Origin of the sequence: Flavobacterium shii (assembly GCF_025847235.1) — a bacterium.
Lineage (GTDB): Bacteria > Bacteroidota > Bacteroidia > Flavobacteriales > Flavobacteriaceae > Flavobacterium > Flavobacterium shii.
The window spans coordinates 57,672-115,342 of sequence record NZ_JAOZEW010000007.1; the positions used below are offsets into that span (position 1 = coordinate 57,672).

Sequence of the window (57,671 nt, forward strand, 5' to 3'; positions counted from 1 at the left end):
GGTTTCTGGAGGAACCTTGGTATTTAATAATAATGCCAGTTTGGATCAGGTTAATAATGTTGCTAATGTTGGGAGTATTACTTATAAAAGGAATTCAACTCCTATGAATGCCTTTGATTATACCTATTGGTCTTCTCCTGTAGCTGGGCAAGTTCTTAATGTTTTATCTCCTAATACTTTGCCAGATAAATATTTTTCTTATAGTAATGGTTGGGTAACAGAGTCGGGTGCTAATGCAATGTCAGTAGGAAAAGGATATATTATTAGGGTTCCTAAAGATGGTACAATTTGGGGGAATGGTGAAAATGTTGTTTATCCCTATTCTCAACCAGTTCAATTTATCGGAGTTCCAAATAATGGCCCAATTACAGGAGAAACAGTAGCGATAAATGATATATATTTAATAGGGAATCCCTACCCGTCTGCGTTGAGTGCAGACAAATTTTTAGCTGCAAATAGTGCCATTTTAGGAGGAACCATTTATTTTTGGACTCATAACACACCAATAACTCAAAATGGTTCACAATATCTCTATACTTCGAATGATTATGCCTCCTACAATGGAGTTGGTGGGACAAATACGCTTCCTGCGGCATCTGGAGGGGCTACGCCTTTAGGTGATATTGCTGCAGGGCAATCCTTTTTTGGGACAGGTATAGCAAGCGGTGTAATATCATTCACAAATGCAATGCGTGTTGCAGGTAATAATTCTCAGTTTTTTAAATTGAGTCAAGAGGCTAAAGTAGCTGCTAATGGCAAGAATCGATTATGGCTTAATTTGTCTAATGCAGAGGGAGCTTTTAAGCAAATTTTAATTGGCTATGTCGAAGGAGCAACCAATAATTATGACAATAATTTTGATGGATTATCAATGGACGGTAATCCTTACGTTGATTTTTATAGTATTAATAATGCCAATAAATTAGTAATTCAAGGACGCGAGTTGCCATTTAAAGATACCGATGTAATACCATTAGGATATAAATCTACTATTACAGGTAATTTTACAATTGCAATAGATAAGGCAGATGGATTACTTGGGAATCAGGCGGTTTTTCTAGAGGATAAGGTAATGGGATTAAAGTCTGATTTAAGGAATGGTGGATATACATTTAGTAGCGCAGTAGGGACTTTTGATGATCGATTTGTGTTGAGTTATACAAATGTAACATTAGGAACGGGAGAATTAGACATACCAGAAAATACAGTTTTGATAGCGGTTAAAAACAAAGAAATAAGTGTTTCTGCAATTAATCAGGGAATTAATAAAGTATTTGTTTATGATGTATCTGGAAGTTTGCTTTACAGTAAAGATGCAATTTCTAATTCGGCATTTGTCATTGAGCATTTAAAATCAGGTAATCAGGTTTTGTTAGTAAAAGTGATTTTAGATAATAACCATGTCGAAACCAAGAAAGTTATTTTTTAGACTATTAAAGCCGGAACTTAATTTAAAAGCCATTCTTTAAAGGATGGTTTTTTTATGGCTAAATATGATGTGTTGTAATAACTTTAATTTAAAAAAAGATGTGGTAAAGGATTCCAAATTAGTTAATATTTTTTTTGGATAGAAGAGAAGCTAAGATTATAAATCGAAAACCATTTGGCGAAAGGCAAGTGGTTTTCTTTTTGGTATATTATTTATCTAATGAAATAAGTCTAATCGACTTGTTCTCTTTTGCTTAAGCTTGCAAGAAAGATTTTTACACTTTTAAATAGGTTTTTACTTCATAAAATATTTTTTATCCGATTAAATATGTATTTAATCGGATTTTTGTGCAATATGTCGAAAATGTATTTTCCAAAAAAAAAAAGCTTGTGAGAAGTTTTTTTTAGTGTTTTATTTGGTTCGAAATAGCTAAAACTCATATTGTTTATGAGTTAAAGTATTGGTTTACAGGGTTTTTATTTTGTTTGAAAATAAAAAATACAATTTAAAATCATCAGGTTGGATTTATTTTATACATAAAAGCTTACAATATGTTAAAAGTATTTTTTAAACTAGGGAAAAGTCATAAACAAAAAAACAATAGCTATTGATTTTCTGCTTGTTATATAAATATATTAAGTAAAGAATTGTTAAATAAAGTTGCAGCAAAAGAATATTAGATTGCTATTAAAAATAGTATAATATATAATTATAAATCCTACTTATGAATAAAAAACTACTATTAAGTTTTGTATTATTTTTCACTTTTTTAATTAATTATGGGCAATCTGCTAGTAATTATTGTTTTTCTGCGAGTACAGGGACATATAATGCTTTAACCGGTTCTACTAATGCAAATGGTATGCCGACAGCTTTAGGTACTGATGATGCAATTTCTAACTCTATATCTTTACCTTTTACTTTTACATTTGGGGGAATTGGGTATAATCAGGTTAAAATATCGAGTAATGGATGGCTTACTTTTGGAGGAGCAACTGATTCACAATATGATAATACATTAGCGAATGCTGAATCATCTAAGCCTATTTTATTTCCATTTTGGGATGATTTACGTTATAATGCCGTACCTAGGTATGTAACATCTGGTACTACGCCTAATCGTATTTTTAAGGTAGAATGGTTACAACAATATTTTTACAGCGGAGGTACAGCTGGAGACGCAATAACATTTCAGGTTTGGCTTTATGAAGGTTCAAATAAAATTGATTATAGATATAGACGGGGATCAGTAAGTCCTGGAGTAATTTCAGCTTCTGTAGGAATTTATGACTCAAAGAGTGGTTATTTAACTTTAAATGACGCAGGAGCGAATCCAACAGCTCAAGCAGGTACATTTACAACTAATATTAATGTAAGACCAGCTACGGGGCAAATTTATAGTTTTTCTCCAAGTGCAACAACCTCAATTGGAACATATAACTTTTGTATTGATAGTAATAATACACAAACTACTGGAAACGTAAATGCGGGGCAATATGCCTTGGTAGATGTTATAAAAGGATATAAATATACATTTACAGTTGGAAATGTATTTACAGCTTTTAGTGAAAAATTGAATCTTTTAGATGCTTCAACAGATTTAGATGTAGTACCTGCAGCTACTAATACCGGAGTAACAGGAACATCTATTGCTAATTGGATTGCTCCATTTTCGGGTCAGATAAAAGTTGTTTTATCTACAGGAAGTTGTGCTAATAATGGAACTATTGGTACAGGAGGTATTACTCTTGTTTTAAATGCAATTGGTAACACACAGGATTCTCAAGCAGTAGCGGGGGCTGATACCTGGAGAGGACATATTTATAACTGGACTGGTTCTACACCTCCAGGAGGCGCTTCTCCTGCTGCACCAGCAGCAACTACACCATTTTCGACTGCAGAATATGCAGGGTATTATGATGAAAGTACAGAATCAATAACTCAAAATTTTGGAGGGGATGATGTTTGTTTTCCTGTTTTTTCAAATGGAGTACAAAGAGCAAGCATTCGTACAGAACAGTTTGCAGTTCGTTATAGGATGACTACAACAAAAACAGGTTGTTATTTAGTTAAAGTTAGAGCAGACGATGGGGTTCGTTTATATGTAGATGGTGTAAAAGTTGTAGATCAATGGCAAGAACAATCACCTACAACTTACTCGAATGTATTAGTTAACCTTACTAATGGCAGTAATTTGATACTAGATTACTATGAAAATAGCGGGGGGAATACGATAGAGTTCAGTATGACACCATTTTTGGCAAGTACTAATACAATTATAGCGCCAGCAGTAACAACTGTTTGTACAGGAGATGTTATTGCGGGACCTATCGATGGATCTGCTTATGCATATAATGGTGCGGGGGTGAATCCTACAATAAAATTTCAATGGCAATCTGCGCCTGACAATGCTGGTGTACCAGGCGCATGGTCTAATGTAACAACAGGTACAGGAATAACTGCTGAGGATTATACACCTGCAGCTATAACAGGTAATACAACTACTAATATTACTTATTATAGACGTAATGTGTCAGCAGTAGCATCTAATGCTTCTAGTTGTAGTTTCGATAGTAACTATGTTTCTATAATTACAAAACCTTCTTTGGTAATTAACACTCAACCAGCTGCTTTAACAATTTGTGAAGGTACAAATGGTTCATTTACTATTGGGACGCCGGCAGGTTTTACTTACCAATGGCAGTATTCGAGTTCAGCTACAGGTCCTTGGACAAATACAGATGGAAGACCTAATGTAACAGGACATAATACAGCGACATTATCATTAACATCTGCATCAGTAGGGTATAATGGAAATTATGTACGTTGTATCGTTTCCAGCGGAAGTTGCTCTACTACATCCAATGTCGTTTTGTTAACGGTATATCCATTACCAACAGCTCCAATTGTAGGAGCTATTACTGTGCCAACTTGCGCTGTTCCAAAAGGAAGTGTTGCTTTGAGTGGATTGCCAGGGGGAGGTTTTTCATGGGAAATAGAAACCAATCCGGTTACAGTTAAAACAACAGGAATAGGAACTAGTACTACTATTACTGGACTTGATCCAAATACATATACATTTACAGTAAAGCATCTTGGCTCAACATGTACATCACTAGCATCACTTTCTGCTGTGGTACCAGTTTTGGAAAGTAATATATGGAATGGGACAGCTTGGTCAAAAGTGTCTGTCCCTACAATTAATGAAAATATTGTATTTGCGGGGAATTTCAACTCTACAGGAAATATAAATGGTTGCTCGTGTCAGGTAAATTCAGGTAGTGCTGTTGTGATAAATTCAGGGCATGTATTAACAATTACAAATGGAGTTGCAGTTTCTGGAGGTACATTAACATTTGAGAATAATGCAAGTTTGATGCAAACAAATAATGTTGCTAATAGTGGTAATATTACTTATAAGCGAATTTCGACTCCAATGATAGCTTTTGATTATTCTTATTGGTCTTCTCCTGTAGATGGGCAATTATTACGTGTTTTATCTCCAAATACATTGCCAGATAAATATCATTCATATAATAATGGATGGGTAGAGGAAAATGGAACAAATATGATGACCTTAGGAAAAGGGTATATTATAAGAGTACCAAATGCAGGGTCATGGGCTATTAATAATGAAAATGTAGTTTATCCTTATGCGCAACCAGTTAGCTTTTTTGGAGTGGCTAATAATGGACCAATAATTGGGGAGACTATTACTAAAGACAATCTTTACTTAATAGGAAATCCATATCCATCGGCATTGGATGCAGATAAATTTTTAACGGCAAATAAAGATATTTTAAATGGAACTATCTATTTCTGGACACACAATACAGCAATAGCCCAAAGCGGACCTTATTATGTTTATACTTCAGATGATTATGCATCATATAATGGAGTTGGAGGGACAGCTACAGTACGAGCAATCTCAGGAGGAGCTACGCCTTCAGGTCAAATAGCTGCTGGACAATCATTTTTTGGTATAGCTACAGGAAATGGAGCTATAAACTACACAAATGCAATGCGTAGTGGGGGGAATAATTCTCAGTTTTTTAAACCATCAAAAACAAATAAAACAACAGATACAGATGAAAAAAGCCGTTTGTGGCTTAATTTAACTAATGTTGGAGGGGTTTTTAAACAAACCCTAATTGGGTATGTTGCGGGAGCTACAAATGGTTATGATAATCTCTATGATGGATTAGCAATGAACAGAAATAGCTATGTTGATTTTTATAGTATTAATAAAACTGACAAATTAGTAATTCAGGGGCGTGCTTTGCCATTTGAACAAACCGACATAGTTCCTTTAGGATATAGTTCGACGAAGGAAGGAGATTTTACTATTGAGATAGATAAAGCCGATGGTTCATTGACAAATCAAGCTATTTATCTGGAAGATAAGAAAACTGCAGTTATACATGATCTAACTCAAAAAGGATATACGTTTAATACCGGAGCAGGAACATTCGATGATCGTTTTGTGTTGCGATATACCAATAAAACATTAGGTACTGGAGAATTTGAGTTGGGAGAGAATGCAATTTTAGTAGCTGTTGCAAATAAAGAAGTTAAAATCAATGCTTTTAGTCTAACAATCGACAAGGTGTTTATTTACGATGTTTCGGGTAAATTGATTTACAAGAAAGAGAAAGTCGGAAATTCTAATTTGGTTATCGAAAATTTAAAATCAAGTAATCAGGTTTTATTGGTAAAAGTAGTTTTAGATAATAAACATACCGAAACCAAGAAAGTGATTTACTAAATACAATTTACGTTATATTTCAAAAACCATTTGTCGAAAGGCAAATGGTTTTTTGTTTTTACGTGAGTTTATAAAAACAGTATTGTAGTATAATTTTTATAAAAATAACCAAAAGTGGGTATTGTCGAGTGAGATTACAATGTTTATTTTTGCAGTAAAATCCTACTTACAATCCAAAGATATATTGTTTTAGGAAATAAACGTTAAAAGAAGATTATTTTGAAAACAAAACAATATTATCTACTGTTCATCGCAAGCTTTATTTTTGTAACTACTAGTAATGCGCAACAAGGTGCTGTAGACACAACGTTTAATACTTATGATGATGGGCATCTTGGAGATGGTTTTGATAATATAGTTAGGACAATCGCTTTACAGTTGGATGGCGATTTAATTGTAGGTGGAGATTATTTAAACTTTAATGGAGCGTCTGCAAATTATTTATGCCGATTAAAACCTGATGGGAGTATAGATAAGGATTTTAATATTGATGCTGGTTTTAACGGGAAAATATATACTTCGTTTATACAAAATGACGGTAAAATAATTATTGGCGGGGCATTTACAACTTATTTAGGAGTAATTTCTAATAGGTTGGTACGTTTAAATCAGGATGGGTCAAGAGATACTAGTTTTAATACAAACGGAGCCGGTAATGGAATTGTTTACGATGTTACACAACAAACAGATGGTAAAATTATTGTTGTAGGTAGTTTTTCACAATACAATGGTGTTGTCGTTAATAGAGTAGTTAGACTAAATCCCAATGGCAGTTTAGACACATCATTTTTAACGGGTTCAGGATCTTTAAAAAATATTACAAATGCTCAAATCCAAACAGATGGAAAAATTATAGTTACAGGAAGTTTCAATATTTTTAATGGAGTAGAATCGAATCATATTATTCGGTTAAATACTGATGGAAGCATCGATAGAACTTTTAATATTGGTACAGGTTTTAATAATGATGTTAGTGCATTGGCATTACAATCAGAGGGTAAAATTTTATTAGGAGGAAAATTTACAACCTACAATGGTGAATCTGCCAATAGAATAATCCGTTTGAATGGTGGTGGAGAAATAGATTCTAGTTTTTTATCTGGTACAGGATTTAGTAATGATGGAGTAGCAGCTATTAAAGTCAATTCGGCAAATGATATAATGATTGGAGGTTCATTTACTGGAAAATATAATGGAGAGTCTGTAAATAGATTGATTTTTTTAGATGCAAATGGCACTATAAAACCCAATTTTGATTCTGGTTCCGGACCAGCTTCAGCATCTGTATTAACTTTAGCAACTAGTAGTGATGGTTCATGGTTTGTAGGAGGTTCATTTTCGGTTTTTGATTCTCAAAATCAAGGAAGATTAGCCAAAATTGATTCAGATGGAGCGTTAGATTCGGGATATCTTACGGCTGGAGTTGGATTTGATAATTCAGTTTCAAAGATAATCTCGTTACAAGATAATAAAGCGATGGTTTTCGGGAGTTTCACAAAATTTAATGGAGAACCATCATTAAGAATAGCTTGTTTACTCGAAGATGGTTCTTCGGATATTGGATTTAATTTAAATGGTTCGGGAGCTAATAATGCAATTAAAACAGCAGTATTACAACCCAATAATAAAATAGTTATTGCAGGTAGCTTTACAAATTACAACGGAAAAATTTGCAACAGGATTACAAGAATTTTAGCAAATGGTAGTATCGATGAAGGTTTTACAATCGGTACGGGATTTAATAATCAAGTCTATGCATTGGCATTGCAGGCAGATTCCAAAATTATTGTTGCAGGAAACTTCACGAGTTATAATGGGATTTCGGCTATAAGGATAGCCCGATTGAAAACAGATGGAACGATAGATTCGGATTTTGTAAGCGGCTTGGGAGCAAATGCGCTAATTGAAGCATTGTTTATCCAGCCAGATGGTAAAATATTAGTAGGGGGTAGATTTGACACTTTTAATGGTCATGTTTCACCAGGATTAGTGCGTTTAAATTCAAATGGAAGTATTGATACTAGTTTTGTTACAGGAATAGGATTTGATAAATATGTTTATGCAATTGCACTACAATCGGATAATAAAATAATTTTAGGAGGTTCATTCTTAGTGTATAATGGAGTTTCCAAAAAAAGGATTGTTAGATTAAATCCCAATGGAAGTTTAGATAATAGCTTTATTATTGGAACAGGGTTTAATAAAGGAGATGTTCGCAGTATTCTGGTTCAGCCTGATGATTGTATTTTGGTAGGAGGAACATTTTCGGGTACGTATAATGAAGTTACTTCAATGCAAATGCTCCGATTGCAAAAGAATGGTTTGTATGATACTTCTTTTCAGGCAAACTTAAATAATACTTTATTTAGTATGTGTTTCACACCCGATTATAAAGTTCTTATTGGAGGGAACTTCAACTCCGTTTCAGGGCAAACAAAACATCGCATTGCTAGGTTAAAATTATGTGTGAATAGTTCTGGTTGGGATGGTTTAAATTGGACAAATGGTTTACCATCGGGAGGAAAAGAATTGGTTTTTCATGACAACTATACTTTTTTAAATTCGGTTAATGCTTGTAGTTGTAGTATTGACGAAGGAAAAATAGTTACCGTTCCAAGAGGTGAAACGCTGGGATTGAGTTTTAATTATTCAGGTTTAGGAACTTTAGTTTTAGAGGATACAGCAGCATTATATCAATCCGATGATGAAATGATAAACACAGGATTTGCTGAGGTAAAAAGAAGAACAACGCCAATTTTAAAATTTGATTATACGTATTGGTCGTCTCCAGTTGAAAATCAGAAATTAATCGATGTGTCTCCAAATACATTATCCGATAAATATTTTTCTTATGATACATCTGTAAATAATTGGAAAGAGGAAAACCCATTAAATAATATGATACTAGGAAAAGGTTATATCATTCGTGGACCACAAGAGTTTTCGGAAATAAATGGCGCATCCTTCGAGGCTGCTTTTAAAGGTATTCCAGTAAATGGTAAAGTTTCTGTCCTGTTGGAAAGTATGGAAGGTTATAATTTAATTGGGAACCCATATCCATCGGCGATTGATGCTAGTATTTTTATATCCCAAAATACAAGTAACATAAACGGGACGCTTTATTTCTGGACTCATAACACTCCGATTACGGACAGAGAATATAACTCCGATGATTATGCTGCATACAATTTGTTGGGAGGAGTTGCAACCAGACCAGCTTTGTCTTCTGGAATAAATACAACCAGACCAGATGGGAATATTAGTTCAGGACAGGCATTTTTTGTAGCAAGTAACGGAACAGGAAAAGCTAATTTTGATAATAGTATGCGAATAATCAATAGGAATTCTAGTTTTTTTAAACCCAGTAAAGTAAATAACTTAGAAAAAGAAAGTTCAGTCGAAAGACATAGAATCTGGTTGAATTTAACGAATAACAAAGGAACGTTTAAACAAATCCTGATTGGTTATATAAATGGGGCAACCGGTTCTTGTAATCCAGTTTTTGATGGAGAAAGTTTTAACGGAAATAAGTTTGTGAATTTTTATAGCATTAAAGTAAATAAGAATTTAGTAATTCAGGCTAAAGCCTTACCATTTGAAGATACCGATTTAGTTCCGTTGGGATATAGTTCGACAATAGCAGGAGATTTCACAATTGCTATCGATAAAGTAGATGGATTGTTATTAAATAGGGAAATTTATTTAGAAGATAAACGAGCCCACATAATTCACAATTTAAGTAAAACTAACTATGCATTTACCACAGAAATTGGAACTTTAGATGATCGCTTTGTATTGCGATATACGAATGAAACTTTGGATACAGGAGAATTTGATGTTGCAGAGAATATAGTTTTAGTTTCTGTTGCAAACAAAGAGATTAAAATCAATGCTTTTAGCGCGACAATCGATAAGGTATTTATTTATGATGTATCGGGAAAGAAGATATATCAAAGAAATAATGTGAATACAAGTCAGTTCGAAACTTATAAGATTAATGCTCTATCGCAAATGGTTATTGTAAAAGTGGAGTTGAAAAATAAAGCAACAATTGTTAGGAAAGTAATGCTTTAGCAAAAGTAAAAATCCTCGTTAAAATTAATTAATGAGGATTTTCTATACGTGTAAATTTAGATTATTTTGCTTTAACCGAAGCTTCCAGGTTTCTTTCGATAGTATGTCCTGGTCTTGACCATTTTGGTTTTTCGCCAAGAGGAGCATATTGAGAATCGGCTGCTTCTACAGTTTCTGGCTGAGAAACTTTTACGAATGGTTTTTGCGGAATCAAACCTAATAAATCAAACATTTTCATATCTTCATGAACATCAGGATTTGGTGTAGTAAGTAATTTATCACCGGCAAAAATAGAATTTGCACCAGCAAAAAAGCACATTGCCTGACCTTCACGACTCATATTAGTTCTTCCGGCAGATAAACGCACTTGAGTTTCTGGCATTATGATTCGGGTTGTAGCAACCATACGAATCATTTCCCAAATTTCAACAGGTTTTTCTTCCTCCATTGGTGTCCCCTCTACAGCAACTAATGCATTAATAGGCACAGATTCTGGTTGTGGATTTAATGTAGAAAGTGCTACTAGCATTCCAGCACGGTCTTCGATACTTTCTCCCATTCCGATAATTCCACCGCTACAAACAGTCACATTGGTTTTACGAACATTCTCAATAGTTTGTAAACGATCTTCGAAACCACGAGTCGAGATTACTTCTTTATAATATTCCTCAGATGTGTCTAAGTTATGATTGTAGGCATATAAACCCGCTTCGGCTAAACGTTGCGCTTGATTTTCGGTAATCATACCAAGTGTACAACATACCTCCATGTCAAGTTTATTAATAGTACGTACCATTTCTAATACTTGATCAAATTCTGACCCGTCTTTTACATTTCTCCATGCAGCTCCCATGCATACACGAGAAGAACCGCTTGATTTAGCACGTAAAGCTTGTGCTTTTACCTGACTAACCGACATTAAATCATTTCCTTCTACACCAGTATGGTAGCGAGCAGCTTGAGGACAATATCCGCAATCTTCTGGGCAACCACCAGTTTTAATAGATAGTAATGTAGATACCTGAACCACATTAGGATCATGATTTACTCTATGAATTGATGCTGCTTCGTAAAGCAAATCCATCATTGGTTTATTATATATAGCTATAATTTCGTCTTTCGTCCAATTATGTTTTGTACTATTCATCTATGCGATTTTTTTGATGCTTCAAAAGTAGTTAAATTGTTCTAATGAATCAATGCAGTATTTCGCAAAATAAAATGCTGATTTTAAGTAATGTTTGTGTAAATTAATATTTAAAAAGAGTTTTTTAAGTATTAATCTGCAGCATATTTATTGTTCCAAAACAACATTAATAACATGGTTACAATTACCGATGAAGCAATACCTTCAAATAATAAACAGATACAATAAGTAGGAACAGAAGGATTACCACCGAACATGAAAGTTGCCGATAGGGTTTTTACATAAGCATCACCGCCTCTGGCATAACTGTAAATAAGTAGTCCTAAAACACTAAGGGCAACACCCACAACCGAAGTTGCCATTGCCGATACAGCATTGGATACAGGATTGGTTTCACCTTCGGCAAGATTCATTTTAATAGTTTTGTTTACACCGTAAAAAATAAATACAACGTTTAGTAAACGCAAGTAAAATAAGTGTGAAAGACCTAAAACACTCATTAATAAAAAATAGACACCAATACCCAGGAATATAAGGATTCCATTGTGTATTTCTTTTGGAAGTTTCATAATGATTATTTTTAAGAAGTTAATACTACTTGTTTGATAGACAGCATAGTGCTTATCAAATTTAGTAAAAAAATCAGTACGATAACATTATGGATATTATAAATAATTTAGAAAATTTATAATTTATGTGTAAAGTCTAGAGCTGTTTGTTTGTCTTTGTTTAATTGTTCTTTTAAAAGATCAACAGAACCAAATTTTTGCTCTTCACGGATATAGTGTAATAAAGAAACTTCAATTTCTAAGTCGTATATGTCTTGATTGAAATCTAGAAAATGGACTTCGATAGATTGTTTTTGACCGTTTACAGTTGGATTAAAACCAATGTTCATCATACCATAAACTACTTTTTCATTGATGATAGATTTTACAATATAAGCTCCATTTTTTGGGATCAACTTGTATTCTTCTTCAATTTTTAGATTGGCGGTTGGGAAACCAATGGTTCTTCCTAGTTGTTTGCCTTTTATGACAGTACCAGTAAGGAAATAATCATAACCTAAATATTCATTGGCAAGAGCCATATTCCCTTCAGTTAATGCATTTCTTATTTTTGTAGAACTTACCGATACATCTTTTATTTCTTGTGCCGAAATTTGTTCTACTTCAAAACCATATTGTTCACCAAAAGCGATTAGATCATCAATGTTTGCAGTTCGGTTTCTGCCAAAACGATGATCGTGACCAATAATTATTTTTTGAATATGAAATTGATTTACTAAAATCGAACTAACAAAATCCTCTGCGGTTAATCTCGAAAAACTTTCGTTGAAAGGATGGATAACAAGATTTTCAATTCCTGTGTTTTCTAAAAGTTTTGTTTTTTCGGCAATTGTATTTAGTAATTTTATTTCTGATTTTTCCTGTAATACCATTCTTGGATGCGGAAAAAAAGTAAGAACTAAACTCTCATATTTGCCATCTTCGGTATTTTGACTAATCTTTTCAAGTATTTTTTTGTGACCAATATGAACACCGTCAAAGGTGCCAAGAGTTAATATTGTTTTCTTGACTGACTGAAAATCGTTTATAGAATGAAAGAGCTTCAAAGCAAATAGTTTAAGATGATGCAAATTTATAGTATCTATTTTAAATCTAATAATAAGAAGAATTGATTTTTTAATAGATAGTAATCTTTTTGTAAAAATACTTTTATTTGACGATTTTATGCAATTACTTAACGATTAAATCTTTTTATTAGATTTAATTAATTTAATTTTGAATTTTAAATATTTCTAGACATGAAAAAAACTATACTTCTTTTGTTAATTATATTCAGTTCTGTTGGAATTCAGGCTCAAAGTAATGAATTATGGAAAAAAGTTAGTCAAAATACTACCTCGGTTACAGGAAGAGAAAGTATAGATTCTGATGACAGGGGAAAGATTATTTATAAGTTGGATGAGGTTTTTTTAAAAGAAAAACTTGCAAAAATTCAGCTTAGAACAGATAAAAGAAACACAGTCGAAATTACAATTCCTAATATGGAAGGTACTTTTGAAAAATATACTGTTTGGGAATCTTCTAATTTTGAACCCGAATTACAAGCAAAATACCCAGATATTAGGGCTTATGAAGGAATAAGTGTTAAGGATAAAAACGCAAAAATCCATTTTAGTGTTTCTCCTTTGGGAATTCAAACAATGGTTTTAAGAGCCGATAATGCTTCCGAATTTATAGAACCAATTACTGCAAATACTAGTGAGTATGTATTGTTTACTGCCAAGAGTAGAGATAAAGCAAGTTTACCTTTAACTTGTAAGACAAAAGATGTAGCACTAAACCAGGACTTAATAAAAAAAACAGCCAAAATTGCGGCTAACAATAAAGTATTTAAAACAATGCGATTAGCGCTTTCTTGTACTGGTGAGTATGCGGCTTATTTTGGTGGTACAAAGGGAGATGCTTTGGCGGCAATGAATGCTACAATGACAAGAGTTAATGGAGTTTTTAATAAAGATTTAGCTTTAAAATTAATTATAATTGCTAATAATGATGCAGTTATTTATACAAATGCAGCAACAGATCCTTATTCGGATGCTGCTGCTGGAGTAAAAGGAGAATGGAATCAGCAAGTTCAAACTACTTTAACAAATGTTATAGGGGAGAATGCATATGATATTGGACATTTATTTGGTGCATCCGGAGGTGGTGGAGATGCTGGATGTGTTGGATGTGTATGTGTAGATTTTTCCAAAGGAAGTGGCTATACATCTCCATCTGATAGAAAACCACAAGGAGATACTTTCGATATTGATTTTGTAGCACATGAACTGGGGCATCAATTAGGAGGAAATCATACTTTTTCTTATGCTATAGAAGGTACAGGAGTTAATGTAGAACCAGGCAGTGGATCTACAATTATGGGATATGCTGGAATTACAGGTGATTATGATATTCAAGACAACTCTGATGATTATTTTGCATATGTTAGTATTTTACAAATTCAGGATAATCTGGCTACAAAATCTTGCCCAGTCAATATAGCTTTAACAAATAATCCTCCTGTAATTAATGCAGGTGCCGATTATACAATTCCATATAGTACAGCTTTCGTGTTAAAAGGTACAGGTTCTGATCCCGATGGCGATTCGGTTAGTTATTGTTGGGAAGAAAACGATTCGGCTATTACTACATCAGGAGCTAATAGTTTAGCTGTTCCTTCAAAACCAGATGGGCCTTTATTCAGATCAATTCGTCCGTCAAGTTCACCTATTCGTTATATGCCGGATTTTGATATTGTCCTTTCGGGGAAGTTATCATCAACTTGGGAGTCGGTTCCATCAATTGCCAGAACATTGCATTTTACATTAACAGGACGTGATAATGCTGCTGCAGGTACTGCGCAAACAAACACTGATGAGATGATTGTTAATGTGAGTAGTAAAGTTGGTCCATTTGTAGTAACATCTCAAAATACGGATGATGTGGGATGGCTTCATGGAACAAGTCAAATAGTAACCTGGGATGTAAAAAACACCAACACACTGGCAGGGTCTGCTAATGTAAACATAAAACTTTCGATAGATGGAGGTTTGACATTTCCTATTGTTTTGGCCGCTAATACTCCAAATGATGGTTCGCAAACTGTAGCCGTACCAGAGGATGTAACAGCTACAAATTGTAGAATTTTAATTGAGCCTACGGCAAATATATATTATGCTGTAAACAGTAAGTCATTTGCGATAGGCTACAAAGTTGTTTCTTCATGTACTATTTATCCTTTTAATGCGGGTTTTGCAATACCAAATGCATTAGCATATACAACCAGAACCATTACTGTGCCAGCTGGAACTGGAATTGTTTCGGATGTAAATGTATCTGTTGGATTAACACATACAAGATTTTCTGATGTGGAGATGCAAATAGTAAACCCACAAGGAACATCGGTGAGATTGTTTAATAGAAATTGTGGAGATACGAGTGGAAGTTTGTTGTTGAAATATGATGATCTGGGAGATTCGTTGAATTGTTCTATGTCGACTTTGCAAACTGTAACCCCAACAGATTTGTTGAGTATTTTTAATAATGAAGATTCAACAGGAACCTGGACACTTAAGGTAAGAGATGCTTATGTAGGAAAGGATGGAAAATTAGATTCGGCTTCGATAGAGATTTGCACCAAAGAATATACTTTGCAAACAGAAGACGTTGTTCAGGTAAAAGACCTTATCGCTTCGCCTAATCCAAACAAAGGAGATTTTGTTATTGCTTTTAAATGTGAATCAACTACAGGAGTTAGAGTTTTTATATATAACGATGCGGGTAAAGAGATTTACCGTAATTCATATGATAGTATGCCAAATTTTAAGCAAAACATTCTATTAAATAATCGTGTAGAAACAGGAGTCTATTTCTTGGTTATTTATGATGGAGATAGAAAAATGGTAAAAAAGGTGGCTTTTGAATAAATATAAAAGAAGCACTTTAGGAGTGCGCCATTGTCATACAAACAATACTTATTTTGGCGCCAGGGATTTTAAGTAATGCACGTGAGCAAACTTCTAGTGTTGCTCCAGTTGTAATTACATCATCGATAAGTAAGAAATGTTTGTTATGGTCTTTTTCTGTAAAGGAAACATCAAATATTTCTTTTAAATCTTCAGATCTTCCCAAAAGATTTTTCTTAGATTGAGTTTTGGAATATTTGGATCTAAATAAGAGCGTATCGTTATAATCAATATTTAGACCAGTCGAAAGAGCAATGCCAAAAGTAGCTACCTGATTATAACCTCTTTCATTGTATTTTTTGCGATGTAATGGAACAGGAATTACCATGTCAAAAGGTACAGCTAAGTCTAAAACTTTTAAATCTTCGGCATGCCATTCTCCGAACATAGTACCAATATTTTGATGCCCTTTGTATTTTAAATTATGAATAAGTTCTTGTACGATTCCTTTTTTATTAAAATATAAAAAAGCAGAAACGTGTTCGACTTCAATTTTTCCGTAAAATTTTTTGAAAGCTTCATTTTCTGGATTCAAATAATATTGCGTAAGAGGCATTTCGTGTCTGCAAGAAGTACAAATTATAGCTTCATTTGCCATTAAAAACGAGTGGCATCCTGCACAGGCTTTTGGAAAAAACAGGTTAATTATATGATTAAACACAAATAGAAAGGTTTTATTTACAAAAATATGAAAATGAATTCTTCAATCTTTGTAATTTTTCTTTTTTTTAATGGTACTTTTTATATTTTTGCATTACTATGGCAAAACAAGAAGATTTATTTAAGAATGTAGTTTCGCACGCAAAAGAGTACGGATTTATTTTTCCGTCAAGCGAAATATACGATGGTTTAAGTGCAGTATATGATTATGCGCAAAACGGAGTAGAATTAAAGAAGAACATACGCGAATATTGGTGGAAATCGATGGTTCAAATGAACGAGAATATCGTTGGACTTGATGCTGCGATATTAATGCATCCTACAACTTGGAAAGCCTCAGGCCACGTAGACGCATTTAATGATCCATTAATAGATAACAAAGATTCTAAAAAAAGATATAGAGCAGATGTTCTGGTAGAAGACTATGCTGAAAAGCTAAATCTAAAAGCTAAAAAAGAAATCGAAAAAGCGAGTGCTCGTTTTGGAGACGCATTCAATGAGCAGGAATTTGTAACTACAAATGCCAGAGTAATTGAATATTTAGCAAAAGAAAAAGAAATTAGAGAACGTCTAGGACGCTCTTTAGGTAATGGAGATTTAGAAGATGTTAAAGCATTAATCGAAGAACTGGAAATTGCTGATCCGGAAACAGGTTCTAGAAACTGGACAGAAGTACGTCAGTTTAATTTAATGTTTGGTACTAAACTAGGTGCTTCAGCCGATTCTGCAATGGACTTGTATTTAAGACCAGAAACAGCTCAGGGTATTTTTGTGAATTTTTTAAATGTACAAAAATCCGGACGAATGAAAGTTCCTTTTGGAATTGCACAAACAGGTAAAGCATTTAGAAACGAAATTGTTGCAAGACAATTTATTTTCCGTATGCGTGAATTTGAACAAATGGAAATGCAATTTTTTGTACGCCCAGGAGAAGAAATGCAATGGTACGAACACTGGAAAACGACACGTTTAAATTGGCATTTATCTTTAGGATTAGGAAAAGAAAATTACCGTTTTCATGATCATGAAAAGTTAGCGCACTATGCTAATGCTGCTGCCGATATTGAATTTAATTTTCCTTTTGGATTTAAAGAATTAGAAGGAATTCATTCCCGTACCGATTTTGATTTAAAAGCCCATGAGCAATTTTCTGGTAGAAAACTACAGTATTTTGATGCAGAATTAAATCAAAATTATGTTCCCTACGTAGTAGAAACTTCAGTAGGATTGGACAGAATGTTCTTGGCAGTTTTTGCTACTTCATTAAAAGAAGAAACTTTGGAAGATGGTTCGACAAGGACAGTCTTGAAATTGCCAGCTGTTTTGGCTCCGACAAAAGCTGCAGTTTTACCATTGGTGAAGAAAGATGGATTACCAGAAATTTCTAAGAAAATCATCGAAGATTTAAAATGGGATTTCAACGTTTCTTATGATGAGAAAGATGCAGTAGGAAGACGTTACAGAAGACAGGATGCATTAGGAACTCCATTTTGTATTACTGTAGATCACCAGACTATCGAAGATCAAACAGTAACAATTCGTCATAGAGATACGATGAAACAAGATCGTGTTGCTATTGCCGATTTGAAATCAATCATTGAAAACGAGGTTTCTATGAAAAACTGGTTAATGAAAATGTAAAAAAGCGATCAAATTATTAAATTGATGTTTAAATATAAAAAAGCTTCTCATGTAAATTGAGGAGCTTTTTTGGTTTAAGTCTGTTTTTCTTTTTTAAACATGAAAAAAATACAGATAAAATGTTAATAGAAGTTTTATTTTGTGTACTTCATCGGATATATTTGCATTTCATCTTTATATGTTAACATTTGTTGAAAATATGTTAACAATGAAATGTTTAAAAAAGGTAAATATGTAATTTTGGTTGCTTAATTAAAACTGAAAACAAGTTTTTGTTGTTGAAAATATATTATAAAAGATAAATTTGCAGATAATTATCGGTTGGCTTTACAATGTCGTTAAATAATACCACTAAATCAACAAAAGGATTGAAAAATTATTCATACATTATTATTGATGATAATCAAGAAAGTGTTCTAAAAACCAAGGAAATAGCCGATAGTTTTTCAGAGCTTATTTTTGTTGCCAGCGCCAATACATATCAACAAGGATTGAATCTTGTTTTGGAATATTGCCCGAATCTTATTTTTTTGGAAATTGATCCAGAGAACAGTACAAGTAATCTTTCGTTAATGTTTGTTAACGAATTGCATCGCTTTTTGCGAATAGTACCCAAGATTATTGTTACTACGGTAAAAAAAGATTTAGCCTTTGATGCAATTAAGCATGGAGTGATAGATTATTTATTAAAACCGCTGGAACGGAAAGATGTGCTTAAAACTATTTTAAAATTAAATAAACCAAATCACGAAGTCAGCTTAATTACTAAGCAAACTATTTTGGATTATGAAGAATCTTCTAAAATAGATGTTAAAGAATTACAAAACGTAAGTCAGGCACTAGTATTGTGTGTTAAATCATATGGAGATTATCGATACATTCAGGCTAAGGATATCATGTACATTCAGGCAGATAATAATTCGACGGATATATATTTAAATACAGGCGAAATGATAACGGCTTTTAAGACTTTGAAGTATTTTGAAGCCATTTTATTACACCCCTTTATACGTATACACAACAGTTATATCATTAACCGAAATTATATAGCAAGGATACATACTGGAAACTCAGTGTGTTACATAAAAAATTCTTTAAAAAAGCTTCCTTTTTCTAAAACTTATAAGAAAAATATAGAGATAATAATTGCCGAGTTTGCCAAGGGGTACTATATAGAGGTCTAGAAGTTAAGTGTTTACACGCATTTGACCTACGTACACTATTGTACGAATACATTCTACCATATATGCGGTTTTATTGACCTGAGCAGGGGATAACAGTACTAATTTTACACCATGATTTAGCAAGAAGCGATCATTAAAACGTAAAAAAAACACTAACATAAAGTACCCCTTATCATGAAAAAATCAATCGCAACAATTACATTATTATCTTTAGTATTAGTAGCAACTTCTTTTACTACTCCAGAAACTACAAATAGTTCATTAAATTCACAAAATGAGATAATAGCACCTATTGATGGTGGCGCAGCAGGAGGAGGAAGAAAACAAGATAATGGTTATATGGCAGATTTATCTACAACGAACAGTTATAGACAACCTATTGATGGTGGTGCAGCAGGAGGAGGAAGAAAACAAGATATTTATAGCGCAGATTTATCTGCAACGAACAGTTACAGACAACCTATTGATGGTGGTGCAGCAGGAGGGGGAAGAAAACAAGACTAGAACACTAATAATTTATATAAAAAAAAGGCTGTTAATTTTTTAACAGCCTTTTTTTATGTCTATAGTTTTAGTATTTTTGATAAAACTCAAAAATTATATTGAAAAATAACTACTATATACTATTGTTTTTATTGGTTGTTTTTTTTGGCTGTACCAAGAAAAGCATTGTCGATAATTATATGGCTCCCTCTGTAGATAGTTTGTCCTTTTATTTGTCATCGGCAAATGATATCAACGTGTCATTTAAGTCTAAACAAGAATATAATAAAAAAGCATTCGATATAATTATCAACTTGAAAGATGATTCTCTTAATAGAGTAAATTTATTTAAAGTTGCCAATCGGTATTACAATATGAGTGATTGGAATGCATATAGGGAAACATCCAAATTCATACTAGAACGATCAAAAAGTAACCATGATACGGTTAATATGGCCAAAGCCTATACTTATTTAGGGGACTATTATGGTTTTAAAACAGTTCCTGATAGTGCTTTTATGAATTATAATAAGGCAGAGAAATTATATATCCGGATCAACGATGACTACAATCTTGCCAAAACTTTTTTGAGTAAGGCAACTCTGCAATATAACGTAAGTGATTTTTTTGAGAGTGAAATAATGGTTTTTAAAGCGTTGCGGCTTTTGAAACGTCTGAAAAAAACAGATAATTTACTGTATGATTCCTACAATCTTTTAGGGATATTATACAATGAACGAGAAGAATATGACAAGGCGTTGGAATTTAATAATAAGGCTTTGGTTATTCTTGAAGATAATAAATCTATCCCATTAGATCTTCAGTTAAAAGCTACTTCGCTAAATAATATTGGCTTTGTTTATTTAAGTATGCATAATTATAAAGAAGCAAAAAAATATTTTGAAAAGGGGGTAGAACAAAAAAACTTATTTAAAGAAAGGCTTACATTATATGCTATATTGTGTAATAATTTGGCTTACGCTAAATTTAAGCTGAATGAGTCTGAAGGACTTCCAGACCTGTTTTATAAAGCTTTAAAAATTAGGGATAGTTTAGGTCTGATACCAGGAGTCGTATCTAGTAAAATATATTTGTCTGAGTATTTTGCCTACAAAAAAGATACTCTTAAGGCGTTGCAATATGCTAAAGAAGCACTTAAGTTATCCCGGAATTCGAATAGATTAACAAATAGACTTGAGACACTTAAGCAAATAGCAGTTGTAGATCCAACAAATGCATCAGTTTATTCGAAAGAATATATACAGATAAATGAAAAAGCACAAAAAGCCGAAAGAAAGATGGGAGAGAAATTTTCCCGAATAGAATATGAAACTAATGAAATAAAAGATGAAAATACGAGTTTAAATATCCAGAATAGGACATTGATATACGTTTTTAGTATCTGTGCTTTATTGGGATTCTTTGTTTATGTTTATATGATACAAAAGGCGAAGAACAGAGAGCTTCTTTTTAAGCAACAACAACAGATTGCCAATGAAGATATTTATAATTTGATGATTTCACAGCAAAATGCAATTGAGGCAAGCAGGATTAAAGAGAAAAACAAAGTAGCTCAGGATTTACATGATGGAATTTTGGGCAGGATGTTTGGAATTAGGATAAGTTTAGATAGCCTGGATAAATTGGATGATGCGACAGCAGCAGTAAAACGCAAAAAATATTTATCGGATTTAAGAGAGATTGAGCAAGATATTCGTGAAATCTCACATGATTTGAATAAAGAAAAATCTGAGTTGATTAATAATTTTGTTGCTATTCTTGATAAATTACTAGAGAATCAAAGAGTTACTTTTGACTCAGAATTAATTTCGAGCATAGATTCGAGTATTAAATGGGAATTGATAAATAATACGATTAAAATAAACTTGTATAGAATTATTCAGGAGGCATTACAAAACTGTAATAAATATGCAAAGGCAAAGACAATAAAAGTCGAGCTTAAAAATGAAATAAATTATTTGTCTTTATCAATAAGTGATGATGGAGTAGGATTTAATGTAAATAGAGCAAAAAAAGGAATAGGTTTGCAAAACATTTTCTATCGAACCAAAGAGTGCAATGGAACGGTTGACATTAAATCGAATAAAATAAATGGGACTATTATAGAAATTAAAATTCCGATTGATCAAAAAATAAACTTACAACATAATAACAATTGATAAAGCTACCGTGGAAATTATTAAAAACAATATATTAATAGTCGATGATCATCCTTTTATAATCGAAGGATATAAAAATGCAATTACAAGATATAATCCTAAGGATTATGATTTTGAAATCATGCAGGCCAAAGATTGTAAGTCTGGTTACGAAGTGATTATGGATCCTGGAACTGCAGATTTTGATGTTGCATTTTTAGATATTAGCATGCCTGCTTACGAAGAAAAGGAAATATATTCGGGAGAAGATTTGGCAAAATTAATCATGGATCATATGCCAAATTGTAAAATAATTTTGCTAACCATGTACACCGAATTACTCAAGATAAAAACAATCATTAGAACAATTAATCCTAGTGGGTTAGTTATAAAAAATGATTTAACATTTGATGAATTGTTATATGCTTTTGATAAAGTAATGAAAAACCACACTTATTATAGCCAGTCGGTGGTAGAGATGTTGAAGAAGTCTCCAAAAGATTCAATAGAAATAGATCAGTTTGATGAACAGATTCTTTTTCATTTATCCAAAGGAACTAAAATAGACGAGATACCGCATTATATTCCGATTTCATTAAAAGCAATAATAAGAAGGATCGTAAATTTGAAAGAATTACTCAATATAAAAACCGGGATGGATGATGATTTGGTAAAAGTAGCCAAAAGTAAAAAATTGATATAGAAAATATAAATACAAAAAAAGACATCTGAAGAGATGTCTTTTTTTGTATAAAATCTATTCGCTTAAAGCGTCCCATCCTCTGGCTTTTAAAGCAATTTTGGTATTGGCACGTGTTACCAAATGAATGCCTTCACTTTCTTGTGTCATATGACCAATAATTGAGAAATTTGGATTTGCTTTTATTTTTTCAAAATCGTCCATGGCAATAGTAAATAGTAATTCATAATCTTCGCCACCATTTATAGCCACAGTTGTACTGTCTATATTAAACTCTTCACAAACATTGATAAATTGTGGATCTAGGGGTAATTTATCTTCATATAAATTACAGCCTACTTTTGATTGTTTGCACAAATGAATAATTTCCGAAGATAATCCATCAGAAATATCGATCATAGATGTTGGTTTAACTTCCAGAGCATGTAATAATGTACGTACATCTTTACGGGCTTCAGGTTTTAATTGACGCTCTATTAAATATGTATAAGCATCCAAATCAGGTTGAGAATTAGGGTTTACCTGAAAAACTTGTTTTTCTCTTTCTAAAACTTGTAATCCCATATAGGCAGCACCAATATCGCCGGTTACTACCAGTAAATCGGTCTCTTTAGCACCATTTCTATATACAATTTCATTTTCATCGGCTTCACCAATTGCTGTGATACTAATGATTAATCCTTTTTGGGAAGAAGTAGTATCTCCGCCTATTACATCTATGTTATATTCTGTGGCAGCATGATTTATTCCTGCAAATAATTCTTCAAGGGCTTCTAGTGGAAAACGATTAGAAACGGCAACAGAAACGGTTATTTGCGTGGGCTTAGCGTTCATGGCACAAATGTCTGACACATTTACGACCACTGCTTTGTAGCCTAAATGTTTTAAAGGCATGTAAGCTAAATCAAAATGTACACCTTCGATTAATAAATCTGTAGAAACAACTACTTTTTTATCTTTAAAATCTAGTACAGCTGCATCGTCGCCAATACTTTTAAATGTAGATTCTTGTTTAACATCAAAGTTTCGTGTTAAGTGCTCAATTAGGCCAAATTCACCTAATTGTGCTATGCTGGTACGTTGTGGGTTTTTATCTTCAATCATTTTGTTACGATACTAAATTTCTTAGATGCAAAGGTACAAAGATGTAAAGGTTTTGACTAATTAAAAAGAAGCCCATTTATTAGAGTGATTTGTTCTAGGCGAAATTTGCTTTGTTAGTCAGTTTTTTATTTAAATATATAGCTTACTTAAACAAAAGTTTTATATTGAATGTTTCTATGTCGCTGTATTTTAGTAGTTTGTTTTTTATTTTTGAAATATTTTTGAAAAATAAAAACACTACTGACAAACTGTTGTCACGAGCTCAGTTTACTTTTGAAGTAATAAAAAATCAAACCTTTAAAATTATGAAAACACTAGCAGCACAAGTTATTACTCCAGAAGATTTATTAAAACATTGGCAAGGGCATCGTGCATTGACACGTCATGTGATTGAAGCCTTTCCGGAGAAAGATTTTTTTGAATTTTCTATCGGTGGTATGCGTTCTTTTTCAAAATTAACAGATGAGCTTTTGGCCATTGCTGCACCAGCTTTAAAAAGTATTGTAGAAAGAGAAAGTCAGCCTTTTAAAGAAGGAGAAGAAAAATTAATCTTTAAAGCGCAATATCTTCAAAAATGGGATGAATCTACAGATGAGATTAATCAATATTGGGAAAAATTGACTATAGAAGATTTTAATGAAAACTTTAATTTATTCGGGCAATATGAATTTCCGATTGTTCAGAACATCCTGTATTTTATAGATAATGAAGTACATCACAGAGGTCAAGGGTACGTTTATTTGCGTGCTTTGGGTATTGAACCTCCTTTTTTCTGGGAAAGATAATTACTAAAACTCCTAAGATGAAATTTCATCTTAGGAGTTTTTTTATAGTAGTCTATTTTTGTTTAATTCCAATAATTCCAGAACGCGATGTTTTAATCTTTCGGGTTCTAATATCTTTGCATAATCTCCAAACATTAAATACCAACGAGAAAAACCCTGCTCAATATCTCGTGACATAAAAGTCATTTCAATTTGACCATCTATTTCTTTCTCAGAAATGAAGCCATGATATTTTTGTTCGAATGAAAGGTATTTGGCTATTTTTTTATCCACAAGAATTTTAACTTTTGTTGTAGGGAAAGCTTCCCCTTTGTTTAAGTAAGTTTCTAGTGAATCATGCTCTAATGTAAAACACTTTTCTGTTTTCTTAATTCCATGAACTCGATCGGTTCTAAACTGACGGTAATCACTTCGCAAATGGCAATATCCTATAACATACCAATTGTTGTGATCGTGAAAAATTCCAACAGGCTCAATGTTTCTTTCGATAATATCGTCTGAATTGAAAGTTTGATAAGAAAGAATAACTTGTATTTTCTCGGCAATACTTTCAAAGAGTATGGCTAATGTATTTGGTGATTTATCATTAAATAGCTTTTCTGCAGATTGCATTAAAACATTAGATTCGATTGTCGAAACCCAATCTTTATCATCGCTTTTAAGTACCGCTTTTAATTTGTACATAGCCGAAGCATAATGATTTCCCAGAGCTTTATCGATGAATTTTTGCATGAGTTTTTCGGCAGCAATAAAGCTACTGGCTTCTTCTCGGGTAAACATTACAGGAGGTAAACGATAACCTTCCATTAAAGCATAACCAACGCCAGCTTCACTATATATAGGAACTCCGGATGCTTCTAGAGTACGAATGTCACGATAAATAGTTCTTAGGCTTACTTCGAAACGATTGGCTAATTCTTGTGCTTTTACAATCTTTTTTGACTGTAATTGAATAAGAATCGCGACAATACGGTCAAATCGCTTAGGGGTTTCATCGAGCATTTTTTTAGGTTGAAGGGTTTTGAGTGGTAAAGATACAAAGGTTAATTTTATTTGTTGAAAGCATGAAATAAAAGGGATGCCTTTTATTGAATGGATTGTAGAAATAGTTTGCGTAGAGGCGCATAGCAGTGCGTCTTCGCAACTGAATCTATGTAGTATGTTCAAAGCCCAATAACGATAGTTATTGGGCTTTTCTATATTTTATTTTTTGTATACTAAACGATTATTGAAATTTATAAAGTAATCCAAATTTAGGTTGTGCAAAAATGTTATTAAACAAGTTGATGTTTAGCTCAAAGCTACTAGATGATGATCCATTTTCAGGATTCGCATTATTGTACGTTAAGATGTCTGCCAAAGTAAATGTAGCTGCCCATTTCTTGGTAAAGAAATAATTTAACCCCACTGTTATATTTGCCTTAATTCCATTCGTTGTGTCGTCTACATTTGACACCTCAGTTTTAACATGACTATATCCTAAACCTGCTTCCCCAAATACTTTAAGACGCCTAGAATCCAATTCTAAGAAATAGTATCTGGCAAATGCTCCAATACCAAATCCATTGTTTTTTCTTTCTAAAGGGGTGCCTTTGTCTACTGTGGATCCAGATACATCCAAGTCTAATCCGATAGCTAAATTGTCAGCAAGAAGATATCCAAATTTTGGGTTTATGGAAAATGAGTTTGAATCATCTTTTACAGTACTAACTGATACTCCTCCCTCAATAAACATGTTCCCTTTTTCGAGCCGTACTCCTTTAGCAGAGTTAACTTCTTGGTCTACTTCTTTCTGTTGTGCATTTGCAAAGCATAATGTAAATAATGCTAGTAGCACTGTAATTTTTGTTTTCATAATGATTGCTTTTAAGTTATTAAATAAAGGATGATAATTTAATCATTATGTAAAAATAAACAAAAACTTACAAATAATACGTTAACAACGTAAGAAATTATTTAGAGTGTTAAAAATAATGTATTGATAAGTAGTTATTTAGCGTTATTTTGTTGATAGTGTTACTTTAAAAAAAGTAAAATAAAAAACCCAATAACGATAGTTATTGGGTTAGTCTGTATTCTATTATTTTTCTTTTATTTTTTTAAAAAGAACTAGTCATTCAATTTTAAAACGGCCATAAATGCTTCTTGAGGAATCTCTACGTTTCCTACCTGACGCATACGTTTTTTACCTTTTTTCTGTTTTTCAAGAAGTTTACGCTTACGCGAAATATCTCCACCATAACATTTTGCAGTAACATCTTTACGAAGTGCTTTTATGGTTTCACGAGAGATCACTTTAACACCAATTGCAGCTTGAATAGGAATATCAAATTGCTGACGTGGAATTAATTCTTTCAATTTCTCACACATTTTTTTACCGATGTGATACGCATTATCTACGTGAATTAAAGAAGACAAAGCATCAACAATAGTAGCATTTAATAAAATATCTACTTTTACTAAGCTTGAAGTTCTCATTCCAATTGGTGCGTAATCAAACGAAGCATATCCTTTTGAAACTGTTTTTAAACGATCGTAAAAATCAAATACAATTTCGGCAAGAGGCATATCAAAAGTTAATTCTACTCTTTCGGTTGTCAAATATGTTTGGTTGGTAATCAATCCACGTTTTTCGATACACAATGACATAACATTACCCACAAAATCAGATTTGGTGATAATGGTAGCTTTTATATATGGCTCTTCTACGTGATCTAATTTTGATGGTTCCGGCAAATCTGTAGGATTATTCACTACAAATCCTACTGTTGGTTCTTTTTTGGTATAAGCAAGGTAAGAAACGTTAGGAACTGTAGTAATTACAGTCATATTAAACTCACGTTCTAATCTTTCCTGGATAATCTCCATGTGTAGCATTCCTAAGAATCCACAACGGAAACCAAATCCTAAAGCAGCCGAGCTTTCTGGTAAAAATACAAGAGAAGCATCGTTCAATTGTAATTTTTCCATCGAGTTACGTAATTCTTCATAATCCTCAGTATCTACAGGATAAATTCCGGCAAATACCATTGGTTTTACGTCTTCAAAACCAGTAATCATATTGGTTGTAGGTGTTTTGGCATCGGTTAAAGTATCTCCAACCTTTACTTCTTTGGCTTCTTTAATACCAGAAATCAAATAGCCAACATCACCTGCAGAAATTACACTTTTGGGTACTTGATTAAGTTTTAAAGTTCCAATTTCATCGGCAAAATATTCATTGCCAGTTGCCATAAATTTAATCTTTTGACCTTTTTTTATCTGTCCGTTTTTCACACGGAAAATAACTTCAATTCCACGAAATGGATTGTAATGAGAATCAAAAATTAAAGCTTGTAATGGCTCATCAATATTACCTTTTGGAGGAGGAATTCTTTCGATAATTGCTGCCAAAATATTTTCAACACCCAAACCGGTTTTACCAGAGGCATGGATGATTTCTTCTAGTTTACATCCTAATAAGTCTACGATATCATCGCTTACTTCTTCAGGATTTGCACTTGGTAAATCGACTTTATTTAAAATTGGAATAATTTCCAGGTCATTTTCTAAAGCCAAATATAAATTTGAAATTGTTTGCGCCTGAATGCTTTGTGCAGCATCAACAATTAAAAGCGCACCTTCGCAAGCTGCAATAGATCGCGAAACTTCGTATGAAAAATCTACGTGTCCAGGAGTATCAATTAAATTAAGGATGTATTCTTCTCCTTTATAAGTGTATTCCATCTGGATGGCATGACTTTTTATAGTAATACCACGCTCACGTTCCAAGTCCATATTGTCAAGCAATTGTGCCTTTTCTTCACGTGCGGTAACGGTTTGTGTTGCACCTAACAAGCGGTCGGCAAGTGTACTTTTTCCGTGATCAATGTGTGCAATAATGCAAAAGTTACGTATATTTTTCATTTTCTTTTATATCAATTCTCTATACGAGTTTAAATAATTTTAGGTTGCGAATCTGTAGTACAGCAAAGCCATATCCTCTCTTCATTAATCGGCAAAGATAATGCAAACTTTTGGATTCTAGAATCTAGATGTATTATTGTTGAATCTTTAAGAAATAAAAGATGAATAAGGCTCTTTTTTATGGAATTGAGTACCGTTTAATAAAGATTTTAAAACTCGAAATTAAAGCCTTTTTGCGTTAGCTTCTCGTAAATTTTCGAGTCAAATTTATATAGTTTTGCGGCTCTGTGCGACACATCTTGTTGCTTTTCATCAAGTGCAAGCAATAATTTCATGTGAAGTATTTTTCTTCTAAAATTTGATTTGTCCATTTCAACCCCCAGAATTTCTTCATATAGATGCATTAATTGCAAAAGTGTAAATTTTTCGGGCAAAAGATTAAATCCTATAGGTGCTTGGCGTACGCGATTTCGCAAATGTTGTAAACTGAAACTAAGAATTTCATTGTGATCGTATATAAGATCCGGAATTTCATTAATCTTATACCACTTGGCATCAGCTGCTGTAAAACCAGCTTTAATATTATAGTCTTCTCTTTTTACCAAGGCATAATATCCTATGGTAATAACGCGTCGAAGCGGGAAACGATCCGGATCTCCAAATGCTTTTAATTGTTCCAGATAGATATTATCAAGTCCTGTAAGTTCATTTAATAAACGATGGGCAGCATTATCGGTGCTTTCTTTTTTATGAATCCAACCTCCGGGTAATCCCCATTTTCCTTTACTAATACCTTCGGCATGTTGCACTAATAGTACTTCAAGGCTTCCTTTATCAAAACCAAATATGACACAGTCAATGGTAATTGCATTCATTACCGATTGTTCGTTTTTTGCAACTGTTTCGCTATCTACATCTTTACCCATAATCACAGAAAGTTTTTACAAAATAAATAAATAAAATAGACAACCAGAGTTATAATTTGTGATATTTTTTTTAAAATGATTAAATAAAAGGTAACCAGTTGATTGTTAAATCATCAAATAATGGGCATTTTATAGGTGAATAATTCAAATATTTGATAGTCAGTATTATAATTGAATATTTTGTAAAACTACTATTACTATTTATTTTTTGTTTTGTTGTTATATGTATAATATTAGTGCTATTTAAATATGAATTAGAAATTTTTTTACATAATATTTTGTTAATATGAAAAAATGTTTTACACTTGTAGTCAAAGTAACCATAAGCTTATGGTTTGTTTGACGTTTAGTTTAAAAATAGAAATTTCATAATTAATAAAATAAAGCAAATGTTTTTTTTAGGAATTGATTTAGGAAGCTCATCAATAAAATTATCGGCATTAGATCCCGAAAAAGGAATTACTGTTTGTGCAGTAACAGTTCCTGATTTTGAAATGCTTATTGAGGCTCCAAAATTTGGTTGGGCAGAACAAGATCCTGAATTCTGGTGGCAATATGTTAAAGACGGAATACAGAAATTAGGAGTAGAAGTAGACTTAAAAAAAATAGCAGGAATTGGGATTGCCTACCAAATGCACGGATTAGTTTTAACAGATGAAAATTTTAATTCGGTTCGTTCTTCAATCATTTGGTGTGACAGTCGTGCAGCAAGTATCGGAGACGAAACATATGATAAAATAGGTCATGAAAATTGTCAAAAGCAAATTTTAGGAAGTCCGGGAAATTTTACAGCCTCAAAATTAAAATGGGTTAAAGAAAATCAGCCACATGTTTTTGAAAAAGCTGCTTACATGATGCTTCCGGGCGATTTTATTGCTGCAAAACTTTCCAGAGTTGCACAAATAAGTACTTCAGGATTATCGGAAGCGGCACTTTGGAATTTTCAAAAAGGAGCTTTGGCTACCGAAATACTTCAAGAAATGGGATTATCTGAAAAAATGATTCCCGAAATAGTTCCAAATTTTGGATATCAGGCTACAATTCACCCAGAAGTAGCTCAGGAATTGGGATTAGATCCAAATACAAAAATAACTTACCGTGCCGGCGATCAACCAAACAATGCTTTGTCATTAAATGTTTTAAAACCGGGAGAAATTGCAACTACAGCAGGAACTTCGGCAGTAGTTTATGCTGTAAGTAATCACGATGTTTATGACAAAGAGAATCGCATAAATACATTTTTACATGTAAATAATTCAGAAACAGAAAAACATAACGGGGTGATGTTGTGTATTAATGGCTCTGGAATTTTATACCAATGGCTTCGCAAAATTATGTCGGTTAGCAGACCAGATTTAATAGGTTATGAAACCTTAAATGCCGAAGCTGCAAAAGTTGGAGCAGGAAGCGAAGGACTTCGTTTTTACCCTTTTGGAAATGGTGTAGAACGTATTTTTAATAATAAAAAAGCAACTTCCGGGATTCAGAATTTAAACTTCAATATACATCAATCATCACATTTAGTTCGATCGGCTTGCGAGGGAATCGTGTTTGCCATGAATTATGGTTTTGATGTAATGAAATCGGTAGGTGCATCTGGTGAAATAGTGAGAGCAGGGAATGCAAACTTATTTTTAAGCCCGGTTTTTAGAGAAATCTTCACCAATACAACACAAACAACTTTAGAATTATACAATACTTCCGGTGCCGAAGGAGCTGCAAGAGGAGCAGCTTTTGGGTATGGATTTTATAGTTCGCTTGACGAAGCTTTTCAAGGTTTAAAATGCATCGAACGAGTCGAACCAGATAAAATGCTTACAGAACAATATCAGGAGATATATCAAGAATGGAAAAATCATATTAAAACAGAACAACTATAATGAGTACAACTAAACAATCTTATTTTAAAAACATCGACACAATAAAATTTGAAGGTAGAGAAAGTGATAATCCTCTAGCTTTTAAATGGTATGACGAAAATCGTATAGTAGCAGGAAAAACACTCAAAGAGCATTTACGTTTTTCTATGGCTTATTGGCATACACTATGTAATACGGGCGGAGATCCTTTTGGAGCATCAACAGAAACATTTGCTTGGGATAAGAATGAAAATGCAATTTTAAGAGCTAAGGATAAAATGGATGCTGCTTTTGAATTCATGACCAAATTAGGATTGCCATACTATTGTTTTCATGATATAGATGTTGTGGATGAAGCACCAACTTTGGGCGAATTCGAAAACCGTTTGCAAACAATGGTTGAATATGCAAAACAGAAACAACAAGAATCGGGGATAAAATTATTATGGGGAACTTCTAACTTGTTTAGTAATCCTCGTTATATGAATGGTGCATCTACAAATCCAAATTTTGATGTAGTTGCTTATGCCGGTGCTCAGGCAAAAATTGCTCTCGATGCTACAATAGCTTTAGGTGGAGAAAATTATGTTTTTTGGGGAGGTCGTGAAGGATATATGAGTCTCTTGAATACAGATATGAAAAGAGAATTAGATCACTTGGGACAATTTTTAACGATTTGTAAAGATTATGCACGCAAGCAAGGTTTTAAAGGAACTTTCCTTATCGAACCAAAACCTATGGAACCTACTAAACATCAATATGATTATGATGCTGCTACTTCATTAGGATTTATTAATAAATACGGACTTCAGGATGATTTTAAATTAAATCTGGAAGTAAATCACGCAACTCTTGCAGGGCATTCTTTTGAACATGAATTACAAGTTGCAGTAGATGCAGGAATGCTTGGAAGTATTGATGCAAACCGTGGAGATTACCAAAATGGTTGGGATACAGACCAATTCCCAATTAATCTTCAGGAAGTTACACAAGCTATGTTGGTTATCCTTGAAGGTGGAGGAATTAAAGGCGGAGGAGTAAATTTTGATGCCAAAGTTCGTAGAAACTCAATTGATTTAGAAGATAAATTCATTGCTCATATCGCCGGAATGGATGTTTTTGCAAGAGGATTAATATGTGCAGATCATATTTTACAAAACACAGATTATAAAAAGTTGCGCACAAAGCGTTATGGATCATTTGATAATGGTAATGGTGCTAGGTATGAAAAAGGAGAGCTTACGTTGGAAGATCTTAGTACAATAGCTCGTGCAAGTGGAGAACCTCAACCGATTAGTGGTAGACAAGAATTATTTGAACAAATTTTGGCCAACGCCTATTAGTTTATTAAAAAGATTACTAACTATAAATTAACCAATTCTTAATTATTATGAAAATCAACTATTGTATTACACCAACAATTCGCTCATTTTATGTGGCGCTATTGTTAAGCGTATTTATGATACAGTCGGGTTTTGCTCAACAGCAAACACGTACTGTAAGCGGGAAAATAACTTCGGCTAGTGATGGCATGGGTGTTCCCGGAGCAAGTGTTAATGTAGAGGGTACCAAGAGCGGTACATCTTCAGATTTTGATGGATTTTTCAAACTGGATGTAAAATCCGGGGATGTTTTGAAAATTAGCTTTATTGGATATAAAACGCAAAGAATAACAATATCTAATCAAACAGTAATTAATGTTTCACTAGAAACGGAATCGGCTGAACTTAAAGAAATTGTAGTAATCGGTTATGGAACCCAGAAAAAGAAAGTTTCTACTGCTGCAACTTCTGTAGTTAGTGGTAAAGATATTCAACAAGTTTCAAGTATAGATGTTACAGGAGCATTGCAAGGACAAACTACTGGGGTTTCTATCGCAGCTACTTCTGGACAACCGGGGGCAGGAATGGTAGTGAACATTCGTGGAGTTGGTACGGTGGGAAATAGCTCTCCACTTTATGTAGTGGATGGTGTTGTTGTGGACAACGGTATCGGATATCTTGACCCATCATCTATTGAGAGAGTCGATGTACTTAAAGATGCATCTGCGGCTTCTATTTATGGAGCCAGAGCTGCAAACGGTGTTATTTTGGTGACAACCAAAAAAGGAAGAGATGGGAAAATGGATGTATCGTTTAATAGCTACACCGGATTTCAACATCTATACAAAAAATTAGATTTATTAAATACTCAGGAATATGGAGTTATAATGAATGAGGCAAGAGTAAACTCGGGTCTTACGCCATTATATACCCAACAACAATTAGCGAATTTACCTAATCATGACTGGCAAAAAGATTTGGTTAATGATGGTGCTGTAAAGCAAAACTATTCATTAACAGTTGCAGGAGGAGATGCAAAAACAGTTTACGCTACAGGAATATCCTATTATGGGCAGGAAGGACTTATAGGGGGGCAGAATAATCAATCACAATATGATCGTATAACATTTAATGTAAATACAACGACTGAATTAGTTAAAAACCATTTAAAAATTGGAGAAAACTTTACTTTATCAAATGTAAAAAGCAAAGGAGTTTCGGATGATGGAATCTATAGTAATAGCATAAGAAGTTTCCTTAATGCAGCACCAATTGATGCTGCGTATGATGCCAATGGAGATTTTGCACATTCTATTATTAGTGCCGATATCAGTAATCCTTTAGGATCTCTTTATTATAACAACTTCAATGAGAGTAAAGTAAATCGTTATGTGGGAAATATTTTCTTAGAAGCCAAATTCTTAAAAAACTTCACATTCAGAACCAGTTTTGGGGTAGACATGACCGATAGTAGCTATCGTTCATTTAGACCAGTATATACTCTTTCTAATGTTGATAATAATAATGTATCATCTGTAACGCAAAATTCAACCAAAGGAACGGGGTGGTTATGGGAAAACACAATTCAATATAAGGCTTCTCTTGCCGATGTACACCATTTTGATGTATTGTTGGGAACTTCTGCAAAGAAAAACGTGTATGAGAATATGAGTGGTACTGGTAGAAATTTGATTTTTGATGATTTTGAACATGCCTATTTAAGTAATGCAACCGATCAGACTGCGAATACTGTTTCTGGCGGACGTACAGATTATAGTTTGCAATCTTATTTTGGACGTTTGTTATATGACTATGATAACAAATATTTATTTACTGCTACGTTAAGACGAGATGGTTCATCGGAGTTTGGAGCAAATAATAAATATGCCTATTTCCCTGCTTTTTCTGCTGGATGGAATATATCCAATGAAAATTTCTTCCCTAAAGAAGGGGTTGTAAATAGTGTAAAATTAAGAGCAAGCTGGGGACAAAATGGTAATGACCAGTTTGCACAACGATTTGCTTATATGTCTACGATTAGTTCATATGATAAAAACTACCATTTTGGTACAGGGGATGGAGAGAAATTAGTAACAGGAGCAAGTCCAAATGCATTAAGTAATCCGGATTTAAAATGGGAAACTTCAGAGCAAACGGATTTGGGTATTGACTTAACATTATTTAAGAGCTTTACTTTGTCTCTTGACTATTATGATAAAAAAACCAAAGATTGGTTGGTACAAGCTTCTGTTCCAGAAATTGCCGGTGCCGATGCTCCTTATATAAATGGAGGAGATATAAGCAATAAAGGTTTTGAAGTAGGATTAGGATATAGAACGAAGTTTGGAGAAAACTGGGGTTTTTCTGTAAACGGAAATGTTTCATATAATAAGAATGAAGTACTACGTATTGCTAATAGCGAAGGTGTAATTCACGGAGATTCAAATTTATTGTTTCAGGGTATAGATGAAATGAATCGCGTAGAAGTAGGGCAACCAATAGGATATTTCTATGGTTATAAAACAAATGGAATTTTCCAAAATACTTCAGAGCTTACTTCGGCTCAGCCAAATGCACAACCAGGAGATGTTCGTTTTGTGGATTTAAATGGAGATGGTGTAATTGATGCTAAAGATAAAACTAAAATAGGAAATCCAAATCCGGACTACAATTACGGGGTAAGCTTTGAAGTGACTTATAAAGCATTTGATGTTTCGGTTTATACATACGGAGTTGCCGGTGTAGACAATGTTTTTGGAGTTCGTTCAAACGAGCGTGGATTTAGTAATTATACAACTGCAATTTTAGACAGATGGACTACAGAAGGTAGTTCAAACAAAATACCAAGAGTTACCTCAACAGCAGATGCAAATGGAAATTACTCGAAGTTTTCGGATTTGTATGTACAAGACGGAAGTTTTTTCAGAATTAAAAGTGCTACAATCGGTTGTGATTTAACAAAGCTGTCAACAAAAATGAGTGCATTTACAAGATTCAGACTTTATGTTAGTGCAAACAACTTATTCACTTTCACGAAATATAAAGGAATGGATCCGGAAATTGGATTTGGAAATACAAACCAATCCTGGGCAAGAGGAATTGATATTGGATATTATCCACAGCCAAGAACCTACATGATGGGGCTTAATGTTAACTTTTAAATCGAATCAAAATGAAAAAATATATTAAAATATTCGCAGTCTCAACATTGTTGGTTCTAAGTGCCTGTTCGGATGATTTTCTCGAAAACACACCTTATACCGATAAGGTAGCCGAGAATTTTTATAAAACACCAAAAGATGCATTTCAAGGATTGGTAGCTGTATATGATGCATTACAACAAGAAGATGGATTTGGAGGGTTTTTATTGACTTCAGAAATTGCTTCAGACAATTGTTTTGGAGGTTTTGGTACTGCCGATCCGGAAACTGTATTAGGATGGGATCGTTTTACTTATGGTATAGACTTAGAGATGAACAACCCAGTGTGGAAAAATTGCTATAAAGGAATCTATAAAGCCAATATATTATTAGAAAATTTGGATAAAGTAAATTGGGGAAGTGATCCTTCATTGAAAACAAGATATGAAGCTGAAGCAAAATTTTTAAGAGCACATTTTCATTTTGAATTAGCAAGAATGTTTGGAAATATAGTTGCGTTGGATCATACACTTACTGCGTCCGAACTTAATTTGCCTAGAGTAGAGCCGGAAATTACTTATGCATTAATAGCAAGTGATTTAAAATTTGCTTCGGACAATCTTAATAATGATAATTACTCCCAACCAGCAAATGTAAATTACGGACGTATTACAAAATGGGCAGCAGAGTCTTATTTAGCGAAAGCATTTTTATTTTACACCGATTATTATAAAAAACCAGATTTAGCAGGTGTTGTTACCAAAGCTCAGGCTGTGACCTATGTTAATGATGTAGTAAATAATAGCGGACATGGATTAATAGCGGACTTTTCGCATTTATGGCTTGCAGCATCATTAGCAAACTATGCTGGCGAAGGAAATACCGAAATGGTTTGGGCAGTTCGTTATAATGGTTCAGGTAAAGGAGACTGGAATTTACATGAAGGAAATCGTTTTCAGGTAAATATTGCACCTCGTGGAGGAGATATTGGAGTATATGGAACAGGATGGGGAGGAGCACCAGTTACAAAAAAACTATACGATGCTTATGAAAACGGAGATACTCGTAGAGATGCTACAATTATAGATTATGTTGGCGAAGGATTAAATTTTGACCCAATAGCAAGAGAGCAAAGACAATATACAGGATATTCCTGGAAAAAATATTGCCGAATTACAATAGCCGCCGGATCAACATTAGGCGCTGGAGATTTCCAAATAGATAACTACGAAGATTATGCGGTTATTCGTTTTGCAGATGTACTCTTAATGGCAGCTGAGCTTAATTTGGATAGTAATGCAGGATTTGCACAGATTTGTCTAAACAAAGTTCGTGAACGTGCTTTTAAAGATACTGCACATAATTTACCAGTTACATTACCAGTAATTATGAACGAAAGACGATTAGAATTGGCTTTGGAAGGAAGTCGCTATTTTGATTTAATAAGACAAGGTACTGCAGTTGCAAAAGCGGCTATTGATAATACCAATTCTGATCCGCAATTTAATGTGACTTTTAGAATAGAAACATTAGGTTGGTTCCCTCTTCCACAGTCGCAAATACTTCTTTCAAACGGGGCAATATCACAAAATCCAGGTTGGAACTAATCTTAAAAAAAATGATTATGAAACGTATAATTCCCATATTAATCGCAATAATAACATTAGGTTCAGTTTTTTCTTGTGAGCCAATTGATGATCGTAAAAGTTTACCGGCGGTAACCCTTTCACCTTCGACTCTTAAGTTTTCGGTAACGCAAAATGCGCTAAACAGCAACGAGGTGATTTTAAAAAATCTGGATCCCGATGTAATTCCATATTGGAAATATATTGACGAAAACGGAAATGAACTAGGACACTCTAATAAAAATGATGATAAGATTGTTCTCCCTTTCGCAGGAAAATACATGGTTTATTATACTGCTTATGCCAGAGGAGGTTCTGTAGAAGCTGCTCCTATAACTGTTGATATTGAACAAAATGATGAGACTTTCTTTAATGATGCAAGATGGAATATGTTAACCAATGGAGAAGCAGGAAAAACATGGGTATTGTACATGTTACAGCCTTTAGAATTTATAGGAAACACTCCAGGATATGTAAACAGAGCCGTAAGTGGACCAGGTTGGTGGCCATTGTTTTCAGAAATTTCATGGGCAGGTCTGGAAGATAAAGATTGGGGAGAAATTACTTTTGACCTTAACGGAGGGTACAATGTTTCGGTAACGCAAACTTCTCCGGTTGCAGGAAGTACACAAAAAACCACCAAAAAAGGGACGTATAATTTTAGTTTAACAGATGGATCTACAAATGACAGAATAGCTTTTAATGGAGGTACAGAAATGCTTCATCCAAGTGGGGCTAGTTATTTTAGTAATTCATTTTCTTTTACCAATGTAAAAATTGTAGAACTTACAGATAACAGCTTATGTTTTATTGCTATTAGAGCAGATAACGATTATTTGATTTATCATTTAGTACCCAAATCATAAGTATATAAATAAACTGCCGATAGGCGATATATAATCACTTATCGGTATGTTTATAATTCTATTAAAACAAAATTCTACAGTATGAATAAAAGGAAATATACAAGCAGTATTCTAATTGCCTTAATGGTAATTAGTATTGGAACATTAGTATCATGTAGTAATAAAGGGAATGAAATTTTTAGTAACAGAAAAGTTTCTTTTAATTCAAATTGGAGTTTTCACTTAAACGACAGCATTGTTGATAAAGATACAATTGGTACAAATACAAAATGGAGAACCCTAAATGTACCTCATGATTGGAGTATCGAAGGGAAATTCGACGAGAAAAGTCCTGCAGGATATGGTGGTGGTGCTCTTACTGGAGGCTTAGGATGGTATAAAAAAACATTTAAAGTTGCTGCTGTAGATAGTAGTAAAGTGACATCTATAACATTTGATGGTGTTTATAGAAATAGTGAAGTTTGGATAAACGGACATTATTTAGGCAAACGCCCAAATGGATATATTGGTTTTCAATATGAAATCTCTTCATACTTAAATTATGGAGATAAAAACAATGAAATTATTGTTAAGGTTGACAATTCAAAACAACCCAATTCACGCTGGTATTCAGGATCAGGAATTTTTAGAAATGTATGGATTGAAACCACCGATAAATTGCACGTTGCACAATGGGGGACTTATATTACAACCCCTAAAGTTACTGCACAAACAGCTTTGGTACATGTAGAAACTACTTTGAAAAATCAATATGGAGCTTCTAAAAATGCTTTGGTTACAACTATAATTTATAAAGACGATAAAAAAGTAACATCGGTTACCAAAAATATTACGATTGGTTCCAATGCCGATCAAACATTAAAACAAGATATTCAGGTAGAGACCCCAATTCTATGGACAGTCGAAAAACCAGAATTATATACAGCAGTAACAGAGATTGCTGTAGATGATAAAATAATCGATGAGTATAAAACCAATTTCGGAATCAGAGATTTTAAATTCGATGTAGATAAAGGTTTTATTCTTAACGGAAAACAAGTTAAGATCAAAGGAGTTTGTATGCACCATGATTTAGGTCCATTGGGCTCTGCAATAAATACAAGAGCAATAGAACGCCAGTTGGAAATCCTGAAAGAAATGGGTGTAAACGGCATTAGAACTTCACACAATCCTCCTGCTCCGGAGCTTTTAGACCTTTGCGATAAAATGGGTTTCATTGTAATGGATGAAGCATTTGACATGTGGAAAAAAAGCAAAAACAAATATGACTATAGTAATGATTGGGATAAATGGCACAAGAAAGATTTAATAGATCAATTATTACGTGATCGCAATCATCCAAGCATTTTTGTATGGAGTATTGGTAATGAAATTCAAGAACAATGGAACGAAGATGGTGTGACAATCGCAAAAGAATTGGCTGCTATTACACGAGAGTACGATAAAACACGTCCGATTACAGCGGCAATGAATCCGCCGGTTAATATGAATATTGACGAAGTAACGTTACAGTTCGAGAAAAATAATGTTCAATTTAATAAAATTGCAAAATCTGGTGTCTTAGATATTATTGGTTATAATTATGCACATCAAACGTATAAATATCACCAAAAGAATTTCCCTGGAGTTCCTTTCATTGCTACAGAAACAACATCGGCACTAGAGACACGTGGCTATTATGATGCCGTTTCGGATAGTATTAAAAAATGGCCGGTAAGATGGGATCTTAAATTTACAGGAGGAAATCCGGGTAACACTGTTTCGGCATACGATCAGGTTCAGGCACCTTGGGGTTCTACGCATGAAGCCACCTGGAAAGTAATTAAAAAATATGATTTTCTTTCTGGAATGTACATCTGGACAGGTTTCGATTACATCGGAGAACCAACGCCTTATGAGTGGCCATCGATTAGTTCATACTTCGGAATTGTAGATTTAGCCGGTTTCCCAAAAGATGTTTATTATATGTACCAAAGTGAATGGACAGACAAAACCGTTCTTCATATTTTCCCACATTGGAACTGGAAAGCAGGACAAAACGTAGATGTTTGGGCATACTATAATAATGCCGATGAGGTTGAACTTTTCCTTAACGGAAAATCACTTGGAACACGAAGTAAAAAAGGAGAGGATTTACACGTTATGTGGCGTGTTCCTTATCAAGCAGGAACATTAAAGGTAGTTTCTCGTAAAAACGGAAAAACAGTTTTGGAGAAAGAAATTAAAACTGCTGGTAATGCATCAAACTTAAAACTTACAGCAGACAGAAGTACCATCAAAGCCGATGGAAATGATTTGTCATTTGTAACAGTAGATATTATAGACGCTAATGATGTTTTAGTTCCAAATGCCAATAACGAAATTAATTTCTCACTAAAAGGAAACGGAAAAATTGTAGGTGTTTGTAGCGGAGATCCGGTAAGTCATGAATCGTATAAAGGTTCAAAACATACAGCGCTTAACGGAAAATGTTTAGTAGTTGTTCAGTCTGGCGATAAAGCAGGAAGATTAGAATTAACAGCTAAAGCAAATGGACTAAAACAAACTACAATTGTAGTTACAGCAGAATAATGAGCTACTACTCCTGCAAGGTTTTTTTCAACCTTGCAGGTTAGATAACATTTCGAATAAAGTCAACAATAAATTAAATCAATGAAAAACTCACAATTAACAGCGTTGCTTTCGGTCTTTATGTTTGGGTTTCTTGTAATACCAAAAGCGTCGGCACAAATCCAGAACGCTGATGTGCTTAATGCGCCAATAGATATAAGCAAAGACTTTCAGAATTATCTGAACACGTTTTATTTTGCCGATGAACTAAAGGGTTTTGATCCTGTAACAGGAAAAGGAACGATAAAATACCTTAGATATAATTATAAAACACGTCAGGCTTTTAACAACATGATGATGAAACCGGATGTAGTTCCTGCAAATGAATTTCCTACTACAGAGTATGAAGTTTCGCCAGAATTACCGTTTCAAATTCAGTTTGTTTCAGACCGAACTATTAGAATAAAAACCACTTCAGGACCACAATTTCATCCCGAGAAAGAGTCGCTAATGTTGGTTGATGGTGTAGCACCAAATCACCCTGAATTATGGAAATATTCCAAAATAGAAGGAGGACATAAATATACTAGCAAACATGGTTCGGTGGAGATTTTATCCAAACCGTGGCACGTAAAAATTTATGATGAAAAAGGAAAGCTATTAACAAGTACGCTTCATGATTCGGATTTGCAAAATACATATACGCCAACACTTCCATTTTCATATGTACGTAGAAACAGTGATTATTCAAGAAGTATGGGAGCAGCTTTTAGCTTGGAACCAGATGAAAAAATATTTGGTTGTGGAGAATCATTTACACAATTTAATAAACGAGGACAAAAAGTAGTTTTATGGACAGATGATGCCAACGGTATTCAGAATGAAACCATGTACAAACCAGTTCCATTTTATATGAGTAGCCGTGGTTATGGTGTTTTTATGCACCATTCAACACCTATTACTGTGGACTTTGGAAAATATTACGCTAGTGCAAATGAAATGTATATTGGCGATGACGAAGCCGATTTATTCTTCTTTATCGGAGAGCCAAAAGACATTCTTGATCAATATACAAACCTTACGGGAAAAGCAGCAATGCCACCACTTTGGTCATTTGGTTTCTGGATGAGCCGTATTACCTATTTCTCAGAAAAAGAAGGACGTCAGGTAGCCAAAGATTTACGTAAATATAAAATCCCAACCGATGTTATTCACTTCGATACTGGTTGGTTTGATGTAGATTGGAGAAATAATTATGAGTTCTCTAAAGATCGTTTTCCAGATGCTAAAAAAATGATGTCTGATCTTAAAGACGATGGATTTCATGTATGTTTATGGCAATTGCCTTATTTCTCGCCTAAAAACACTTTGTTCAACGAAATAATGGACAAGAATTTAGCGGTTAGAGATCGCAAAGGAAACCTTCCTTATGAAGATGCCGTTTTGGATTTCTCAAATCCGGAAACAGTAACATGGTATCAGGCCAAATTAAAAAAATTATTCGATCAGGGAGTTTCTGTTTTCAAAGTAGATTTTGGAGAAGCAGCACCACCAGACGGAATCTACCATTCAGGGCGTACAGGATTCTATGAGCATAATTTATATCCACTTCGTTACAATAAAGCAGTAGCCGAAATTACCCAAAAAGAAAAAGGATACACCTTAATATGGGCAAGAAGCACTTGGGCAGGAAGTCAGCGTTATCCTTTACATTGGGGAGGCGATGCCGAAACTACCAACGGAGCAATGTCGGCAGAATTAAGAGGCGGACTTTCATTAGGATTAAGCGGATTTAGTTTTTGGAGTCATGACGTAGGAGGATTTGCAACCAAATCACCGGAGAATTTATATAGAAGATGGACACCATTTGGGATGCTTACTTCGCATGTAAGAAGTCATGGAGAACCTCCACGCGAGCCTTGGTTATACAGCAAAGATTTCCTGGAAGGATTTAGAAAAGCCGATAATATGCGTTACGAATTGATGCCATATATCTATGCTCAGGCCAAAGAAAGTTCACAAAAAGGATTACCAATGATGCGTGCTTTATTTGTAGAATATCCAAATGATCCGGGAGCATGGTTGGTTGATAATGAGTATTTATTTGGTTCAAGTATGCTTGTTGCTCCATTATTTGAAGAGGTTACAGGTAGAGACGTTTATCTTCCGGAAGGAACTTGGATCGATTACCAAACACGTAAAGTATATCAAGGTGGATGGCATAAAATTGAAGCAGGAGAGGTTCCGATTATCATATTGGTAAAAGACGGAACTGCATTGCCTCATATAGGTTTAGCACAATCTACCAAAGATATGGATTGGAGTAAATTAACATTAAAAGTCTATGCCAGCGACAAAATAACTTCGGCTACAGCCAAAGTGTTTTTACCAGATGGCGATGCTGTTCAAGAAATAAAAGTTACTAAAAACGGAAACAATTTTAACGTAACAACAAATACATTAAACGGAAAAACCACTTTTAAAACCGAGTGGGTAAAATAAAAAAGTGAGTCACAGATTTAAATAATTAAAAAGTGAGAATTAAAAATCTGTTGAATCCGTGAAAAAAACACATAGGAAAAAGAAATACTTTAAATCTGTGGATAAAAAAATAATCCTAAGGGATAAAAAATAAGTTTTTGTTGAGTTTTGAAATCGGGTGGAAGCAATATTTGCCAAACCCGATTTATTTAAATCAGAATAAAGAAATAAAATGCCATGAAAAAACACCTAGTCCTTCCCGCAGTATTACTTTCGATTACGATTGCATACAGTCAAAAAAATAAAAACGCATACGAATTGGCTTCGCCAAATGGGCAGAATAAAATAAAATTCGAGCTTGTAAAAAATGCTCCAAAATATGCTGTTTCTCACGGAAAAACAGAAGTTATTACACCATCGGATATGGGATTTTTGCTAAAAAATAAAGAGGATTTTAGCAAGAATTTCGAAATCATAAAGACGGAGAATACTTCTTTTGATGAGACTTGGGAACAGGTTTGGGGAGAAAAAAAGAAAATCAGAAACCACTACAATCAATTAGTAGTTAAGCTGCAGCAAAAGGACAAACAGAAACGTAAACTGGAAATTCAATTCCGAGCTTTCGATGATGGAGTTGCTTTTCGTTATGTGTACCCAGAACAAGGAACAAAAGACAGTATTTTCATTATGGATGAAAAAACAACTTTTAACCTAAAAGATGATGGAAAAGCATGGTGGATCCCTGCTAATAGAGAAAACCGTGATGAATATCTTTTTCAAGATGCATTGGTAAGCAAACAGGATACTGTGCTTACACCACTTACTATCGAAAGTAAAAGCGGATTGGCATTGAGTTTTCATGAGGCAAACTTGTCAAATTTTGCAAGTATGACCTTAGTAAATACTAGGGGTACGCAACTTAAATCGGATCTTGTGCCTTGGGCAGATGGTGTAAAAGTACGTGTAAAAGACACCTTTACCTCTTCGTGGAGAACATTACAAATAGCCGAGAAACCAACAGATTTAATTACTTCCTATTTGATTTTAAACCTTAACGAACCAAATAAATTAGCCAATACAAGTTATTTTAAACCATATAAATATTTCGGAATTTGGTGGGGAATGCATATCGGAAAATATACATTTTGGGAAAGTGATAAACAAGGCGCAACAACCAAACATGCCAAAGAGTATATTGATTTTACAGCCAAAGAAGGATTCCACCATTTATTAATCGAAGGCTGGAATAAAGGCTGGACACCACAATGGTATGAAAACCATATGCACATGTTTAGCTTTACAAAAAGTGCAGACAACTTTGACTTAGAAAAAGTAGTCGAATACGGAAAGAAAAAAGACGTAGAGCTTATTGGTTATCACGAAACAGGCTCCAACCTGATTAATTACTTAAAAGAAATTGATGATGCTTTTGCTTTATACAAGAAATTAGGAATCCATACAGTAAAAATTGGACATGTAGGTTCTAAATTAAATATGAAAGAATGGCATTTTGGGCAATTTGGAGTGAATTATTTTAGATATGTATTAGAAAAAGCCGCCCAATATGATCTGGCAGTATTATATCATGAGTCAATAAAAGACACAGGAGAACGTCGTACTTTTCCAAATATGATTTCCAGAGAAGCAGCAAGAGGACAAGAATACAATGCTTGGAGTGAAGGAAATCCACCAAATCATTTAACTATTATTCCGTTCACAAGATTACTTTCGGGACCAATGGATTTTACACCGGGAATCTTTGATGTAGAAGTTAAACAAGGTTATCCAGGCAAAAGAGTACACGGCACAACGGCACAACAACTAGCATTGTACGTAACAATTTATGCTCCAATCCAGATGATGGCAGATCTTCCTGAAAATTACGAAGGAAAACCAGCTTTACAATTCTTAAAAGATGTTCCTACAGATTGGGAAGATACTAAAGTCCTGAATGGAGAAATAGGACAATATATCACAACAGTTCGTAAAGACTTAAATAGTGCCGATTGGTATTTAGGAAGTATTACAAATGAAAATGCAAGAGATATAAATGTTTCCTTATCATTCTTAGATCCAAAAGCAACTTACGAAGCACAGATTTATGCAGATGCAGAAGGAACAGATGAAACACATAATCCATCGGCAGTAGCGATTTCTAAGAAAACGGTAAAAGCTTCGGATACATTAAAATTACATTTAGGCGGCGCAGGAGGAACAGCGATTAGATTTAAAAAATTATAATTAATTAAATATTCTGTAGAGACGCATAGCAGTGCGTCTTTGCGGATTATTTTTATAATTTCAAAATATGAAAAATCACATTCTACATATCATTTTTCTTCTATCAGTTAATTTGGTGTTGTCTCAGCAAAAGCAATATCCTTTTCAGAATCCAAATTTGGATGTTGAGAAGCGCATCGATAATTTATTATCGGTGATGACACTCGATGAAAAAATTGTTGCGTTAAGTACCAATCCATCAATACCCAGATTAGGCGTTGTGGGAACAGGACATGTCGAAGGATTACACGGTTTGGCATTAGGCGGTCCTGGAGGTTGGGGCGGTAAAGGAAAAGAACCATTACCAACTACAACTTTTCCTCAGGCGTATGGATTGGGGGAAACGTGGGATGTTGATTTAATTCAAAAAGTAGCGCATGTAGAAGGATATGAAACACGTTATGCTTTCCAGAAATACCATCGTGGCGGATTAGTCGTTCGTGCTCCAAATGCCGATATCGCCAGAGATCCACGTTGGGGACGTACCGAAGAAAGTTATGGAGAAGATGCTTTTTTTAATGGAACATTGACCGTTGCTTTTGTAAAAGGACTTCAGGGAGATAATCCAAAATATTGGCAAACGGCTTCGTTAATGAAACATTTTTTGGCGAATAGTAATGAAGACGGAAGAACCTATACTTCCTCAGATTTTGATGAAAGACTTTGGCGCGAATATTATGCTTTACCATTTTATATGGGAGTTGTAGATGGAGGCTCCCGCGCTTATATGGCAGCTTATAATAAAGTAAATGGAGTTCCGGCAATGGTACATCCGATGCTTAAAAATATTACCCAGAAAGAATGGGGACAAAACGGAATCATCTGTACCGATGGAGGTGCTTTTAGACTATTACTTTCAGATCATAAATATTACTCGGATAAGTTTATTGCAGCGGCAGCAACTATCAAAGCGGGAATTAATCAGTTTTTAGATGAATATTCAGAGGCTGTTTATGGTGCTATTTCTCATAGTTATTTAAAAGAAAAAGATATTGATGCTGTTTTAAAAGGAGATTATAGAGTCATGATCCAACTTGGAATGCTGGATACTCCAGATGGAAATCCGTATGCAAATATCGGTAAAGGAAAAGATACAATCGATCCCTGGAAATCCGATGCGCATAAAAAACTAGCTTTAGAGGCAACTCAAAAATCTATTGTATTGCTTAAAAATGATTTGAAATTATTGCCTTTGCAAAAAGACAAATTAAAAACAATTGCAGTTATTGGCCCTCGTGCCGATGAGGTACTTCTGGATTGGTATAGTGGGACACCACCTTATGTGGTAACACCTTTGCAGGCTATAAAAAATAAAGTAGGATCTAATGTTACTGTTTTATATGCAAAGAATAATACCGATGGTAAAGCAGCCGAAATAGCCAAGAAATCCGATGTAGTAATTGTTCTCGTGGGCAATCATCCAGTGTGTAATGCGGGTTGGGCAGATTGTCCTGTGCCGAGTGAAGGAAAAGAAGCGGTTGATCGCCAGTCTTTGACTTTGGAACAAGAAGATTTGATTAAAATTGCTTTTCAGGCAAATCCCAAAACAGTAGTTGGTTTAATTAGCAGCTTTCCATATGCTATAAATTGGACACAAGAACACGTTCCTGCGATTGTACATCTTACACAAAACAGTCAGGAATTAGGAAACGGTTTAGCCGATGTTTTATTTGGAGATTATAATCCAGCGGGAAGATTAACCCAAACCTGGGTAAAAGACATTACAGATTTACCCGATTTCTTGGATTACAATATCCGAAATGGCAGAACCTATATGTACTTTAAAGGAAAACCACTATATGCTTTTGGTCACGGATTAAGTTATACAACTTTCAAATACAATTCGATAGAAACCAATTCGGAAATTATTGCTAAAAATGGCGAGGTAAAAGTTACCGTTTCGGTTACAAATACAGGAAGTAGAGATGGAGACGAAGTGATTCAACTTTATGTAAAACAATTACAATCGAAAGTAGAACGTCCGGAAAAAGAGTTGAAAGCATTTCAGAGAGTTTTCTTTAAAGCGGGAGAAACTAAGAATGTTTCATTGATTTTAAAAGCCAAAGATTTAGAGTATTGGAATACAGCAAAACAACAATTTGAATTAGAAAATAATACGATCGAAATTCAAATAGGAAGTGCTTCGGATACAATCCTTTTAACTAAAAAAATAACAGTAAAGTAGCGTAATAACGATGAAAAGAACTTTAATAATACTGTGTATTTTATTTTCTCTAATTAATATTAATTTGTTTGGACAAAATAGTAATGCTGTAAAATCTTCTTCAAAAGAAAGAATCATAAAAGTAGATTATAATAAGACTGCAGGGGCATTAAGCAATATGTTCAAAGAATGTGTTGGAGCAGGCAGAGCAAATGAAGGACTACGAGCAGACTGGCAACAACAGTTGGCAATGACAAAAAAAGAATGTGATTTTAAATACATTCGAATGCATGGATTGTTATCAGATGATATGGCAGTTTATACAGAAGACAGCAAAGGAAATCCAGAATACAATTATCAATATATAGATGCTTTGTATGACTTTATTTTGAGCATCAAGATGAAGCCTTTTGTAGAATTAGGATTTATGCCATCAGCATTGGCAAGTGGAAATCAAACTATTTTTTGGTGGAAAGGGAATGTAACACCTCCGAAAGATTATAAAAAATGGGAAGATTTAATTCGTAATTTAACGCAACACTTCACAGAACGTTACGGAGTCGAAGAAGTAAAAACCTGGTATTTTGAAGTTTGGAATGAGCCTAATTTATCGCCTGGTTTCTGGACTGGAACTCAGGAAGAATATTTTAAATTGTATGAGTACGCAGCACGCGGAATAAAAACGATAAATCCTGCATATAAAGTCGGAGGTCCCGCAACTGCTGGCGCGGCTTGGGTACCGGAAACAATTGAGTTTTGCAGTAAAAACAATGTTCCATTAGATTTTATTTCAACACATACTTATGGAGTAAAACAAGGATATTTAGATGAATTTGGAACTTCGGGAACAGTTCTAAATAAAGAAGATTCGAGTGTTAGTGGAGACGTTATAAATTCGCGTAAGCAAATCTCCAATTCGACTATGCCAAATCTCGAATTACATTATACCGAATGGAGTTCTTCCTATACTCCATCAGACCCTATTCATGATAGTTATCATTCGGCTGCCTATATTCTTCAGAAACTAAAACAAGTTGGGAATGCAGCAAATTCGATGTCATATTGGGTTTTTACTGACATCTTCGAAGAAGCAGGTCCGAGATTTACTCCTTTTCACGGTGGATTTGGATTGTTGAATACGCAGGGAATTAAAAAACCGGCTTATTTCACGTATTCATTTTTGAACAAATTAGGAGAAACGGAACTTCAAAATAAAGATACTTCTTCATGGGCTACCAAAAATGCAAAGGGAGATGTTCAATTGTTATTATGGGATTTTACAAATACACATCCCGGAGATTCAGTTAATAACCAAACCTATTATATACAAGATTTACCATCCAAACCAAAAGAAAATGTAAAAGTTGAGGTTGATGGATTGGCGAAAGGCAATTATAATTTGGAGATTTATAAAGTAGGGTATAAAACAAATGATGCTTACGCCGATTACTTAGCTATGGGTAAACCAACTCAGCTAACACGTGAACAAGTAAATATAATCAAACAAAAAGATAACGGAGCTCCAATTGCAACAGAAAAAATAACAATTAGTTCAAAAGGAACTTTTAGTAAAGATTTTAAAATTAATGAGAATGAAGTGCTCTTATTCAATTTTTTAAAACAATAATATTCTAAAAATAAATAAACCAAAACCAAAAACTATCTATATATGAAAAACAAAATGATATACCTATCAATAGCATTTGCGTTGGTAACGTTTACTTCTTGTAAAAAAGATGCTCAAAGTTCAGGCACCGATTCGGCTAAAACAGAAGAGTATAAAGGAAAAGAAATAGGTTCAGAATTTGATGCCGAAATTGACAAGTTGGTTGCTCAAATGACACTTGAGGAAAAAATAGGAATGTTACATGGTAATAGTATGTTTACTTCTGGCGGAGTAAAACGCTTGGGTATTCCAGAATTAAAAATGGCCGATGGACCATTGGGCGTTCGTGAAGAAATCTCTCGCGATAATTGGGCACCGGCAGGTTTAACCAATGATTTTGCAACGTATTATCCAGCAGGTGGAGGTCTGGCAGCAACTTGGAACGCTGATATGGCATATACATTTGGTAATAGTGTAGGGCAGGAATTACGCGCCAGAGACAAAGACATGTTACTTTCACCAGCAATCAATATTGTGAGAACTCCACTTGGAGGAAGAACATATGAATATATGTCTGAAGATCCGTTTTTGAATAAAAAAATTGCAGTGCCATTAATTGTTGGTTTGCAGGATAACGATGTTATGGCTTGTGTAAAACATTATGCGGCAAACAACCAGGAAACCAATCGTGATTTTGTCGATGTACAAATTGACGAACGTACACTTCGTGAAATTTATTTGCCAGCTTTTGAAGCCTCAATAAAAGACGCTCATGCTTATAGTGTTATGGGAGCTTACAATAAATTTAGAGGCGAATATTTATGTGAGAATGATTATATGCTTAATAAAATTTTACGTGATGAATGGGGATTTAAAGGCGTTGTTGTTTCCGATTGGGCTGCGGTACATTCTACAGTAAAATCTTTAAAAAATGGATTGGATATCGAAATGGGAACACCAAAACCATTCAATGAATTTTTCCTTGCCGATAAACTAATTGCTGCAGCAAAGAATAAAGAAATCTCGGAAACAGAAATTGATATCCATGTAAAAAGAATATTGCGTACCTTATTTCAGGTAAAAGCAATGGGAAGTCAAAGTAAAGACCGTGTGAAAGGAAGCATCGCAACCGAAGCACATTACCAAGATGCTTATAAAATTGCTACAGAAGCAATAGTTTTATTAAAGAACGATAATAATGCATTACCATTAAAACTAGATGGAGTGAAATCTATTGCCGTAATTGGAAATAATGCGACCAAGAAAAATGCATTAGGTGGATTTGGAGCAGGAGTTAAAACAAAAAGAGAAGTTACGCCACTTGAAGGTTTGAAAAATAGATTGCCAAAATCAATCAAAATTAATTATGCCGAAGGTTATCTGGAACGCTACGATGAAAAAAATAAAGGAAACTTAGGAAACATAACATCAAATGGTCCTGTAACGATCGACCAATTAGATTCTGCTAAATTGCAAGAAGCAATAGAAGCAGCTAAAAACTCGGATGTAGCCATCATTTTTGCAGGTTCTAACCGTGATTATGAAACAGAAGCTTCAGATCGTAGAACATTAAAATTACCATTTGGACAAGAAGAATTGATTCAAAAAGTATTAGCCGTTAATCCAAGAACAATTGTAGTTATGATTGCCGGAGCACCTTTTGATATTGATGCAGTAAGCAAAAAAACTTCGGCTTTGGTATGGAGTTGGTTTAATGGTTCCGAAGGAGGAAATGCTTTGGCAGATGTATTGCTGGGGAAAATAAATCCATCAGGAAAATTACCTTGGACAATGCCTAAAAACATCATGGATTCTCCAGCGCATGCAACAAAAAGTTTCCCTGGAGGAAAAACGGTAAACTATGCCGAAGGAATTTTGGTAGGGTACCGCTGGTTTGATACTAAAAATATTGCGCCTTTATATCCTTTCGGATTCGGATTATCATACACCACTTTTGATTTAGATAATGCCAAAACCGATAAGACTTCTTACGAACCTACAGAAACAATTACGGTTACTGTGGATGTGAAAAACACTGGAAAAGTAGATGGTAAAGAAGTCGTTCAGTTATATACTTCAAAAACAGATTCAAAAGTAACCCGTGCAGCCAAAGAGCTAAAAGGATTCAAAAAGGTGTTAGTGAAAGCAGGAAGTTCAAATACAGTAACAATCCAGCTTCCGGTAAAAGAATTAGCTTACTATGATGTTGCTACAAAAAAATGGACTGTAGAGCCAGGAAAATACACTTTGAAATTAGGAAATTCTTCAAGAGATATCAAAAAAGAAATCTCTGTAACGATTAAATAAAAAGTTGTTGTGTTTTATAATGAGTTGAATAAAAATTGAAGCTATCTGAAAGACAGTAGCTATAATGATTAATTTTTTAAATTATATACAATGAAAAAAACAATAAACTATTACATACTAAGGGTAATGTTATGTATGACTTTTCTAGGGATTTTTGCTTGTAGTTCAGACAAAGAAACCCCACAAGACTTAACAGTAAAAGCACTTACTGTTAGTACAAATAAAATAGATTTTGAGAATGTAGGAAATAGCGTTGATGTTACAGTTAAAACCGAAGTAACAGCTTGGATTATGAATAGCTCAGATGCAAGTTGGGTAAGGTTTAGCCAGGCAGGAGGAACTTCAGGTACAACTATAGTCAAAATAACAGCACTGGCAAATACAACAACCATAGCAAGAACTGCGATTATAACTTTAAGTTCAAACGAGGCTAAATCGGTTCAAGTTGCGATATCTCAAGCAGGACTTGCAGAGTCCGACGGTTCATTTCCGAGTTATAATACAAGCCCGATTACAGCAGATGCCTCAGGAATGGGAAGCAGTGCTGTAGAGTTGGCAGCAAAAATAAAATTAGGCTGGAACATTGGTAATACACTCGAAGCAACAGGCGGAGAAACAGCTTGGGGAAATCCAAAGGTTACAAAACAATTGATTGATTTGGCCAAAGCAAGTGGATTTAATGCGATTAGAATTCCGTGTTCATGGAATCAATATTTGGCTAATTCCGTAACAGCACAATTAAAAACAGAATGGCTTGATAGAGTAAAAGAAGTGGTTCAATATTGTGTTGATAATAATATGTACGTACTTTTAAATATTCACTGGGACGGTGGATGGCTTGAAAACAATGTCACCGAAGCCAAAAAAGTAGAAAATAATGCCAAACAAAAAGCATTTTGGGAACAAATAGCAACACATTTACGTGGTTTTGATGAGCATTTGCTTTTTGCTAGTGCCAATGAACCAGCTGTTGACAATGCTACTCAAATGGCAGTTTTAACATCATATCATCAAACTTTTATTGATGCCGTTCGTTCAACAGGAGGAAAAAATGCATACCGAACCTTGGTAGTACAAGGACCATCGACAGATATTGATAAAACAAATAAATTAATGCTAACCTTGCCTACAGATCAAGTTGCAAATCGTATGATGGTTGAGGTTCATTACTACACGCCATATAATTTTGCTCTTATGGAAACCGATCAGGATTGGGGTAAAATGTTTTACTATTGGGGAGCCGATTATCACTCCACAACAGATCCTACACGTAATGCAACTTACGGAGAAGAAGGTGATTTAGATAAACTTTTCAAATCAATGAAAACACAATTTGTAGACAAAGGAATTCCTGTTTTATTGGGAGAGTTTGGAGCTATAAGACGTACTACATTAACTGGTGATGCATTGACTTTACATTTAGCATCAAGAGCTTATTACCTAAAATATGTTGTAAAACAAGCTAAAGCAAATGGGATGTTGCCTTTTTACTGGGATGCAGGAGGAATAGGTAACAACGGATCTGGTCTTTTTGATAGAACCAACAATACAGTTTATGATAGTCAGGCATTAAGTGCAATGCTTGAAGGATTGCAGTAAATTTGTTTTTAACCGCAAAGAACACAAAGCTTTGCGAACTTAGCGTAACTCTTTACGCCCTTTGCGGTTAATTCTCAAAACTAATAAAACAAATGAAAATGAAGAAAAATATAGCTTTTATTTTTTTAATATGTAGCATAATTGCAAATGCCAATGTTCGAATGCCTTTGTTGTTTTCTGACGGAATGGTTTTGCAACGAAACAAAGAAATCCCTGTTTGGGGCTGGGCTGATCCCAATGAAAAAGTAGAAGTTGATTTTAATAAACAAACAAAAACCATTCAGGCTGATAAAAACGGAAAATGGATGGTAAAACTTTCTGCCGAAAAAGCTGGAGGCCCTTTTGAATTAACCATCACAGGAAAAAACAAAATTATCATAAAAGATGTTTTGGTTGGAGAAGTCTGGATCTGCAGCGGACAATCAAACATGGAATTTCAGGTTATTAAAACCAAGGATGCCGAAAAAGAAATAGCCGATTCTAATTACCCGATGATTCGTCATTTTGGCGTAGCTCAAGATTTAAGTAGTTTACCCAAAGAAGATTTAAAAGCTGGCAAATGGGCTGTGTGCAATAAAGAAAATGTAGGTGATTTTACGGCTGTAGGATATTTTTTTGCTAAAAAACTATATGCCGAATTAAAAATCCCAATCGGAATCATCAATACAACTTGGGGAGGAACTTGTGTAGAAACCTGGACAAGCCATGGAGCATTCCAAAAAAGCGAAGAGTTTAAAGCAATGATTGCCGATGTGCCTATATTAAATATAGATTCTATATCAAAATTGTATGCAAAACAAATGAGAGAAAGAGTCGAAAAAATACAGGGAAGTGAGGTAAGTACTGCAAATGAGATGTTTTATAAAGAAGCATCATTTAATGATTCGAAATGGAGAGAATTAAATGTTCCGGGATTATGGGAAAATCAGTCTTTGGGCGATTTAGACGGAGTAGTCTGGATGAGAAAAACAATTACACTTTCTGCCGAAGACATTAAAAATAAAGCAACGTTGAGTTTGGCAAAAATCGATGATGAGGATATTACTTACATAAACGGAATCGAAATTGGGAGAAATACCCTTTGGGATACCAAAAGAGTTTATCAAGTTCCAGCTAAAGTATTAAAAAAAGGCGTAAATGTTATTGCTATAAGAATTGTTGATAATAGTGGTGGTGGTGGAATCTACGGAGACACAGCCGATTTAAAACTGACTCTGGGGAGTAAAATCATTTCATTAGAAGGAAAATGGAAATACAAAGTAACAGTTGTAAAAACATCATTATCTCCTAATAGTTACCCCTCATTATTGTACAATGCAATGGTAAATCCGTTAATCCCATATGCTTTTCAAGGCGTTTTATGGTATCAGGGCGAAGCTAATGTTTGGAGAGCCAAAGAATATAAAAAAGCATTTCCGTTAATGATAAATGATTGGAGAACAAAATGGAATCAGGGAGATTTCCCTTTTTACTATGTACAATTATCCACTTTTAATGAGTTTAATGGCAATAGTAAAGTAGGAAGTAAGTGGGCAGAACTTCGCGAAGCACAAACCGAAACGCTCAAATTACCAAATACAGGAATGGCAGTAACCACAGATATTGGAAATGCCAAAGATATTCACCCTACAAACAAGCAAGATGTAGGATTGCGCTTGGCGGCAATTGCTTTAAATAATGTTTATGATAAAAAAAGAGTTTATAGCGGACCAACATATAAATCTCAGAAAATAAAAGGGAACCAAATAATCCTAACATTCGATGCTATCGGTACAGGATTATCAACATCCGAGAATACCGAGAATGTAAAAGGATTTGAGATTGCAGGTGCCGATAAAGTTTTTCATTTTGCTAAAGCGATTATAAAAAACAATAAAGTAATAGTTTCAAGCGAAAGTGTGCAAAACCCAGTTGCTGTTCATTACGGTTGGGCAGATGACGATACCGAGATTAATCTTTATAACAAGGAAAAATTTCCAGCATCACCTTTCAGAACCGATGATTGGGAAATGATTACAGCAAACGAAAAATATAAAATTAGCAAATAAATTTAATTATGAAAAAGATATTTCTCCTATTTATAGGTATAATTTCACTCGTACTTAATGCACAGCAGCAAAATATAAAAGAGACTGATGGATTTTATAAAAACCCAATTTTCGCAGGTGATTACCCAGATCCTTCGATTATTAGGGATGGAGAAGATTACTATATTGTACATTCTTCCTTTAATTATTATCCGGGATTACTTATTTGGACTTCAAAAGATTTAGTGAATTGGGAACCAGTTACACACGCCCTTAAAAAGAGTGTGGGTTCAGTTTGGGCGCCAGATTTGGTAAAATATAACAACAAATTTTACATTTATTTCCCGGCAAATCAAACCAATTATGTTGTGTGGGCAAATGCTATAAATGGACCTTGGAGCGATCCTATCGATTTAAAGATTGGGAATATAGATCCAGGTCATTTTGTTGATGAAAAAGGCAACCGATTCCTTTATTTTAGTAATGGTAATTATGTGCCATTATCCAAAGACGGATTAGCCGTTATTGGCGAAGGTAAACATGTTTATGATGGGTGGAAAATACCCGCAGAGTGGTCTATTGAGTGTTTTTGTATGGAAGGACCCAAAGTTTTAAAGCATGGCAATTACTATTATCTCACAGTTGCCGAAGGAGGAACTGCAGGACCTGCTACAAGCCATATGGTAATATCGGCAAGATCAAAGTCGCCTTTAGGTCCTTGGGAAAATTCACCGTATAATCCAATTTTAAAAACAAAAGACAGTTCCGAAAAATGGTGGTCAAAAGGACATGCAACGCTTATAGATGATGTTAATGGAAAATGGTGGATGGTTTTTCACGGTTATGAAAATGGATATTATAATATGGGACGCCAGACGCTGCTACAACCTGTAGAATGGACTGCCGATGGATGGTATAAAATCCCTGAAGACATTAAAACCGAAGAACCGATTAAAAAACCGGGAGGAAAAGCTACAAAAAGCAATTTTACGCTTTCGGATACTTTTTCAGGACAGGAGCTAAAACCACAATGGCAATTTTTTAATCAATATGATGCCGAAAGGTTTAAACTCACTAAAGAAGGAATTCAAATTAAAGGAAAAGGAAAGAATATTGGCGAAAGCTCACCGATGTTGTGCACCCCTTCCGATCATTCTTATTCTGCCGAAGTTGAGGTTAAAATAGAAGGAAATGCAACAGCAGGACTTATCCTTTTTTATGATAGCAACCTTTATACAGGTATTGCTGCCGATAAAGAAAATATTATGGCGATACTTAGATCCTGGCAATTTCCAACTCAAAAAGGAGTAAACAAAACCCATTTATTTCTTCGCTTAGAAAAGAAACAACAACTCGTAAATATGTTTTACAGTATTGATGGGAAAGAGTGGGTGAAAATTGAAAATTCAGCAGAAGTATCTTCATTCAATCATAACGTATTAAGCGGATTTATGAGTCTTCGTTTGGGACTTTCGGCGGTAGGAGAAGGTACGGTAACGTTTAAAAATTTCATTTATAAACAAGTTAATTAAGCTATAAAATGATTAAGTTAGAACTAAATTTTGTCTGTTATGCTTATTAGGGCGTGACCACATTTACAAAAGGCGCTATTTCAGATGCCGCTTATACGCGCCTTTTGTAAATGCGGTCGGGCTATCCGCACTACTTCGGTAGTTTTCTCCTATCCCTCACGCACCCATATTGGTTTAAATATCCTAATAGGTTTCTAAGATCTGTTTGGTATGATTAGAATTACTATAGTAAAATTAGAGCGATTAATAAATACCTAACAGGTTGAAAAAACCTGTTAGGATACGATGAGACAAGGTTAGAAAAGTTCCAGAGGAATGGCATATATTTAAACGGAATTAATTCAAAATCAAAAAACAATATATGAAATCAAACTTCATCAAAAAACTACTTCTAGTTTTCGTTTTTTCTTCATTATATATAAATATGACAGCGCAATCCAGTCATGTTTTATGGTATAATCAACCAGCAGATTTTTTTGAAGAAAGCTTGGTTTTAGGCAACGGAAAATTAGGAGCAACCGTTTTTGGAGGTGTCAATCTAGATAAAATTTATCTCAATGATATCACACTTTGGTCGGGAGAGCCAGTGAATGCTAACATGAATCCCGAAGCATACAAAAATATTCCTGCCATTCGTGAAGCACTCAAAAACGAGAATTACAAATTAGCCGACGAATTAAATAAAAAGATTGAAGGAAAAAACTCCGAGTCGTATGCGCCGCTTGGAACAATGGAAATTACTAATTCTAATAAAGGAAAAGTTACCAATTATTATAGAGAACTGGATATCTCAAATGCTATATCCAGAGTAACATATGAAATTGATGGCGTAAA

General features: G+C 34.1%; 34 protein-coding genes (2 of these 34 cut by a window edge). 25 read left to right on the plus strand and 9 right to left on the minus strand.

The features are described from left to right. The 3 genes from OIU83_RS08545 to OIU83_RS08555 form a co-directional block, all read left to right on the plus strand. Positions 1–1,429, plus strand: partial view of a T9SS sorting signal type C domain-containing protein gene (locus OIU83_RS08545; protein WP_264205831.1) — the final stretch only. The gene continues 2,297 nt to the left of window position 1, outside the view; 1,429 of the gene's 3,726 nt are visible here — the last part of the coding sequence; the start codon falls outside the window, past its left edge; its stop codon occupies positions 1,427–1,429. A gap of 724 nt (positions 1,430–2,153) precedes the next feature. After that, the gene (locus OIU83_RS08550) at positions 2,154–6,194 is read left to right on the plus strand and encodes a T9SS sorting signal type C domain-containing protein (RefSeq protein ID WP_264205832.1); all 4,041 of its coding nucleotides are present in this window, start codon (positions 2,154–2,156) and stop codon (positions 6,192–6,194) included. Between the two features lie 219 nt (positions 6,195–6,413). Then, on the plus strand, positions 6,414–10,268 hold the full coding sequence (locus tag OIU83_RS08555; RefSeq protein WP_264205833.1) for a T9SS sorting signal type C domain-containing protein: 3,855 nt from the start codon (positions 6,414–6,416) through the stop codon (positions 10,266–10,268). A 61-nt stretch (positions 10,269–10,329) separates the two neighbouring features. Here the strand turns inward: OIU83_RS08555 and bioB are convergent, their stop codons facing one another. From bioB to OIU83_RS08570, 3 genes are all read right to left on the minus strand, one after another. Further along, complete coding sequence (gene bioB, locus OIU83_RS08560) at positions 10,330–11,415, minus strand: biotin synthase BioB (RefSeq protein ID WP_264205834.1); 1,086 nt, start codon at positions 11,413–11,415, stop codon at positions 10,330–10,332. A 131-nt stretch (positions 11,416–11,546) separates the two neighbouring features. Next, the gene (locus OIU83_RS08565; protein ID WP_264205835.1) at positions 11,547–11,984 is read right to left on the minus strand and encodes a hypothetical protein; all 438 of its coding nucleotides are present in this window, start codon (positions 11,982–11,984) and stop codon (positions 11,547–11,549) included. Between the two features lie 116 nt (positions 11,985–12,100). After that, positions 12,101–13,030, minus strand: coding sequence for a bifunctional riboflavin kinase/FAD synthetase (locus OIU83_RS08570; protein ID WP_264205836.1), 930 nt, complete (start codon positions 13,028–13,030; stop codon positions 12,101–12,103). A 192-nt stretch (positions 13,031–13,222) separates the two neighbouring features. On the opposite strand from OIU83_RS08570, the gene OIU83_RS08575 reads away from it, so the two are divergent. Then, positions 13,223–15,892 carry a reprolysin-like metallopeptidase gene (locus OIU83_RS08575; RefSeq protein ID WP_264205837.1) on the plus strand — a complete coding sequence of 890 codons (2,670 nt, stop codon included), beginning with the start codon at positions 13,223–13,225 and terminating at the stop codon, positions 15,890–15,892. A 16-nt stretch (positions 15,893–15,908) separates the two neighbouring features. Here the strand turns inward: OIU83_RS08575 and OIU83_RS08580 are convergent, their stop codons facing one another. Continuing rightward, positions 15,909–16,592 (minus strand): ComF family protein, encoded by a 684-nt coding sequence (locus OIU83_RS08580; RefSeq protein ID WP_264205838.1) that lies wholly within the window; start codon positions 16,590–16,592, stop codon positions 15,909–15,911. Between the two features lie 98 nt (positions 16,593–16,690). On the opposite strand from OIU83_RS08580, the gene OIU83_RS08585 reads away from it, so the two are divergent. From OIU83_RS08585 to OIU83_RS08605, 5 genes are all read left to right on the plus strand, one after another. Then, complete coding sequence (locus OIU83_RS08585) at positions 16,691–18,232, plus strand: glycine--tRNA ligase (RefSeq protein ID WP_264205839.1); 1,542 nt, start codon at positions 16,691–16,693, stop codon at positions 18,230–18,232. 368 nt (positions 18,233–18,600) lie between these two features. Continuing rightward, positions 18,601–19,416, plus strand: a complete 816-nt coding sequence (locus tag OIU83_RS08590) for a LytR/AlgR family response regulator transcription factor (protein WP_264205840.1) — start codon at positions 18,601–18,603, stop codon at positions 19,414–19,416. A gap of 174 nt (positions 19,417–19,590) precedes the next feature. Then, positions 19,591–19,920 (plus strand): 3-oxoacyl-ACP reductase, encoded by a 330-nt coding sequence (locus OIU83_RS08595; RefSeq protein ID WP_264205841.1) that lies wholly within the window; start codon positions 19,591–19,593, stop codon positions 19,918–19,920. A gap of 98 nt (positions 19,921–20,018) precedes the next feature. Beyond that, entirely contained in the window at positions 20,019–22,079 is a 2,061-nt protein-coding gene (locus OIU83_RS08600) for a tetratricopeptide repeat-containing sensor histidine kinase (protein WP_264205842.1), read from the plus strand. A 10-nt stretch (positions 22,080–22,089) separates the two neighbouring features. Further along, positions 22,090–22,761: a response regulator gene (locus tag OIU83_RS08605; RefSeq protein WP_264205843.1), complete on the plus strand. Its 672-nt coding sequence runs from the start codon at positions 22,090–22,092 to the stop codon at positions 22,759–22,761. 54 nt (positions 22,762–22,815) lie between these two features. Here OIU83_RS08605 and thiL read toward each other — a convergent pair whose 3' ends face one another. Further along, positions 22,816–23,862, minus strand: coding sequence for a thiamine-phosphate kinase (gene thiL, locus OIU83_RS08610; protein ID WP_264205844.1), 1,047 nt, complete (start codon positions 23,860–23,862; stop codon positions 22,816–22,818). 305 nt (positions 23,863–24,167) lie between these two features. Here thiL and OIU83_RS08615 point away from each other — a divergent pair, with 305 nt between their 5' ends. Further along, a complete protein-coding gene (locus OIU83_RS08615) occupies positions 24,168–24,647 on the plus strand; it encodes a DinB family protein (protein WP_264205845.1) in 480 nt (159 codons plus the stop codon). Positions 24,648–24,689: 42 nt separating this feature from the next. Here the strand turns inward: OIU83_RS08615 and OIU83_RS08620 are convergent, their stop codons facing one another. From OIU83_RS08620 to OIU83_RS08635, 4 genes are all read right to left on the minus strand, one after another. Beyond that, entirely contained in the window at positions 24,690–25,649 is a 960-nt protein-coding gene (locus OIU83_RS08620) for a helix-turn-helix transcriptional regulator (protein WP_264205846.1), read from the minus strand. Positions 25,650–25,872: 223 nt separating this feature from the next. Beyond that, on the minus strand, positions 25,873–26,502 hold the full coding sequence (locus OIU83_RS08625; RefSeq protein WP_264205847.1) for a porin family protein: 630 nt from the start codon (positions 26,500–26,502) through the stop codon (positions 25,873–25,875). Positions 26,503–26,756: 254 nt separating this feature from the next. Further along, positions 26,757–28,553 carry a translation elongation factor 4 gene (lepA, locus tag OIU83_RS08630; RefSeq protein WP_264205848.1) on the minus strand — a complete coding sequence of 599 codons (1,797 nt, stop codon included), beginning with the start codon at positions 28,551–28,553 and terminating at the stop codon, positions 26,757–26,759. A gap of 209 nt (positions 28,554–28,762) precedes the next feature. After that, positions 28,763–29,479 (minus strand): NUDIX hydrolase, encoded by a 717-nt coding sequence (locus OIU83_RS08635; protein WP_264205849.1) that lies wholly within the window; start codon positions 29,477–29,479, stop codon positions 28,763–28,765. 389 nt (positions 29,480–29,868) lie between these two features. Between OIU83_RS08635 and OIU83_RS08640 the strand changes: the two genes are divergently transcribed. The 15 genes from OIU83_RS08640 to OIU83_RS08710 form a co-directional block, all read left to right on the plus strand. Then, entirely contained in the window at positions 29,869–31,359 is a 1,491-nt protein-coding gene (locus OIU83_RS08640; protein ID WP_264205850.1) for a xylulokinase, read from the plus strand. Beyond that, positions 31,359–32,681 carry a xylose isomerase gene (xylA, locus tag OIU83_RS08645; RefSeq protein WP_264205851.1) on the plus strand — a complete coding sequence of 441 codons (1,323 nt, stop codon included), beginning with the start codon at positions 31,359–31,361 and terminating at the stop codon, positions 32,679–32,681. The genes OIU83_RS08640 and xylA overlap by 1 nt, the downstream gene beginning before the upstream one ends. 47 nt (positions 32,682–32,728) lie before the next feature. Next, positions 32,729–35,821 (plus strand): SusC/RagA family TonB-linked outer membrane protein, encoded by a 3,093-nt coding sequence (locus tag OIU83_RS08650; protein ID WP_264205852.1) that lies wholly within the window; start codon positions 32,729–32,731, stop codon positions 35,819–35,821. A gap of 11 nt (positions 35,822–35,832) precedes the next feature. Next, positions 35,833–37,407, plus strand: coding sequence for a RagB/SusD family nutrient uptake outer membrane protein (locus OIU83_RS08655; protein ID WP_264205853.1), 1,575 nt, complete (start codon positions 35,833–35,835; stop codon positions 37,405–37,407). Between the two features lie 17 nt (positions 37,408–37,424). After that, entirely contained in the window at positions 37,425–38,291 is an 867-nt protein-coding gene (locus OIU83_RS08660) for a hypothetical protein (RefSeq protein WP_264205854.1), read from the plus strand. An 81-nt stretch (positions 38,292–38,372) separates the two neighbouring features. Beyond that, on the plus strand, positions 38,373–40,862 hold the full coding sequence (locus OIU83_RS08665) for a glycoside hydrolase family 2 TIM barrel-domain containing protein (RefSeq protein WP_264205855.1): 2,490 nt from the start codon (positions 38,373–38,375) through the stop codon (positions 40,860–40,862). Between the two features lie 81 nt (positions 40,863–40,943). Beyond that, the gene (locus OIU83_RS08670) at positions 40,944–43,343 is read left to right on the plus strand and encodes a glycoside hydrolase family 31 protein (RefSeq protein WP_264205856.1); all 2,400 of its coding nucleotides are present in this window, start codon (positions 40,944–40,946) and stop codon (positions 43,341–43,343) included. Between the two features lie 216 nt (positions 43,344–43,559). Then, positions 43,560–45,563, plus strand: a complete 2,004-nt coding sequence (locus OIU83_RS08675) for a glycoside hydrolase family 97 protein (RefSeq protein ID WP_264205857.1) — start codon at positions 43,560–43,562, stop codon at positions 45,561–45,563. Positions 45,564–45,630: 67 nt separating this feature from the next. After that, a complete protein-coding gene (locus OIU83_RS08680) occupies positions 45,631–47,787 on the plus strand; it encodes a glycoside hydrolase family 3 C-terminal domain-containing protein (RefSeq protein ID WP_264205858.1) in 2,157 nt (718 codons plus the stop codon). 10 nt (positions 47,788–47,797) lie between these two features. Next, on the plus strand, positions 47,798–49,393 hold the full coding sequence (locus OIU83_RS08685; protein WP_264205859.1) for a GH39 family glycosyl hydrolase: 1,596 nt from the start codon (positions 47,798–47,800) through the stop codon (positions 49,391–49,393). A 42-nt stretch (positions 49,394–49,435) separates the two neighbouring features. Further along, a complete protein-coding gene (locus tag OIU83_RS08690) occupies positions 49,436–51,679 on the plus strand; it encodes a glycoside hydrolase family 3 C-terminal domain-containing protein (RefSeq protein ID WP_264205860.1) in 2,244 nt (747 codons plus the stop codon). A gap of 90 nt (positions 51,680–51,769) precedes the next feature. Continuing rightward, positions 51,770–53,278, plus strand: a complete 1,509-nt coding sequence (locus OIU83_RS08695) for a cellulase family glycosylhydrolase (RefSeq protein ID WP_264205861.1) — start codon at positions 51,770–51,772, stop codon at positions 53,276–53,278. A 98-nt stretch (positions 53,279–53,376) separates the two neighbouring features. After that, entirely contained in the window at positions 53,377–55,326 is a 1,950-nt protein-coding gene (locus OIU83_RS08700) for a sialate O-acetylesterase (protein WP_264205862.1), read from the plus strand. 8 nt (positions 55,327–55,334) lie between these two features. After that, on the plus strand, positions 55,335–56,837 hold the full coding sequence (locus OIU83_RS08705; protein ID WP_264205863.1) for a family 43 glycosylhydrolase: 1,503 nt from the start codon (positions 55,335–55,337) through the stop codon (positions 56,835–56,837). Between the two features lie 361 nt (positions 56,838–57,198). After that, a protein-coding gene (locus OIU83_RS08710; RefSeq protein WP_264205864.1) for a glycoside hydrolase family 95 protein crosses the window boundary here: on the plus strand, positions 57,199–57,671 show its 5' portion. The gene runs 1,936 nt beyond the window's last position; 473 of the gene's 2,409 nt are visible here — the first part of the coding sequence; its start codon is at positions 57,199–57,201; the stop codon falls past the right edge of the window.

Excerpts from the sequence above, each read along its gene's own strand:
- OIU83_RS08550 (WP_264205832.1), top strand. The coding sequence starts at position 2,154 with ATGAATAAAAAACTACTATTAAGTTTTGTATTATTTTTCACTTTTTTA.
- bioB (WP_264205834.1), bottom strand. The coding sequence starts at position 11,415 with ATGAATAGTACAAAACATAATTGGACGAAAGACGAAATTATAGCTATA.
- OIU83_RS08565 (WP_264205835.1), bottom strand. The coding sequence starts at position 11,984 with ATGAAACTTCCAAAAGAAATACACAATGGAATCCTTATATTCCTGGGT.
- OIU83_RS08575 (WP_264205837.1), top strand. The coding sequence starts at position 13,223 with ATGAAAAAAACTATACTTCTTTTGTTAATTATATTCAGTTCTGTTGGA.
- OIU83_RS08585 (WP_264205839.1), top strand. The coding sequence starts at position 16,691 with ATGGCAAAACAAGAAGATTTATTTAAGAATGTAGTTTCGCACGCAAAA.
- OIU83_RS08595 (WP_264205841.1), top strand. The coding sequence starts at position 19,591 with ATGAAAAAATCAATCGCAACAATTACATTATTATCTTTAGTATTAGTA.
- thiL (WP_264205844.1), bottom strand. The coding sequence starts at position 23,862 with ATGATTGAAGATAAAAACCCACAACGTACCAGCATAGCACAATTAGGT.
- OIU83_RS08615 (WP_264205845.1), top strand. The coding sequence starts at position 24,168 with ATGAAAACACTAGCAGCACAAGTTATTACTCCAGAAGATTTATTAAAA.
- OIU83_RS08620 (WP_264205846.1), bottom strand. The coding sequence starts at position 25,649 with ATGCTCGATGAAACCCCTAAGCGATTTGACCGTATTGTCGCGATTCTT.
- OIU83_RS08625 (WP_264205847.1), bottom strand. The coding sequence starts at position 26,502 with ATGAAAACAAAAATTACAGTGCTACTAGCATTATTTACATTATGCTTT.
- lepA (WP_264205848.1), bottom strand. The coding sequence starts at position 28,553 with ATGAAAAATATACGTAACTTTTGCATTATTGCACACATTGATCACGGA.
- OIU83_RS08635 (WP_264205849.1), bottom strand. The coding sequence starts at position 29,479 with ATGGGTAAAGATGTAGATAGCGAAACAGTTGCAAAAAACGAACAATCG.
- OIU83_RS08640 (WP_264205850.1), top strand. The coding sequence starts at position 29,869 with ATGTTTTTTTTAGGAATTGATTTAGGAAGCTCATCAATAAAATTATCG.
- xylA (WP_264205851.1), top strand. The coding sequence starts at position 31,359 with ATGAGTACAACTAAACAATCTTATTTTAAAAACATCGACACAATAAAA.
- OIU83_RS08650 (WP_264205852.1), top strand. The coding sequence starts at position 32,729 with ATGAAAATCAACTATTGTATTACACCAACAATTCGCTCATTTTATGTG.
- OIU83_RS08655 (WP_264205853.1), top strand. The coding sequence starts at position 35,833 with ATGAAAAAATATATTAAAATATTCGCAGTCTCAACATTGTTGGTTCTA.
- OIU83_RS08660 (WP_264205854.1), top strand. The coding sequence starts at position 37,425 with ATGAAACGTATAATTCCCATATTAATCGCAATAATAACATTAGGTTCA.
- OIU83_RS08665 (WP_264205855.1), top strand. The coding sequence starts at position 38,373 with ATGAATAAAAGGAAATATACAAGCAGTATTCTAATTGCCTTAATGGTA.
- OIU83_RS08670 (WP_264205856.1), top strand. The coding sequence starts at position 40,944 with ATGAAAAACTCACAATTAACAGCGTTGCTTTCGGTCTTTATGTTTGGG.
- OIU83_RS08675 (WP_264205857.1), top strand. The coding sequence starts at position 43,560 with ATGAAAAAACACCTAGTCCTTCCCGCAGTATTACTTTCGATTACGATT.
- OIU83_RS08680 (WP_264205858.1), top strand. The coding sequence starts at position 45,631 with ATGAAAAATCACATTCTACATATCATTTTTCTTCTATCAGTTAATTTG.
- OIU83_RS08685 (WP_264205859.1), top strand. The coding sequence starts at position 47,798 with ATGAAAAGAACTTTAATAATACTGTGTATTTTATTTTCTCTAATTAAT.
- OIU83_RS08690 (WP_264205860.1), top strand. The coding sequence starts at position 49,436 with ATGAAAAACAAAATGATATACCTATCAATAGCATTTGCGTTGGTAACG.
- OIU83_RS08695 (WP_264205861.1), top strand. The coding sequence starts at position 51,770 with ATGAAAAAAACAATAAACTATTACATACTAAGGGTAATGTTATGTATG.
- OIU83_RS08700 (WP_264205862.1), top strand. The coding sequence starts at position 53,377 with ATGAAGAAAAATATAGCTTTTATTTTTTTAATATGTAGCATAATTGCA.
- OIU83_RS08705 (WP_264205863.1), top strand. The coding sequence starts at position 55,335 with ATGAAAAAGATATTTCTCCTATTTATAGGTATAATTTCACTCGTACTT.